The organism is Streptomyces sp. Tue6028 (assembly GCF_002300165.1).
Lineage (GTDB): Bacteria > Actinomycetota > Actinomycetes > Streptomycetales > Streptomycetaceae > Streptomyces > Streptomyces siamensis.
Genome location: NZ_MLCE01000023.1, coordinates 1 through 57,151, shown reverse-complemented (window position 1 = coordinate 57,151; position 57,151 = coordinate 1). Strand labels below are relative to the sequence as shown.

Below are 57,151 nucleotides of genomic sequence, written 5' to 3'. Positions count from 1 at the left end.
GCGGTACGCGACCTGCGGCTTGCCGACGTTGGCCTCGACCTTGAACTCACGGCGCATGCGGTCGACCAGCACCTCGAGGTGCAGCTCGCCCATACCGCCGATGATGGTCTGGCCGGTCTCCTCGTCCGAGTGAACCTGGAAGGAGGGGTCCTCCTCCGCGAGACGCTGGATGGCGACACCCAGCTTCTCCTGGTCACCCTTGGACTTGGGCTCGATGGCGACCTGGATGACCGGCGCCGGGAAGTCCATGGACTCCAGGATCACCGGGCTCTTGTCGTCGGACAGCGTCTCACCGGTGGTGGTCTGCTTCAGGCCCATGACGGCGACGATGTCGCCGGCGCCCACCGACTCGATCTCCTCACGCTTGTTCGCGTGCATGCGGTAGATCTTGCCGATGCGCTCCTTCTTGCCCTTGACGGAGTTCAGCACGGCGGTGCCGGACTCCAGGCGGCCCGAGTAGACCCGGACGAAGGTGAGCTTGCCCAGGTGCGGGTCGCTCATGATCTTGAACGCGAGGGCGGAGAGCGGCTCGTCGTCGGACGGCCTGCGCGTGACGACCAGCTCCGGGTCCTTCACGTCGTGGCCCTCGATGGCCTCGACGTCAAGCGGAGTCGGCAGGTAGCGCACGACCGCGTCGAGCAGGGGCTGAACGCCCTTGTTCTTGAACGCGGTGCCACAGAACACCGGGGTGACCGTGGTGTCGTTGGACTTGCCGGACGCGATGGTGATGCGACGGATCGCGGCGTACAGCTGCTCCTCGGTGGGCTCCTGGCCCTCCAGGAACAGCTCCATGATCTCTTCGTCGTTCTCCGCGACGGCCTCGACCAGCTTGCCGCGCCACTCCTCGGCGGCCTCGGTATGCGTGGCCGGGATGTCGACGACGTCGTACATCTCGCCCTTCGCCGCCTCGGCGGACCACACGAGCGCCTTCATGCGGACCAGGTCCACGACGCCCTTGAAGTCGGCCTCGGCGCCGATCGGAAGCTGCATGACGAGCGGCTGGGCGCCCAGGCGGTCCGAGATCATGTCCACGCAGCGGTGGAACTCGGCGCCGGTACGGTCCAGCTTGTTCACGAAGCAGATACGCGGCACGCCGTAACGGTCGGCCTGACGCCACACCGTCTCGGACTGCGGCTCGACACCGGCGACACCGTCGAACACCGTGACGGCACCGTCGAGGACGCGCAGCGAGCGCTCCACCTCGACCGTGAAGTCGACGTGGCCCGGGGTGTCGATGATGTTGATCGTGTAGTCGTTGTCCTCAAGCGGCCAGTGACAGGTGGTGGCAGCAGAGGTGATCGTGATGCCACGCTCCTGCTCCTGCTCCATCCAGTCCATGGTGGCGGCGCCGTCGTGGACTTCACCGATCTTGTAGCTGACGCCGGTGTAGAAGAGGATCCGCTCGGTGGTGGTCGTCTTGCCCGCGTCGATGTGGGCCATGATCCCGATGTTGCGGACCCTGGCCAGGTCAAGTGAAGTGGTAGCCATAAGGCTTCAGTCTTCTCTCGGTCTCGATGGGGGTAGCGACTACCAGCGGTAGTGCGCGAAGGCCTTGTTGGACTCGGCCATCTTGTGGGTGTCCTCGCGCTTCTTCACAGCGGCACCAAGGCCGTTGGAGGCGTCGAGAAGCTCGTTGAGCAGACGCTCGGTCATGGTCTTCTCGCGACGGGCGCGGGAGTAACCGACGAGCCAGCGCAGCGCGAGCGTGTTGGCGCGACCGGGCTTGACCTCGATCGGAACCTGGTACGTCGCACCACCGACACGGCGGGACTTGACCTCGAGGGTCGGCTTGATGTTCTCCAGCGCGCGCTTCAGCGTGATGATCGGGTCGTTGCCCGTCTTCTCACGCAGACCCTCCATGGCGCCGTAGACGATGCGCTCGGCGGTGGAGCGCTTGCCGTTGAGCAGCACCTTGTTGATGAGGGAGGTCACCAGAGGGGAACCGTAGACCGGGTCGATGATGACCGGGCGCTTCGGGGCGGGGCCCTTACGAGGCATTTCTACTTCTCCTTCTTGGCGCCGTAGCGGCTGCGGGCCTGCTTGCGGTTCTTGACACCCTGGGTGTCGAGCGAACCACGGATGATCTTGTAGCGAACACCCGGCAGGTCCTTCACACGGCCGCCGCGCACGAGCACGATGGAGTGCTCCTGCAGGTTGTGTCCCTCACCCGGAATGTAAGCGGTGACCTCGATCCCGCTGGTCAGACGCACACGCGCGACCTTACGCAGGGCCGAGTTCGGCTTCTTCGGGGTGGTCGTGAACACACGCGTGCAGACGCCACGACGCTGAGGGGAACCCTCGAGTGCGGGCGTCTTGTTCTTCTCGACCTTGTCCTGCCGGCCCTTACGGACCAGCTGCTGGATCGTAGGCACTACTTCTCCGGTTTCTGTGTGCCGAATGGTGAAGCTAACCTGGAACGTCGCCGACCCACGCGGTCGGGTGTGTCGAAACTGCTGACTTCCGCCGTGAGGCGAAAAGGGCGCAGAGTACGGTGGCCGCGCACGGCACCCCTTGCGGTTGAAGGCACGCACGGGGGCCAGGGCACACCCCAGGCACAAGGTCTGAGCGTACCTACCTCATTCGCTGCGGTCAAAACAAATGGAGTCCGGAGGCCCCAGGCTGCGGGCGATGTCAAGCCGCTGTACCCTACGCGATCTTCGAATTGGCGATCGACGCATGTCAGCGCGACCGGTGCGCGGGGTACGGTCAGCCCGGCGGAGGGTCTCCGCGTGCGGGCCCGACAGCGCGCCAACAGACTGAGGGTCATGTCCGCGCCACAGGTGCCTCCGGCCGACCCCGATCCCCCTCCTGCGCGCTCACCCCTCTCGACGTTCGGGGAGAAGGTGGCGTACGTCGCGGCGCCGGGGACGGTCGTCTTCGCCCTGCTCTACTACTTCGGCAGCCTGTACGTCAGGGAGTACTACTCCGCCCTCGGCGTGGTGCCCGAGGATCTCGGGATGTCCGTCCAGAACGTCGTGGCCAGCAGCACGAGCGCGATCTTCTTTCCGCTGTGCGTCCTGCTGGTCGGCGGGCTGATCGTGTTCCTGGCGTTCGGCTGGCTGGGACGGGCGCTGGCCGGGCCGGGGCATGACACTCATCGCCGTACGGCGATCATCCTGCTGCTTGCCGTCGGTGCGGCCATGGTGCTCGTGGGCCTTCCGGCCTTGTTCTCGTACCTGCCGGTCCTTTTCCCGGCGGGCTGGCCGCGTGTCTTCGTGCCGGCCCTGATGGTGGCCGTGGGGTCCACGCTGGCCGTCTGTGCCGTCCATCTGCGGCTTGGCCGGAGCACGGGGGGCACGGTCCGGCCCAGCCCCGCCGACGACCGCGTGTGGCTGGCGGTAGGCGCGCTGCTGATCGGGTTGCTGACGGTGAGCCTCTTCTACGACATGGCGCAGTACGCGGTCGTGGCCGGTCGCAGCGATGCCAGGCTGGACGCGAGAAGGGGGTACAAGGACACCCCGCTCGTGGTGGTCCACTCACGGGTGCGCCTCACCCACTCCGCGAAGGACATCGAGTTCCGCGACCGCGGCAGCGCGAACGGGCCGTACCGGTACGAGTACCGGGGTTTCCGTCTCCTCGCGAAGTCACCGACCCGCTTCTACCTGGTCTCCTACACCTCGCGCTGGAAGGACCGCCGCGTGGTGGTACTGCCCGACGACCACACCGCCTGGCTGGAGATCCGCAGCGCCGAGAAGACCGCCGGCGCTACGTCTGTGGGGCCGGCGTCTCGTCTTCGGCAGGCGTCGGCGGACCGGTGGTGACGGGCTCGTCCGTCGTGGGCTCGTCCGTCGTGGGCTCGTCCGTCGTGGGCTCGTCCGTCGTGGGCTCGTCGGTCGTGGGCTCGTCGGTCGTGGGCTCCGAGGTGGTCGGACCCGTGTCCGAGGTCGGGCCCTCGGTGGCTTCGCCGTGGATGGCGGCCGTGACGGTGGAGCCGTCGGCCAGCGTGAGCGTCAACTCACCGGCGTACGGGCCCGGTTGTGTCGGCGTGTACTGGAAGACCAGTTCGCAGCCCTCCGGCGGAACCTCGCCCAGACACTTCTTGATCATCTCGGCCTCTTCGCCCTCGATCTCGCCCTTGGCGTCCTGCAGGGGCGTGGTGCGCGCCTGCTTCGACGCCTCGAGGTCCACCTCTCCCTGGACCGGCTTGCCCACCTGCGTCGGCGGAAGCTCGATGTCCGACGCGGAGGCCTCCTCGGAGTCACTGCCCAGGAAGATCTCACCGTCCGACTCGCCCTCGCCCGTGGGTGTCTCGCTCTCGTCCGGGGTCTGTGTCACGTCCTCCTCGATCTCACCGGACACGGTGTCCGAGGGCCCGGGAGGCGTCGGCCCTCCCCCACAGGCCTCCGTCGCCGCCAGCGCCGCCAACGTCGCAGCCACGGCCAGGCATCGGGCAATCGCTGACGTCATGGCGTCGGCACCTCCGCGTCCGCTCGGCCAGGTCCGGCACAAGCTCGCACACCGACTGCCGGGTAGACACGGACCGCGGTCGCCGACACGGAGCGATCACTCGAACGACAGACCCGAACAACGCCGAAGGGCGGTCACCCCGCAGGGTGACCGCCCTTCAGTTCAAGCTGCCCGCTTACTGGTTGTACGGACCGTAGTCGTAGTCCTCCAGCGGAACGGCCTGGCCGGAGCCCGTGCCGAACGGCGAGTAGTCGATGTCGTCGTAGCCGACGGCCGAGTACATCGCGGCCTTGGCCTCCTCGGTCGGCTCGACCCGGATGTTGCGGTAGCGGGACAGACCCGTACCGGCCGGGATGAGCTTACCGATGATGACGTTCTCCTTGAGGCCGATGAGGCTGTCGGACTTGGCGTTGATCGCCGCGTCCGTCAGAACTCGGGTCGTCTCCTGGAAGGAGGCGGCCGACAGCCAGGACTCCGTCGCCAGCGAGGCCTTGGTGATGCCCATGAGCTGCGGACGACCCGAAGCCGGGTGACCACCCTCCTGGACCACACGACGGTTCTCGGTCTCGAACTTCGAGCGCTCGACCAGCTCGCCGGGCAGCAGCTCCGCGTCGCCCGACTCGATGATCGTCACACGGCGCAGCATCTGCCGGATGATGATCTCGATGTGCTTGTCGTGGATCGACACACCCTGCGAGTTGTAGACCTTCTGGACCTCGCCGACCAGGTGGACCTGGACGGCACGCTGACCCAGGATGCGCAGCACGTCGTGCGGGTTGGTGGCACCCACGGTGAGCTTCTGGCCCACCTCGACGTGCTCGCCCTCGCTGACCAGGAGTCGGGCACGCTTCGAGATCGGGAACGCCGTCTCGTCGCTGCCGTCGTCCGGGGTGACGACGAGCTTCTTGGTCTTCTCGGTCTCCTCGATCCGCACGCGGCCGGAGGCCTCGGAGATCGGGGCGACACCCTTCGGGGTACGGGCCTCGAAGAGCTCGACGACACGGGGCAGACCCTGAGTGATGTCGTCACCGGCCACACCACCGGTGTGGAAGGTACGCATCGTCAGCTGGGTACCGGGCTCACCGATGGACTGGGCGGCGATGATGCCGACCGCCTCACCGATGTCGACCAGCTTGCCGGTGGCCAGCGAACGGCCGTAGCACATGGCGCAGGTGCCGACGGCGGACTCGCAGGTCAGGACCGAGCGGGTCTTGACCTCCTCGATGCCGTGCTTGACCAGCTCGTCGATGAGGACGTCGCCCAGGTCGGTGTTGGCCGGGGCCAGCACCACGCCGTCGACGACGATGTCCTCGGCCAGCGCACGTGCGTACACGCTGGTCTCGACGTTGTCCGCCTTGCGCAGGACGCCGTCCGCGCCGCGCTCCGCGATGTGCAGCTTGAGGCCACGGTCGGTGCCGCAGTCCTCCTCGCGGATGATGACGTCCTGGGAGACGTCGACCAGACGACGGGTGAGGTAACCCGAGTCGGCGGTACGCAGAGCGGTGTCCGCCAGACCCTTACGGGCACCGTGCGTGGAGATGAAGTACTCCAGCACGGACAGGCCCTCACGGAAGGACGCCTTGATCGGACGCGGGATCGTCTCGTTCTTCGCGTTCGACACCAGACCACGCATACCGGCGATCTGACGCATCTGCATCATGTTTCCTCGGGCACCCGAGTCAACCATCATGAAGATGGGGTTCGTCTTCGGGAAGTTCGCGTTCATCGCCTCGGCAACCTCGTTGGTCGCCTTGGTCCAGATCGCGATGAGCTCCTGCGTGCGCTCGTCCTTGGTGATCAGACCGCGTTCGTACTGCTTCTGGACCTTCTCGTCCTGCGCCTCGTAGCCCTTGACGATCTCCTTCTTCGCCTCGGGAACGACGATGTCGGAGATGGCCACGGTGACGCCGGAGCGGGTCGCCCAGTAGAAGCCCGCCGCCTTCAGGTTGTCGAGCGTCGCCGCCACGATGACCTTGGGGTAGCGCTCGGCGAGGTCGTTGACGATCTCGGAGAGCTGCTTCTTGCCGACCTCGTAGTCGACGAACGGGTAGTCCTCGGGCAGCAGCTCGTTGAAGAGCGCGCGGCCCAGCGTGGTCTTCAGGCGGAAGGTGTCACCCTGCTGCCACTCCGGCTCGCCCTCCTCCTGCGCCGGCGGGGTCCAGCCGCGCGGCGGGATGGTGCCCACCGGGAAGCGGATGTCCACGCGCGACTGCAGCGAGAGCTCGCCGGCGTCGAACGCCATGATCGCCTCGGCCGCGGAGCCGAAGGACCGGTCCTCGCCCTTGACGTTGCGCAGCGCGCCGTCGGTGGTCAGGAAGAACAGACCGAGGACCATGTCCTGGGTCGGCATCGTGACCGGACGGCCGTCGGCCGGCTTGAGGATGTTGTTCGAGGACAGCATCAGGATGCGGGCCTCGGCCTGCGCCTCCGCGGACAGCGGCAGGTGCACGGCCATCTGGTCACCGTCGAAGTCCGCGTTGAACGCGGTGCAGACGAGCGGGTGGATCTGGATGGCCTTGCCCTCGACCAGCTGGGGCTCGAAGGCCTGGATGCCGAGGCGGTGCAGCGTGGGCGCACGGTTCAGCAGAACCGGGTGCTCGGCGATGACCTCTTCGAGGACGTCGTACACGACCGTGCGGCCGCGCTCGACCATCCGCTTGGCGCTCTTGATGTTCTGCGCGTGGTTCAGGTCGACCAGGCGCTTCATCACGAACGGCTTGAAGAGCTCCAGCGCCATGGCCTTCGGCAGACCGCACTGGTGCAGCTTCAGCTGCGGACCGACGACGATCACGGAACGCGCGGAGTAGTCCACACGCTTGCCGAGCAGGTTCTGACGGAATCGACCCTGCTTACCCTTCAGCATGTCGCTGAGGGACTTCAGCGGACGGTTGCCGGGGCCCGTCACCGGGCGACCACGACGGCCGTTGTCGAACAGGGCGTCGACCGCCTCCTGGAGCATGCGCTTCTCGTTGTTCACGATGATCTCGGGCGCGCCGAGGTCGAGAAGCCGCTTCAGGCGGTTGTTGCGGTTGATGACACGGCGGTACAGGTCGTTCAGGTCGGAGGTCGCGAAGCGGCCACCGTCCAGCTGCACCATCGGACGCAGGTCCGGCGGGATGACCGGCACGCAGTCGAGCACCATGCCCTTGGGGCTGTTGCTGGTCTGCAGGAACGCGGAGACGACCTTGAGGCGCTTGAGCGCACGGGTCTTCTTCTGGCCCTTGCCGGTACGGATGATCTCGCGGAGGCGCTCGGCCTCCTCCTCCAGGTCGAAGGACTCCAGGCGCTTCTGCAGCGCCGCGGCACCCATCGAACCGTCGAAGTACGTGCCGAAGCGGTCACGCAGCTCGCGGTAGAGGAGCTCGTCGCCCTCCAGGTCCTGGACCTTGAGGTTCTTGAAGCGGGTCCACACCTCGTCGAGACGGTCGATCTCGCGCTGCGCACGGTCGCGCAGCTGCTTCATCTCGCGCTCGGCACCCTCGCGCACCTTGCGGCGCACGTCGGCCTTGGCACCCTCGGCCTCGAGCTCGGCCAGGTCGGTCTCGAGCTTCTTGGCGCGGGCCTCGAGGTCGGCGTCGCGGCGGTTCTCGATCTGCTGACGCTCGACGGAGACGTGGGCCTCCAGCGAGGGCAGGTCGCGGGTGCGGCGCTCCTCGTCGACGTACGTGATCATGTACGCCGCGAAGTAGATGACCTTCTCCAGGTCCTTCGGGGCGAGGTCGAGCAGGTAGCCGAGGCGCGACGGAACGCCCTTGAAGTACCAGATGTGGGTGACGGGGGCGGCCAGCTCGATGTGGCCCATCCGCTCACGGCGCACCTTGGCGCGCGTGACCTCGACGCCACAGCGCTCACAGATGATGCCCTTGAAGCGGACACGCTTGTACTTGCCGCAGTAGCACTCCCAGTCCCGGGTCGGACCGAAGATCTTCTCGCAGAAGAGTCCGTCCTTTTCGGGCTTGAGGGTGCGGTAGTTGATGGTCTCGGGCTTCTTGACCTCGCCGTGGCTCCACTGACGGATGTCGTCAGCGGTGGCCAGGCCGATCCGGAGCTCGTCGAAGAAGTTGACGTCGAGCACTATGCGTCAATCCCTCTCAGGGTCGTAAGTCTTGGGGTCTGATACGGGGGTCCTGGGGCCGGCCGGGCTCTTGTCGAACCCGGCCGGACTCCCGTCAGACCTCTTCGACGCTGCTCGGCTCGCGCCGGGACAGGTCGATGCCGAGCTCCTCCGCCGCGCGGAAGACGTCCTCGTCGGTGTCACGCATTTCGATGGACATACCGTCGCTGGACAGCACCTCCACGTTCAGGCAGAGAGACTGCATCTCCTTGATGAGCACCTTGAAGGACTCGGGGATGCCGGGCTCGGGGATGTTCTCGCCCTTGACGATGGCCTCGTAGACCTTCACTCGGCCGGTGACGTCGTCGGACTTGATGGTCAGCAGCTCCTGGAGGGCGTACGCGGCGCCGTAAGCCTCAAGCGCCCACACCTCCATCTCACCGAAGCGCTGGCCACCGAACTGGGCCTTACCACCCAGCGGCTGCTGGGTGATCATCGAGTACGGACCGGTCGAACGGGCGTGCAGCTTGTCGTCGACCAGGTGGTGCAGCTTGAGGATGTACATGTACCCGACCGAGATCGGGTCCGGGAACGGCTCGCCGGAGCGGCCGTCGAACAGCCTCGCCTTACCGGTCGGGAGCACCATGCGCTCGCCGTCGCGGTTCGGGATGGTGTGCTGCAGCAGGCCCGCGAGCTCGTCCTCACGCGCACCGTCGAAGACCGGGGTGGCGACGTTGGTGCGCGGGGCGACCTGGTCGGCACCGATGGCCTGCAGGCGCTGCGCCCACTCGTCGGCCAGGCCGGAGACGTCCCAGCCGCGGCTGGCGAGCCAGCCGAGGTGGATCTCCAGGACCTGTCCCGGGTTCATTCGGGACGGCACACCGAGGGGGTTGAGGATGATGTCGACCGGGGTGCCGTCCTCGAGGAACGGCATGTCCTCGATCGGCAGGATCTTGGAGATGACACCCTTGTTGCCGTGACGGCCGGCGAGCTTGTCACCGTCCGTGATCTTGCGCTTCTGCGCCACGTAGACACGAACCAGCTGGTTCACGCCCGGCGGCAGCTCGTCGCCCTCCTCACGGTCGAAGACGCGGACGCCGATGACCTTGCCGGTCTCGCCGTGCGGCACCTTCAGGGAGGTGTCGCGGACCTCGCGGGCCTTCTCACCGAAGATCGCGCGGAGCAGGCGCTCCTCCGGGGTCAGCTCGGTCTCACCCTTGGGGGTCACCTTGCCGACGAGGATGTCGCCGGCGATGACCTCGGCACCGATGCGGATGATGCCGCGCTCGTCGAGGTCGGCGAGGACCTCCTCGGAGACGTTCGGGATGTCCCGGGTGATCTCCTCGGGGCCGAGCTTGGTGTCACGGGCGTCGACCTCGTGCTCCTCGATGTGGATCGAGGAGAGGACGTCGTCCTGCACGAGGCGCTGCGACAGGATGATCGCGTCCTCGTAGTTGTGACCCTCCCACGGCATGAACGCCACGAGCAGGTTCTTGCCGAGCGCCATCTCGCCGTTCTCGGTCGCCGGGCCGTCGGCCAGGACCTGGCCGGCGATGACCCGGGCGCCCTCGTCCACGACAACCTTCTGGTTGACGGAGGTGCCCTGGTTGGAGCGGGAGAACTTCGCGAGGCGGTACGTGGTGTACGTGCCGTCGTCGTTGGCGGTGGTGATGTAGTCCGCGGAGACCTCCTGGACCACACCGTCCTTCTCCGACTTGAGCACGTCGCCGGCGTCGACGGCGCAGCGGTACTCCATGCCGGTGCCGACGAGCGGCGCCTCGGACTTAATCAGCGGCACGGCCTGACGCATCATGTTCGCGCCCATGAGGGCACGGTTGGCGTCGTCGTGCTCGAGGAACGGGATCATGGCGGTCGCGACCGACACCATCTGGCGCGGCGAGACGTCCATGTAGTCGACGTCGTCACCGGGGACGTAGTCGACCTCTCCGCCACGACGGCGGACCAGGACGCGGGACTCCTCGAAGCGGAGCTCGTCCGTCAGCGGCGCGTTGGCCTGCGCGATGACGAAGCGGTCCTCTTCGTCGGCGGTCAGGTAGTCGACCTCGTCGGTGACGACACCCTCGACGACCTTGCGGTACGGCGTCTCGACGAAGCCGAACGCGTTGACGCGGCCGTAGGAGGCGAGCGAGCCGATCAGACCGATGTTCGGGCCTTCGGGCGTCTCGATCGGGCACATGCGGCCGTAGTGCGAGGGGTGCACGTCACGGACCTCGAAGCCGGCCCGCTCACGGGACAGACCACCCGGGCCGAGCGCGGACAGACGACGCTTGTGCGTCAGCCCGGACAGCGGGTTGTTCTGGTCCATGAACTGCGACAGCTGGCTGGTGCCGAAGAACTCCTTGATGGAGGCGACGACCGGCCGGATGTTGATCAGGGTCTGCGGCGTGATCGCCTCGACGTCCTGGGTCGTCATGCGCTCGCGGACGACGCGCTCCATACGAGCCAGACCCGTGCGGACCTGGTTCTGGATGAGCTCGCCGACGTTGCGCAGACGACGGTTGCCGAAGTGGTCGATGTCGTCGGTCTCGACGACGATCGACGTGCCGTTGTCACCGACGGTCTCGGTCTCACCGGCGTGCAGCTTCACCAGGTACTTGATCGTCGAGATGATGTCCTCGACGGTCAGGATGCCGGCGTCGAGCGGGGCGTCGCCGCCCAGCTTCTTGTTGACCTTGTAGCGGCCGACCTTCGCGAGGTCGTAGCGCTTCGGGTTGAAGTAGAGGTTCTCGAGCAGCGTCTGCGCGGCCTCACGCGTGGGGGGCTCGCCCGGACGCAGCTTGCGGTAGATGTCGAGCAGCGCGTCGTCCTGGCCCTGGGTGTGGTCCTTCTCCAGGGTGGCGCGCATGGACTCGTACTCGCCGAACTCCTCGAGGATCTGCTCGGTCGTCCAACCGAGGGCCTTGAGCAGGACGGTCACGGACTGCTTGCGCTTGCGGTCGATGCGCACACCGACCATGTCGCGCTTGTCGATCTCCATCTCCAGCCAGGCGCCCCGGGACGGGATGACCTTGGCCGAGAAGATGTCCTTGTCGGACGTCTTGTCGATGGAGGAGTCGAAGTAGACGCCCGGCGAGCGGACGAGCTGCGACACCACGACACGCTCGGTGCCGTTGATGACGAAGGTGCCCTTGTTGGTCATGAGCGGGAAGTCGCCCATGAAGACCGTCTGGGACTTGATCTCGCCGGTCTCGTTGTTGGTGAACTCGGCGGTGACGAAGAGCGGGGCCGCGTACGTGAAGTCGCGCTCCTTGCACTCGTCGATGGAGTTCTTCGGGGGCTCGAAGCGGTGGTCGCGGAACGTCAGCGACATCGACCCGGAGAAGTCCTCGATCGGGGAGATCTCCTCGAAGATCTCCTCCAGACCGGACTTCGTGGGGACGTCCTGTCCGTTGTCCAGAGCCGCCTCGACACGAGCCTTCCACGCGTCGTTGCCGAGCAGCCAGTCGAAGCTCTCGGTTTGCAACGCAAGAAGGTTCGGAACCTCAAGGGGCTCCTTGATCTTTGCAAAGGAGATGCGCAGCGGGGCGGTGCTGGCGCCGTTGTTCGTATTCGCGGTCGAGGCAGTGCGCGAGGCGGCCAAGAGGGGGTCCTTCCGAGGGCTCGGACTCACTACGCGCGTACCGGTCCCATGCTGGACACAGAGAGAGGCCGTTCCCGAATCAGCCGAACAAGGCCAGGTCAGGGACGATTCAATCGTCGGTGCTCATACACGGGCATGCCCCTGGTGACGGGCAGGAGGCAGCTAACAGGCAGCGCAAAGGGTCAGTGTAGCCACAAGGCCCACTGATGTCCAGTCCCGGTTTTTGAGACCCTCGTTGTTCTCAACACCTGCGGCAAGCCACGCCCTCAATGCACATCGATACTGCCCTCTTCGTCGTCGATCCATGCCTCGGATTCGGATCGTTGTGACGACGCGTCCTGAGAATTGCGCGCTGCGTGCGGTTCGTCAAGGCCCCCCATGCCCCAAGCAAGTGCCGCGATCGTCACGTGCGACACCTCTTGCAACCCGTCTTGCGGCCCGTCACAGGGCGGGCGGAGGCACAACGAAGATCACCATACTCGTCGCCACCGACAGCGCAAGGCAGCCGCCGCGGCGACCCCCTGGAACGCCGAAGAGCGACCACCCAGTTGGGTGATCGCTCTTCAGTGCGTCAGCGTTACAGCGCCGCCGGAACGCCTCGTGGCGCCGCCGGAGAGAGCTGCTTCAGCTCGCGGGTACGGTCCGCGGGGACCGTGAGGTCTTACTTGACCTCGACGGCCGCACCGGCGCCCTTGAGGGCCTCGGCAGCCTTGTCCGCGGCCTCCTTGTTGACCTTCTCCAGGACCGGCTTCGGGGTGCCGTCGACGAGGTCCTTGGCCTCCTTCAGACCCAGGGAGGTCAGCTCGCGCACGACCTTGATGACCTGGATCTTCTTGTCGCCGGCGCCCGTGAGGATGACGTCGAACTCGTCCTTCTCCTCAGCGGCCTCGGCCGGGGCACCGGGGGCGCCCGGGGCGGCAACGGCGACGGCCGCGGCGGCGGTGACGTCGAACTTCTCCTCGAAGGCCTTCACGAACTCGGAGAGCTCGATGAGGGTCATCTCCTCGAACTGAGCGAGCAGGTCTTCCTGGCTGAGCTTCGCCATGATGGGCGATCCTTCCACTAATTCGGCTGGTGCCGGATGTACATGTCGGCGGGCGTACTTTCGGCCCGCTTCGACCGTCGCCTCAGGCGGCGTCGGTCAACGTGCGAGCCGAATTACTCGGCACCGCCCTGCTCGTCCTGCTTGGCACGAAGAGCGTCCACGGTGCGGACGAGCTTCGAGGGAAGCGCCTGGAAGAGCTGCGCAGTCTGCGTCTGCTTGCCCTTGAAGGCACCCGCCAGCTTGGCGAGCAGAACCTCGCGGGACTCGAGGTCCGCAAGCTTCTTGATCTCGTCGGCGGACAGCGCCTTGCCGTCAAGGACACCGCCCTTGATGACGAGGTTCGGGTTGTCCTTGGCGAAGTCACGAAGACCCTTCGCCGACACCACCGGGTCACCGGTGATGAAAGCGACCGCCGTCGGACCGTTGAACAGGTCGTCGAGCGTGGAGATCCCGGCCTCGTTGGCCGCAATCTTGGTCAGCGTGTTCTTCACCACGGCGTACTGGGCGTCGTCACCGAGCGAACGACGCAGCGTCTTGAGCTGCGCCACGGTGAGACCCCGGTACTCGGTCAGCACAGCGGCGTTCGAGCTGCGGAACTGGTCCGCGAGCTCGGCTACCGCGGCAGCCTTGTCGGGCCTTGCCATAGAGCGTGGCCTCCTTCCGGGTGATGAGGACCGCTCGGAAGGGGCTGGGGAAAACGAAACGCCCCGGCGCAGGCGCTCGGGGCGTAGCTCGACCGGTACGTTCACTTGCTGGGCAAGCGGACTCCGGGAGCACATCCACAGTCACCTGCGCGGGTCGTCCGCAGTTCAGCGGATCCTTCGGCCACCACGTCCTCTTACGAGCACACGGCAACGACCAGCGGTCTTTGGCTTCTGGAGAACAGTACGTGAAGGGGGCGCCGCCGAGCAAATCCGTCAAGGGGCGCTCCCCCGGGACCCACGGGCCGGCACTCACCGGCCCCGGAACGGGGCGGGCGGGCCGGGGCCGGGGCCGGGACCCGACGGGTCCGGCCGGCCCGCGGCGGGTCAGCCCTGGGCGCCCTTCAGCATCTCGGCGAGGTCGACGGTGTCACCGGCGGCCGGGGCCTTGATCGACACCGGCTTGTTGAAGTCGAGGAAGGTGATGGTCACGTCGAACGGGCCCTTGTCCGCGTCGGCGCGCGTGCGGAACTGCTTGGTGTGGTCGTCGCCGTCGATCCACATGTCCATCGTGAGCTTGTCGATGCCCAGGTCCTCGTACTGCTTGAGGCTCTTCTCGCGGCGCTCGCGGGTCGACTTCTTCTCGTCCTTGAAGCTCGCGCGCAGGGCGTCGAGGGTGATCGTGCCCTTGTAGTGGGTGGTCTCGACGCCGTCGACCTTCTCGGCGCCGACCTTCTTCACGTCCTTGGAGCCGGACAGGAAGGTGGACTCCTGGGCGGGGTTCTGGTCGGCCTGGTCGGAGAGCTTGCTCGCGTCGAACCCCGGGGAGCCGTCCCCGCGCTCGGCCATCCCGGACATGTCGAACTTCATCCAGTGCTTGCCGTCGAGTTCCTTGGCGGCGTCCTCGCCCCCGCCCAGGTACATGGCCTTGTCGACGATCCGCAGCTCCGTCGTGCCGCCGTCCTGGCCGGACGCCGTGATCTTCATGCTCATGGCCAGCGGCTCCATGTTCATCGCCGCGGTGGCCTTGACCCGGCCCGACTCCGGGACCGTGCCGCTCATCCGGTAGCGCAGCGACGTGATGTCCTCGCTGTTCTTGGCCGCTCTGGCGACGGCCGCGGCGGGTGCCATCTTCGGCTCGTCCTCGGCCTTCGACTTGGAGCAGCCGACAGCGCCGCCGCCGAGGACCAGCGCGGCCAGCGCCGCTCCGGTCGCCCCGCGTCGCACGGTTGCGCGAACAGAAATCCCCATGCTTCCCCCCAGGAAACACTTGAGTGATACACAGACTGGCCGTGAGCGTATCCCAAGGGGTGCGGGTGGTCCTCTTGAATTCCTGTGGGGCGGACGGGGCGGGCGGGAGCCGGCTCGGGCGGGCGCGGGGCAGAGCGAGGCCCCGCGTGCCCGGGGCCGGGCGGGGGTGCGGCGCGCACGCCGCACCCGCCGACGCCGGTTCTCAGGAGCTGGTGCCGCCGGTCGCGCCCTGCTGCTGCATGAGGTCCTTGAAGTCGGCGGTGTCGCCGGCCGGCGGCTCCTCGGCCGAGACCTTCACGCCGTAGTCGCTGTAGTAGGCCGTGGAGGACATGGTGCCGGTGGACAGCTCGCCCTTCTCGACCTTCTTGACCAGCAGGTCGTCGCCGTTGACCCAGATGTCGATCTGCTCCGTGCTGACGCCGGCCTGGGTGAGCTGCTTCTTCAGGTCGGCCAGCTGGCCGGCGCTGAGGCTGGAGTTCTTGGTGGCGAGGTCCGCGACGTCCACGGTGCCGGAGTAGTGCGTGGCCTGCTCGCCGCGCACCGTCTCCTCGCCGACCTTGCGGACGTCGCCGGAGGCCAGCAGGAGCTTCACGGACTGGTTCGGCGTGGTGTTCTGCATCTGGTCCTTCAGATACGCGCCGGAGCCGCCGCCGAGCTTGGCGAGGTCGTCGTACCCGTACCGGATCCAGTGCTTGCCGCCCGCCTGCTGGGCGAACTTGTCGCTCATCCGCGCGTAGTAGGCGTCGGGCAGGTAGCGGGCCTGCATCGACGTGCTGCCCGTCTGACGCATCGTGTCGGCCATGGTGCCGCCGGTGTACGTGATGGTCAGGTTGCCGGTGAGGCCGTCGGCCCAGCCCATGACTCCGTCGGCCTTCATGGACATCAGCGTGCCCATGGTCGTCGTCGACTCGACCTTGGCGGAGTCGGCGGAGTCGGTGGACTTCTCCGCGGAGCGCAGGGCGGCTACGGGACTGACGTGCGTGGTGCCCTTGTGCACCGCCTTGTCGTCCTTGCCGGAGCCCCCCGAGGAGTCCGAGGAATTGCAGGCGGCCACCCCTGTCAGCGCGCTGACCAGCGCGATCGAGAGGGTCACGCGACGCACGGTCGTGCTCTTCATTCGTCCCACCCCTATGCGAAATCTGTGTCCTGCACGCTAGCGCAGCCCACTGACACACGTATCCGGATTCTTCGTCCGCAGACATGGACGGGCCCCGCACCTCGAAAGGTTGCGGGGCCCGTGTCAAGAACGCGTGCGCGACGCGGTCACCGGGGTGAGCTCAGGGCTCAGACGGCGGCCGGGTCCTCCTCGACGAGGAGGTTGCGGGTGCGGTTCGGGTCGACCGGAACGCCGGGGCCGATCGTGGTGCTGATCGCGGCCTTCTTGATGTAGCGACCCTTGGCGGCCGACGGCTTCAGACGAAGGATCTCTTCGAGCGCGGCGCCGTAGTTCTCCACCAGCTTGGTGTCGTCGAAGGACACCTTGCCGATGATGAAGTGCAGGTTCGAGTGCTTGTCGACGCGGAACTCGATCTTGCCACCCTTGATCTCGGTGACAGCCTTCGCGACGTCCGGGGTCACGGTGCCGGTCTTGGGGTTCGGCATGAGACCACGGGGACCGAGGACACGGCCGAGGCGACCGACCTTGCCCATGAGGTCCGGGGTGGCGACGACGGCGTCGAAGTCCAGACGGCCCTTCGCCACCTCGTCGATCAGCTCGTCGGAGCCGACGATGTCGGCGCCCGCGGCAGTCGCGGCCTCGGCACGCTCACCGGTCGCGAAGACCAGGACCCGGGCGGTCTTGCCGGTGCCGTGCGGGAGGTTCACGGTGCCACGGACCATCTGGTCGGCCTTGCGCGGGTCGACACCCAGACGGAAGGCGACCTCGACGGTGCCGTCGAACTTGGTCGTGGAGGTCTCCTTGGCGAGGCGGACGGCCTCGAGCGGGGCGTAGAGCTTGTCCCGGTCGACCTTGGCGTCCGCAGCGCGGAGAGACTTGCTGCGCTTGCTCACTACTGCTCCTGATGTGTTCTGAGGAGTCGTGGTGCGGGCCGAGCAGGCCCTTCCACGGTTGTCCTGAAGGTGGGTGTCAGCCCTCGACCGTGATGCCCATGGAACGGGCGGTGCCGGCGATGATCTTCGCGGCGGCGTCCAGGTCGTTGGCGTTGAGGTCGGGCATCTTGGTGGTGGCGATCTCGCGGACCTGCGCCTCGGTGATCTTGGCGACCTTGGTCTTGTGCGGCTCGCCGGAGCCCTTCTCGACACCCGCGGCCTTGAGGATCATCTTGGCGGCCGGCGGCGTCTTGGTGATGAAGGTGAAGGAACGGTCCTCGTAGACCGTGATCTCCACCGGGATGACCCAACCGCGCTGCGACTCGGTCGCGGCGTTGTAGGCCTTGCAGAACTCCATGATGTTGACGCCGTGCTGACCCAGCGCCGGGCCGACCGGCGGAGCCGGGTTGGCGGCGCCGGCCTGGATCTGGAGCTTGATGAGCCCCGTGACCTTCTTCTTCTTGGGAGGCATGTGCTCTCTCCGGGTCCTAGTGAGAGTTTTCAGCTTCCGTCCGGTTCATCCGGATGGAGGCATACCGCACAACGATAACGGGTATCCTCGCGCGGCCAAAAACCGAGCAGGTCAGACGGTCTCCCGCAAGCGGGAGGTGCCCCCAGTGAGAGCCCGTCTGACCTGTTCGGAAGCAGTGGATCCGAAAGAACGTCAGTTCTTCTGGATCTGGTCGAAGGAGAGCTCGACCGGGGTCTCGCGGCCGAAGATCTCGACGAGGCCCTTGACCTTCTTCGAGTCGGCGTTGATCTCGTTGATGGTCGCCTGCAGCGTGGCGAAGGGGCCGTCGGTGACGGTGACCGAGTCGCCGACCTCGAAGTCCAGCACCTGGACCTCGACCTTGCGCTGCGGGGCGGGCTTGCCCTCGGCCTCGGCGGCCTCGCGGGCCGCCTTCTCCTCGGCCTCGGGTGCGAGCATCTTGACGATCTCGTCCAGGGTCAGCGGGTACGGGTCGTAGGCGTTGCCCACGAAGCCGGTGACGCCGGGAGTGTTGCGGACGACACCCCAGGACTCGTTCGTCAGGTCCATGCGGACCAGGACGTAGCCCGGGAGCTTGTTCTGCTTGATCGTCTTGCGCTCGCCGTTCTTGATCTGCGCGACCTCTTCCTGCGGCACCTCGGCCTGGAAGATGAAGTCCTCGACGTTCAGCGAGACGGCGCGCTGTTCGAGGTTGGTCTTCACGCGGTTCTCGTAACCGGCGTAGGTGTGGATGACGTACCACTCGCCGGGGAGGGTGCGCAGTTCCTCGCGCAGCGCGGTGACGGGGTCGACGGGCTCGGCCTCTTCCTCGGCCTCTTCCTCGTCGAGGGCCTCCTCGGAGACCTCTTCGTCCTCGACGTCCTCACCGGACTCGTCCTCGACGTGGAGGGCGTCCTCTTCGGCGGGCTCGCCGGCTTCGGCGTCGGCAGCGTCGACCTCGTCCGGGTCCTCGGTGTCCGCGCCCTCCACGATGTCGAGCTCGTCCTCGACGGACTCGACCGACTCGGAGGCGTCGTTCAGGTTCGGGTCAGACACGGTGGCTGCTTCTTCCTGGATGCATGGGGGTGGAACACGCGAAAGGGGCGCCGGTGACGGCGCCCTTCGCTCTCGGCTCAGCCGAAGACGTACTTGGCGGCGTGGTTGAGCCCATAGTCAATCACGGTCACCAAGGCGATCATGATGACAACGAAGACAATCACCACTGTGGTGTACGTCGTCAGCTGGTTGCGAGTCGGCCAGACGACCTTGCGGAGCTCCGCGATGATCTGGCGGTAGAAGGTGGCAAGGCGCTTCAGCGGGCCCTGCTTGGCACGCTTACCGCCCTTGCGGGGCTTCTTCTTGGACTCGGGCGCCTCGGCATCAGGCATGTCGATGGAGCCCACGGCGTCCGTCACTCGTCCTCACCTGATTCCGGGTCGTGGCCGTGCCGCGCCCGGTTGAGCCGCACGGCGGTGCATTGCAGTACGTACATGCGCACACATCCTGGCGAAGGAGTGTGTAGCAGGGCCGGAGGGACTTGAACCCCCAACCGCTGGTTTTGGAGACCAGTGCTCTACCAATTGAGCTACGACCCTTTGATTTCCCCCAACGTACCGCATTCGCCCGGGTGCTCGTTGTGCACCGGGTGAGTGCGGCCGGTGAAGGCCAACGAGGTGAGAGTGTACGTGCTCCTGGGCCGGGCGTCGAACAGAAAGTGTCCGCACGGGCCTCCCATGACGAAGATCCACTGGTGAGCCGTCCGGATCCGGACGGATGTTCTGTGGATGTTCAGTCCGTGAAACCCGCGTGCCGGGGGCGTTTCGGGTCTGAAACGATGGGTGCCATGAGCGCTGCAACCCCTCCCACCGAGCGCCGGGTCTCCGCCCGAGTCGGCGCGATCTCCGAGTCCGCCACCCTCGCCGTGGACGCCAAGGCCAAGGCCCTCAAGGCCGCCGGGCGTCCGGTGATCGGCTTCGGCGCCGGTGAGCCCGACTTCCCGACCCCGGGCTACATCGTCGAGGCCGCCATCGAGGCGTGCAAGAACCCGAAGTACCACCGCTACACGCCGGCCGGGGGTCTGCCCGAGCTGAAGTCCGCCATCGCGGCGAAGACCCTGCGCGACTCCGGCTACGAGGTGGAGGCCGCCCAGGTCCTGGTCACCAACGGCGGCAAGCAGGCCATCTACGAGGCCTTCGCCGCGATCCTCGACCCGGGCGACGAGGTCATCGTCCCGGCGCCGTACTGGACGACGTACCCGGAGTCGATCCGTCTCGCCGGCGGTGTGCCGGTGGAGGTCGTCGCCGACGAGACCACCGGCTACCGCGTCTCGGTCGAGCAGCTGGAGGCCGCCCGCACCGAGAACACGAAGGTGCTGCTGTTCGTCTCCCCGTCGAACCCGACCGGTGCGGTCTACACCCGCGAGCAGATCGAGGAGATCGGCCGCTGGGCCGCCGAGAAGGGCCTGTGGGTCCTGACCGACGAGATCTACGAGCACCTGGTCTACGGGGACGCCGAGTTCCACTCGCTGCCGGTGGTCGTGCCCGAGCTGCGCGACAAGTGCATCGTGGTCAACGGCGTCGCCAAGACGTACGCGATGACCGGCTGGCGCGTGGGCTGGGTCATCGGCCCGAAGGACGTCGTCAAGGCCGCGACGAACCTCCAGTCGCACGCCACGTCCAACGTCTCCAACGTGGCGCAGGTCGCCGCGCTCGCCGCCGTCTCGGGCGGCCTGGAGGCCGTCGCCGAGATGCGCGAGGCCTTCGACCGCCGCCGCAAGACCATCGTGCGCATGCTGAACGAGATCGACGGCGTGCTCTGCCCGGAGCCCGAGGGCGCCTTCTACGCGTACCCGTCGGTCAAGGGCCTGCTCGGCAAGGAGATCCGCGGCAAGCGCCCGCAGGACACCGTCGAGCTGGCCGCGCTGATCCTGGAGGAGGCCGAGGTCGCGGTCGTCCCGGGCGAGGCCTTCGGCACGCCGGGCTACCTGCGTCTGTCGTACGCCCTCGGTGACGAGGACCTCGTCGAGGGTGTCTCGCGGATCCAGAAGCTGCTGGCCGAGGCGCGGGACTGACGTTCTCGTACGCCCTCGGGGGCGTCGTTCTCGATGTCGCGCTGCACGCGCGTGTGCGGGCCGTTTCCCTTCGGGGAGGCGGCCCGTCCGCTTGGGGCGCCCCGGCCGGCAGGCCCGGTCGGGTGCCGTCCGGCCGCGGGGAGCCGGCCCGTTCGTCCGTGCGATCAAGGCCACTAAAGAGGAAACAGCTACCGGGAGGGCGGGGAGGTGCGGCAGGATCCTGGGATGGAGCGTGTACGTGATGTCTCTGAGCTGCCGAAAGCCCATCTGCACCTGCACTTCACCGGTTCGATGCGGTCCACCACCCTGCTGGAGCTGGCCGACAAATACGGTGTCCGGCTGCCGGAGGCGCTGACCGACGCGCTGACCAGCGGGGAGCCGCCGAAACTGCGGGCGACCGACGAGCGCGGCTGGTTCCGCTTCCAGCGCCTGTACGACGCGGCCCGCTCGTGTCTGAGGGAGCCCGAGGACATCCAGCGGCTGGTCCGCGAGGCCGCCGAGGAGGATCTGCGGGACGGCTCGGGCTGGCTGGAGATCCAGGTCGACCCGACGTCGTACGCCCCGCGTCTGGGCGGGCTCATCCCGGCGCTGGAGGTGATCCTGGACGCGGTGGACTCGGCGGTGCGGGACACCGGTCTCGGGATGCGCGTCCTGGTGGCCGCGAACCGGATGAAGCACCCGCTGGACGCCCGTACGCTGGCCCGTCTCGCGGTGCGCTACGCGGGCCGGGGCATCGTCGGTTTCGGGCTCTCCAACGACGAACGGCGCGGCATGGCGCGGGACTTCGACCGGGCCTTCGCCATCGCGCGCGACGGCGGGCTGCTGTCCGCCCCGCACGGCGGGGAGCTGACCGGCCCGGCCTCGGTGCGTGACTGCCTGGACGACCTGCACGCCTCCCGGATCGGCCACGGGGTGCGGGCCGCGGAGGACCCGCGGCTGCTGAAGCGCCTCGCGGACCGCCAGGTCACCTGTGAGGTGTGTCCGGCCTCGAACGTCGCCCTGGGCGTCTACGAGAAGCCCGAGGACGTCCCCCTGCGCACTTTGTTCGAGGCGGGCGTCCCGATGGCGCTCGGCGCCGACGATCCGCTGCTCTTCGGTTCCCGCCTGGCCGCCCAGTACGACATCGCCCGCCGCCACCACGCCTTCACGGACGCGGAGCTGGCCGAGCTGGCGCGCCAGTCCATCCGCGGTTCGGCGGCCCCGGAGGACGTACGGGCGAAGCTGCTGGCGGGGGTCGACGACTGGCTGACGTCCTGAGGGGCCGCGCGCCGCTGTCCGGAGCGTGCCGGGCCGCCGCGTCCCGGGCGTGAGGCTGTGCCGCGCCCGCGCCCGCGCCCGCGCGCGCCGGGCGGGCCGGTGCCGGGGTGAGGGTGTCCGGGTCCGCGCGGGTGGCGCCCGGGCTCGCTAGAGGCGTACGCCGACCGTGACGGGCTCGTTGACCAGGGTGATCCCGAAGGCCTCGTGGACGCCGGCGACGACCTCGCGGGCCAGCGCGAGGAGGTCCTCGGTGGTGGCCTCGCCCCGGTTGGTGAGGGCGAGCGTGTGCTTGGTGGAGATCCGCGCGGGCCCGCTGCCGTAGCCCTTGGTGAAGCCGGACTTGTCGATCAGCCAGGCCGCGGAGGTCTTGGTGTTGCCGTCGCCCGCCGGGTACGCGGGCGGTACGGTCCCGGCGCCGAGCCGGTCCTCCACGCGCGCGTGGAACGCGGCGAACTCCTCGTCGCTGAGGATCGGGTTCGTGAAGAACGACCCGGCGGACCAGGTGTCATGGTCCTCGGGGTCCAGGACCATGCCCTTGCCGGAGCGCAGCCCCAGCACCGTCTCGCGGGCGGCCGTCAGCGGCACCCGGTCGCCGGGTTCCACGCCGAGCACGCGGGCCATCTCCGCGTACCTGATCGGAGCCGACAGCCCTTCCGCGTCCTCCAGCCGGAAGCGGACGCGGAGCACGACGTAACGGTCGGGGTCGGCCTTGAAGCGGCTGTGCCGGTACGAGAAGGCGCACTCCGCGTTCGTCAGCGTGACCGTCTCGCGCGCCGTGCGGTCGTAGGCGACCACTTCGGTGATCGTCGACGACACTTCCTGGCCGTACGCGCCCACGTTCTGGATCGGGGTGGCGCCCGCGGAGCCGGGGATGCCGGCGAGGCACTCGATGCCGGCGAGTCCGGCTTCGACGGTGCGGGCGACCACGTCGGTCCACACCTCGCCGGCCGCCAGCTCCAGCCGCGTGCCGTCGAGCGCGAAGCCGGTCGTGGCGATGCGCAGGGCCGTGCCGTCGAAGCCCTTGTCGCCGATGACCAGGTTCGATCCGCCGCCGATGAGCAGCAGCGGCGTACCGGTGTCGTCGGCCTCGCGCACGGCGGCGACGACCTCGGCGTCGGTCGTGGCGGTGATCAGCCGGGTGGCCGGGCCCCCGAGCCGGAAGGTGGTCAGCGGGGCGAGCGGGGCGTCGTGGAGTTCCTGCACGCGCCCAAGACTACGAGAAGGGCCGGGGGCGTCCGGCCACCGGTGGCGGCGGGCACGACGGCATACGCCCTCCGTGGCGGCACGGACACGGCTGTGGCCCCGCCGTCGGGGCGGGGCCACAGCCGTGTCACGTGCGGTCAGTCGAAGCGTCGCAGCACCTGCGCCCAGTCGAGGGGCAGCTCGTCGGCGGATGTCTTCCAGGTGAGGAACTTCGCGTCCTTCATCTGGTGTCGCAGGCCCCCCGCGGCCGGGGCGTGCGGGCCGGAGCGGGCGAACTCCTTGAGGGCGGCGGGCGACTCCCAGGCGGACACGGTCCAGAAGGTGCGCCGCAGGGGCGCCGCCTTCAGCGAGGCGCCGTACGCGCCGGGTGCCTTGCCGACCTGCCGCCACACGCCCGGCGTCCGCGCGAAGAACCGGAGCGCTCCCCACAGGGTGCGGGTCTCGAACCGGGAGGCCATCACGTGCAGCTCGGTGTCCTGCGGCGGCGTGTTCGGCACGGTCCAGGGAAGAGTGGGCATGTCCGGGCTCCTTCCGGGCTTCAGTGGGTGGCGGTCTCGAGGGCGGGGGCCGGCGCGGAGGACGCGACGGGCGTCCGTGCGGCACGGCGTGCGGTCGGGATGACCAGGGCCGCGATGCCCGCCAGGGCGACGACCGAGGAACCGACCACGAGGGCGGGCCGCAGGCCGTCGACGAAGCTCTGCGCGGACTCGTAGCCGCCCTGCGCGGAGAAGATCGAGGACATCACCGCGATGCCGAGCGCGCCGCCCACCTCGCGCAGCGCGTTGTTGGCGCCGGAGGCGATGCCCTGCTCGGTGGCGCTGACGCTGGACATGACCAGGTTGGAGGCGGGCGCGAAGTACAGGGACATCCCGACGCCGCTGATGATCAGCGCGGGCAGCTGGGAGAGGTACGAGGCGTCGGCGGCGATCACGGTGGCGTAGTACGCGAGGCCCGCGGCCTGGAGGAAGAGGCCGGTGGCCACCACCGGGCGCCCGCCGATGCGGTCGGAGAGGTAGCCGGCGATCGGCGCGACGAGCATCGGCATGCCGGTCCAGGGCAGCATCCGCAGTCCCGCCTCGGTCGGCGAGTAGCCCAGGACGCCCTGCATGTACTGGCTGAGCAGGAAGATCGAGCCGAACATCCCGAGGAACATCAGCAGGCTCGCGGCGTTGATCCCGGCGAAGGCGCGGGAGCGGAAGAGCCGCATCGGCAGCATCGGGTTCTTGGCGCGGCTGCCGTGCAGGACGAATCCGGCGAGCAGCGCGGTGCCCGCGAACAGGCCCGTCAGGACGAGCGGGCTGGTCCAGCCGTCGGCGGGTCCGCGGACCAGGCTGTAGACGATCCCGAAGAGGCCGCCGCTGGCGAGCAGGGTGCCGGGGACGTCGAGCCGCGCGCCGGTGCCGTGCGACTCGGAGAGGCGCAGTCGGGCGAGCGGCAGCAGGGCCAGGCCGAGCGGCACGTTCAGCCAGAAGATCCAGTGCCAGGACACGTGTTCGGTGAGGCTGCCGCCGATGAGCGGACCGGAGGCGACCGCGAGTCCGTTGACGGCACCCCAGATCCCGTACGCCATCCCGCGCCTGGCGGGCGGAACCGCCGCGGTCAGCAGGGTCAGGGTCAGCGGCATCATGATCGCCGCACCCACGCCCTGGACCGCCCGGGCGGCGATCAGGGAGTCGATGCCGGGCGCCATGGCCGCGGCGGCGGAGGCGCCGGTGAAGACGCTCAGCCCGACGAGGAAGAGCCGTCGGCGTCCGAAGCGGTCACCGAGCGCCGCGCCGAACATCAGCAGGACGGCGAAGGTGAGCGTGTAGGCGCTCACGGTCCATTCCAGGTCGTCGAGCGCTCCTCCGAGGTCCTTGCGGATCGAGGGCAGGGCGGTGGTGACGACGAGATTGTCGAGGGCCGCCATGAATCCGGCGACGCTGGTGATGACGAGGGCCCAGACCGCTCCCCCGCGACGTGCTGCCGGTTCCGTGTGCCCCGCCGGTGCGGACTGTGCCGTTCCCTGTGACATCGCTCCCCCAGAGCGTGATGACCATCAATGGTTAGTTATTGCTGACTAACTTTCGCGGGCATGGAGAGGGCAGGAATTCCCCCGACTCCGGACCCGCGGTCCCTGCGTCCGTCTCAGGCCTCAGCCCGCGTATCTCAACCCTCAGCCCGTCGAACCCGTCGAACCCGTCGGGCCGGAATGGCCCGTGAGGCCCGCCGGACCCGTCGCGCCTACTTCTCCAGCCGGCCCGTGATCCTCGCCGACGGATAGAGCCCTTCCCACACCCGATGCTCGGGCGGGAAGCCCATGGACACCAGGCAGTTGACGAGCATTCCGTACGCCATGAAGGTCGCGGTCTCGTCCACGTCCGCACCCAGCGGCACGTGGACCACGTCCCAGAGCCGCATCCAGCCGGCCCGCACCGCCTCGCCGAGTTCTCGGTCACCGGCCTCTTCGGCCGCGGCCACGGCGACGTACATCTGCATCTGCATGAGCAGCCGCTCCGGCTGCTCGGCGATGACCTTGACGTACGCGTTCGCCATGGCATGCAGGGCGTCTTCACCCTGCAGCCCCTCGGAGGCCTCCTCGAAGGTGCGCCGAGTGAGCTCCATGCAGTACTCGGCCGCCGCGAGGAAGATCGCCTTCTTGCCCGGGAAGAGGCGGAAGAGGTACGGCTGCGAGACACCGACGCGCTTGGCGATCGCCTCGGTGGATGTGCCGTAGTAGCCGCCGCGGGCGAACTCGCTCATCGCCGCGCGGATGACGCTCTCGCGCCTCTCCTCTGCGCTCATCCTGACCATGCGAGTAAGTTAGTACTCAATCACTAACTACGTCAAGGGGGCCCGGCTCGGAGCCTGCCGACGGAACGCCTTGCCCCCGCAGCGCGTTCGGAACGCCTTGCCCTCGCGGCGCGTTGGGGCCGGTAGGGGTCCTCACGCACGTAAGGGGCGCCCCGCCATGGAGGACGCCCCTTACTTCCGTACTTCCGTACTTCCGTACTTCCGCCGCAAGCTCGCGGCGCTTCCGTCGTGCCTTCACGGCACTTCCGTCGAGCCCTCGCGGCCCGCTCCGGCCTCTCAGGCCAGCCGTACGACCGCTCGTGACATGCCCAGGACCTTCTGGCCCGCGCTCGTCGCGGTGAGGTCGACGCGGACGGTGTTGTCGTCGAGCTTGGCCCCGATCTTGGCGCTGACCTCGATCGTGGCGCCCTTGTCGTCGTTCGGGACGACGACGGGCTTGGTGAAGCGGACGCCGTACTCGACGACCGCGCCCGGGTCGCCGACCCAGTCGGTGACGACGCGGATCGCCTCGGCCATGGTGAACATGCCGTGGGCGATGACGTCGGGGAGACCGACCTCGACCGCGAACTTCTCGTTCCAGTGGATCGGGTTGAAGTCCCCGGAGGCGCCCGCGTACTGGACCAGGGTGGCCCGGGTGACGGGGAAGGTCTGGGCCGGCAGTTCGGTGCCGACCTCGACGTCCGCGTAAGTGATCTTCGCCGTCATGTCAGCCCTCCTCCGCCGCGCGTGCGACCAGCTTGGTGACGGCCGTCACGACGTGCTCGCCCGACTCGTCGTGGACCTCGCCACGGATGTCCAGGATGTCGTTGCCCGCGAGGGACTTGATCGACTCGATCGTCGAGGTGACCGTGAGCCGGTCGCCCGCGCGCACGGGGCGGGTGTAGGCGAACTTCTGGTCGCCGTGCACCACTCGGCTGTAGTCGAGGCCCAGTTGCGGGTCCTGGACGACCTGACCGGCGGCCTTGAACGTGATCGCGAACACGAAGGTCGGCGGGGCGATCACATCGGCGTGCCCGAGCGCCTTGGCGGCCTCCGGATCCGTGTACGCGGGGTTGAGGTCCCCGACGGCCTCCGCGAACTCGCGGATCTTCTCCCGGCCGACCTCGTAGGGGTCGGTGGGCGGGTAGGACCGCCCCACGAAGGACTGGTCGAGCGCCATGGGCTCGGCACCTCCTGGTTGTCTTCGCTGGACTCGGCGTCCCGGCCGGCGGAATGTCGTCCCGTCCGGACCGGAACGGATTGTCTTCCCGCCCTGGCCGGGACGGGTCGTCGCTCCTGTCATAGCCGGGCGGGCTGTCTTCGCTCTATAACGACGCGGCGCCCTGCGGCGACGCGGCACTCGTCCGGACCCGCCGCACCCTGGGGCGCCTCGGGTCCACAACGACGCGAGGCCGCCCCCCGCGAAGGGGACGGCCTCGTGTACGAGCCTGATTTATCGCGTTTCGCGGTGCGCGGTGTGCGCGTTGCAACGCGGGCAGTGCTTCTTCATCTCCAGTCGGTCCGGGTTGTTACGCCGGTTCTTCTTGGTGATGTAGTTCCGCTCCTTGCACTCCACGCAGGCCAGCGTGATCTTCGGGCGGACGTCGGTGGCAGCCACAGGAGTGCTCCTTGACGAACGGATGGGACGATTAACGCATAGAAGAGTAGCCGATCGAAGGACCGACCCCACAATCGGCTACTGTCAGTAGCGGTGACCGGACTTGAACCGGTGACACAGCGATTATGAGCCGCTTGCTCTACCGACTGAGCTACACCGCTGTGATGCGATCGGGCCCCGTCTTGCGACGGGAACCTCTCACACCAGAGCCCCAATACGGAATCGAACCGTAGACCTTCTCCTTACCATGGAGACGCTCTGCCGACTGAGCTATTGGGGCGAGCGATGAAGACATTACACGGTAGGCCGCCGATCGCCCAAATCCGTTTCGCGGCACCCGCCCCGGCCTGTTCCCTTCCGCTTCCGCGGGCTTCCCCACGGGCCCTCCGGAGCCCCTCACGCACCTCTGATCACCAGGGATCGTCCCGGGGCCGCGCGCTCCGGAACCAGCAGGCCACACCGGTACGACTATTGCGCTCCTCCCCGACGTGGGCGGGTTGCCACCCTAGGCTCGACCCACGCTGAGTGATCTTGAGTCCCGCTCCTCGCGGGCGCCCGTCCCGCACCCGAGCACCAGGAGCGCGATGCCCGACAGCCAGCCGCAGCCGCCCCACTCCTCGTCGGGCCAGGCCGACACGGCCACCCTGCTGCTGTGCGGGGCGCGACTCACCGACGGCCGGACCGTGGACGTACGGCTGGGCGGCGGGCGCATCGAGGCGGTCGGCACCGCGGGAAGCCTGGCGACAGGGGTCGCCGGCGGCCTCGCCGCGAAGGTGGACCTCGACGGCTACCTCCTCCTGCCCGCCCCGGCCGAGCCGCACGCCCACGTCGACACCGCGCTGACGGCCGACGGCGAGGGGCCGCTCGCCTACAACTCCCCGGAGGTCCAGCGCCGGGCCACCGAGGCGGCGCTGCTGCAACTCGGGCACGGAGCCACGGCGCTGCGTTCCCACGTGCGCGTCGGCGACGTACAGGGGCTCGACGCGCTGGCGGCGGTGCTCCAGGCCCGGCGGTCGCTGCGCGGGCTCGCCGAGCTGACGGCGGTGGCGATGCCGCGGGTGCTGACCGGGGCCGCCGGAGCGGACGGTCTGGCGATGCTGCGGGACGCCGTGAAGATGGGCGCCACCGTGGTGGGCGGCTGCCCGGACACCGATCCCGATCCGACGGGATACGTGGAGGCGGTCCTGGAAATGGCCGAGGAGCTCGGCTGCCCGGTCGACCTGCACACGGACGGCGCCGACCCGGCCCGGCTCGCCCGGCTCACGGCGATGGCGGGCGGGCTGCGGGCCGGCGTGACGCTCGGCCCGTGCGCCGGTCTCGGACGGCTGCCCGCCGAGGCGGCCTCCCGGGCGGCCGACCAACTCGCCGCGGCAGGGATCACGGTGGTGTGCCTGCCGCAGGGCGGCTGCGGGTCGGTGGACCGCCGAGGGGTCGCGCCGGTACGGATGCTGCGCGCGGCGGGCGTACGCGTGGCGGCGGGCAGCGGTGCCCTGCGCGACCTGTCGAACCCTGTCGGGCGGGGGGACCCGTTGGAGGCCGCGTACCTGCTGGCCTCGCGGTGGGGACTGCGCCCCGAGGAGGCGTACGACGCCGTGGCGGGTGCGGCGCGGGCCGCGCTGGGACTGCCCGAGGTGCGCGTGGAGGCGGGATTTCCGGCCGAGTTGCTCGCGGTACGGGGTGAAGGGCTCGCGGGGGCGCTGTCGTTGGCGTACAGCCGGATCGTGGTGCACCGCGGGCGGGTGGTGGCGCGGACCAGCGCGGTGCGGGAGTACTGCAACTCGGCGACCGTGGCCGGAATGGACCTGCCACGGCAGGGGCGGGCCGAATCGTCGTGAGGCACGCCGGGCCGCGCTCCGTGCGCCGCGCCGGGCCACCGTGCGGTGTGCCTGAGAGCCGCTCCCATAGTGCGGGCCTCGCCTCACAGCCGCCTGTACGGAGCGGGGCTCGCCTCACAGCCGCCTGTACGGAGCGGGGCTCGCCTCGGAGCAGGGCGCGCCTCGTAGCAGCCTTGCCCGGAGCAGGACCCGCCTCAAAGCCGCTCGCACGGGGCAGGACACGCGCCTGGGAGCCGTCCTTGTGGAGCGGGGCATGCCCGGGAGCCGTCCTCGTGGAGCGGGGCATGCCCGGGAGCCCTGCGCCTGGAGCAGGGCGCTCGCTCGGACCCGCGCGCGTGGAGTGTTCTCGTGCTGCCCTCCACGCGCGCGCCGTCGAAGGCCGGGGCCCGCGGCCCCGGCCGCTCCCGGCCCCGGAGCCCGGAACCGCCCCGGGGCGGGAGTCCTGAACCTCTGGAGCTCGTCGCCGCCCTCTAGAGTTCGTCGCCGCCGAACAGCCCGCCGGCGAGCGGGCTGCCGCCGGGAACCTTGTCCACGGGGATCTCCGTGGCCCCCGCCGGCGCGTTGACGTCGCCCGCCTCGGAGAACTTCAGGACCAGCGGCAGCTTCGCGGGCTTCGGGGTGTCGGCGAGGACACCGAGGTCGATCTTGACCTGGGTGAGGTCGCCGTTCTTCAGCGTGAAGTCGACCGCGACCTTCTTGTTCGGGGCGTCCTTGAGCTCCTTGTCCGTGGGCAGTTCCGTACCGGGCGGAAGGTCGCCCTCCAGCGGGCGGAGCTTGTCGAAGACCCCGCGGATCAGCTCACGGAAGTTGGCCTTGGCCACCACGTGTTCGGTGCCGTCGCCGCCGCTCTTGGTGCTGAAGGTGACGTCACGGGCGATGACACCGCGGACGGCCTTGAGGATCTTCCGCTGGGTCTTCGCGTCGACGTCGTCGGCCGACCCCTTCGCGCCGCGCTTGTGCGACTTCTGGGCCTTGGCCAGTTCGCGGGTGTCGACCTTCACCCAGTCGCCCTCGAGGATCTTCTTGAACTCCTTCTCGGAGTCCGGGATCTGGTCGACCGTCGGCATGGGGACACCCATGGCCTTGCCGATGGCCTTCATGTCGGAGCGGTAGTACGTGAAGTCGCCGACGACCCGGTACTCGGCGAGGACGCCGTCGGCCCCCGAGATCTTGAGGCTCGTGCCGATCAGGTCCTTCTCGCCCGAATCCTCCAGCGGCTTACGGGACTTGACGGCGACATCCACACGCAGGCCGCTGACGAACTTCCCGAACTCCGGCGGCATGGCCTCCTCGGCGTCGCCGGACGCGTTCGCCAGCGAGGTGATCGCGTCGGGGGTGGCGTCGAGGTCCAACTGGAAGGCGAGGGACTTCTTTTCGCCGAGCTGGTCGACGGCGTGGTCGACCTTCTGTCCGGCGGTGAGGTTCTTGACCGTGCCGCAGGCGGCCGCGGTGGCGAGGAGGACGGCGGCGCAGCCGGCCGCGGTGACGGTCTTGCGTATGGCGGTGATGATGCTCTCCTCTGTGACGCCGCGCGCGTCCGCACGACGTCCCCTCGAATCCTCGTTCTCAGTGATCACACATGTGACACATGAGCCGCCCACAAGGTTGTGCGGCGAACGCGTCCGTCCGGGCGTACGGTCGGAAACATGCGCATTGTCATCGCTGGAGGTCATGGTCAGATCGCGCTGCGGCTGGAGCGGCTGCTCTCCGCGCGCGGCGACGAGGTCGCGGGTATCATCCGGCGCCCCGAGCAGGGCGACGACCTGCGGGAAGCCGGCGCCGAGCCGGTTCTGTGCGATCTGGAGTCGGCTTCGGTGGAGGAGGTGGCCGCGCACCTGCAGGGCGCCGACGCCGCCGTCTTCGCGGCGGGAGCGGGTCCGGGCAGCGGGGCGGCCCGCAAGGAGACGGTGGACAAGGGGGCCGCGATCCTGTTCGCGGACGCGGCGGAGCGCGCGGGCGTGCGCCGTCATGTGGTCGTGTCGTCGATGGGCGCGGACCCCGCGCACGAGGGGGACGAGGTGTTCGACGCGTATCTGCGCGCCAAGGGCGAGGCCGACGCGTACGTACGCAGTCGTCCGGGCCTGGACTGGACGATCCTGCGCCCCGGGGGCCTGATCGACGACGCCGGCACCGGTCTCGTACGTCTGGAGGCGCACACCGGCCGCGGCATGATCCCGCGCGACGACGTCGCCGCGGTCCTCGCGGAGCTGGTGGACACCTCGGCGACGGCCGGGCTGACCCTGGAACTGATCAGCGGCTCGACGCCGGTCTCGGTGGGGGTCAAGTCGGTGGCGGGGAACTAGACGGCGGCGTATCCGCGTGCTCGTCGGGTGGGCCGCGGATGATCGTCGGGTGGGCCGGGGCTGCTCGTCCGGCTCGGTCCGGGCGTACGTCAGAACAGCGGGAGCTGTCCGGGGAAGTCGGGGACCGTGTACCCGTCCAGTGTCGGCTGGGCCGTGCCCGTCTGTGCCTGCCGGCGTGAGCCGGGGCACGAGACCAGCGCTCCGCTCCCCCGCGGGCCCGGCGGATCGTGCCGCGCGAACCGGCCCGCGACGACGGCGATCTCCCGGCGGCACTCGGGGCAGTTCCTGCGACGCGACGACATGGGTCCAGTCTGCCCCGGCCGGGCGGCACACAGGCACAGCCCTGCCCTCCACGGGGGTACGCAGAACCCCCGCCGGACCGCGTTCTCGCGGTCCGGCGGGGGTTTTCCCGAGCGAAGGGCCGACGGCGTCGGGAGATGGTCCTACCAGGTGACCGGCAGCTCCAGCGGGAAGCGCCGGATCGTCTGCTGGTCCCACCGCACTTCGTCCGGCGGCACCGCGAGCTTCAGCCCGGGGAAGCGCTGCATGAGGCGGCCGACGGCCACTTCGAGCTCCGCCATGGCCAGCGGGACGGCGATGCAGCGGTGACCGCCCCAGCCGAACGTCATGTGCGGACGGTTCGGGCGGTCGACGTCGATGACGTCCGGCTTCGGGTAGCGCTCCGGGTCGCGGTTGGCCGCCAGGTACGAGACGTGGACGAAGTCGCCCGCCCGGATCTGTGCGCCGTCCAGCTCCACGTCCTCCAGAGCCATCCGGGGAATGCCGACGCCCTTGCGGAACGGGATGTAGCGGAGCATCTCGTGCAGGACGTCGGTGAGCGTCTCGGGCCGGCGCCTGATGTGGTCCTCCAGCTCGGGGTGGGTGAGGAGCAGGTAGACGATGTTGCTGATCTCGCAGGTCGCGGTGTCCTGGCCGCTGAGTGCCAGGGTCAGCGCCATGACCGCCAGTTCGTTGTCGTCGAGGTGGTCCTCGCCGTCCCGCGCCTCGGCCATCAGGCTGATGAGGTCGTCGCCGGGTGAATGGCGGCGCTGCTCGACGAGTTCGGCGAAGTAGGCCGTCAGATCAGCCTTGGCCTTCGCGGCCGCGTCCTTGTTGTGCGCGTCGACGACCAGCAGCCGGAGCACGGCCTCCTGCATCCGGGGCCAGTCCGCCCGTTCGACACCGAGGAGGTCGAGGACGGTGTGCTGGGGAAGCGTGGTGGAGAGGTACTTGACCAGGTCCGCCGGCGGGCCCTTCTCCTCCATCTCGTCGAGCAGGAGGTCCGCGAGCCGGACGATCCGGTGCCGCATGCCGTCGACCCGCTGCTGGGTGAAGGCCTGCGACGCCAGCTGGCGTACGCGGCTGCTGTGCGGCGGATCCATCACGTTGATGGACTCGGGCGAGACGATGGGCTCGGCCGTGAGCCGGGGGTAGTCGTGGCCGATGATGGCCGCCCGGCTCAGACGCTGGTCGGTGGTCACGTGCTTGACGGCGTCGAAGCCGGTGACCAGCCAGGCGTCGGCCTCGCCGTAGGGCAGCCGGATGCGGGCCGGGGCGTCACGGTGCATCAGATCCGCGAGCACCGGGTCGAAGTCGAGTGCTTCGCTGAAGTCGAACGGGCAGGTGGGCGTCTCTTTGTCACCGGTCATCAGCCGGCTCCTCCGGGGGGCATAGGTACGACGTTGGTGGCGTCCACTGCGTGACGAAGGCCGGCGGCGAGCTTCACGGCGTCACCGACGGCCCAGAAGTGGACGAAGAACAGGCGTGGTTCGTCGGTCAGGTTGTGGTGGTGGACCTCGACGAGCTCGACGCCGTTGCGCCGCAGGGCGACGAGTGCGGGCTGGACCTCCTCGGCGGTCATCACCAGGTCACCGCTGATCGCCGCCCGTCCGCCGCCCAGTGCCTGGAAGTTGACGGAGGTGGTGGCGCCCAGTCCCGGGGGAAGGATCAGGTGGCCGTCGGCGATGGCCTCGCGGCGGGCGAAGACGCTCTTGTAGATCTCGCCGTCCGCGTAGCCCTTGACTCCCAGCGCGGCGTCGATCGCCGGGGTGTCCAGGTCGATGGGCGGCGAGGTGACGGTGGGTTCGGCGGGCGGGGTGCCGGTGCAGGCGAACGCGGCGCGCAGGCCGCGGGCGACGGCGACCGGATCGTCGCCGTGGGCGTGCAGATGGACCCACCAGACGTCCGGCTCGTGAGCGAGCAGGTGCTTGTGGATGGCGGTCTGCATGATCCCGTGGTCCTGCAGCACGTCGATGAAGTGCTGCAGTTCGCGCTCGGTGACCACGGCGTCGCCCATGAGGAGCGTGCTGTGGTCGGTGTACCGGACGAAGGACACGTGCGTGCCCAAGGCGAGGGTGGGGTTGATCCGGACTCCGCGGGTGAAGACCGTGAGGTCGTTGCGCGGCATGCCCGTGTGATACATGAACCGCTTCATGTCGCCGGGCCGGCCGAGGGCCTTGCCCACGTCCGCCCAGTCGGCCAGTTTTGTCAGTACCGGCTCGGCCATTGCCCGCCCGTTTCGGGTGGAGAGGGCGTGGGCTTCGCTCGGGGCCCCGGTCAGCACGGGTGCGAGGGCCGCCACGGCCAACACACGACGCCGCGACGTGGTGGGCCGGGAGTGGGTGTCCTGCCGTCGATCGTCAGCCATGTCATATGCCTCCTGGCTGTGATGGAAACACGCACGACGGCGCGGATCCGTGATCCGCGCGGCCATGTGCGGCCAGGTGGACCAACGGAGTCTCCTGACGGCGTGGACGGCTCCGCCACCCGCGTCACGACGTCGCGCGGGGCCGCCGCACGGTCGCGGTCGCCGTCGGCGGAGCGGGGCTCCTCACGCCTCCCGGTGACGGAGGCCACGTGGCGTCGAGGGCTCCGGGCGAGCGGTGGCGTGGGCCGGGTATCGCGTCCACGGCGCCCGTCCGCCCGCTCCGGACGGGGCGTTCGAACACGAGGCGGCACAAGATGGAAGCCGGCCGCCCACGCATACGAAGAAACCCCCTCCGAACTGCGGAAACGCAGTTCGGAGGGGGTTTACCTTCATGTGGCGGCGCCAGGATTCGAACCTGGGAAGGCTGAGCCGGCAGATTTACAGTCTGCTCCCTTTGGCCGCTCGGGCACACCGCCGGGTTTGCTGCTGTGAGCTCCGCTTTTCGGCGGTGCTCCCTGGCAACGACGTAAACGATACCTGATGCTCGGGGATGCTTCGCCACCCAATTGATCGACGCTCGGGGGGAGGGGGGTGGCTAGGCTTATGCGGATGCGGCCGGGGACCGACGCCGGGCTCGACGGCCGCCCCTACGCACCCCGATACAAGGAGCCACAGGACATGGCCGACTCCAGTTTCGACATCGTCTCGAAGGTCGAGCGGCAGGAGGTCGACAACGCCCTCAACCAGGCCGCCAAGGAGATCTCGCAGCGCTACGACTTCAAGAACGTCGGCGCCTCCATCTCGTGGTCCGGCGAGAAGATCCTGATGGAGGCGAACTCCGAGGAGCGGGTGAAGGCCATCCTCGATGTGTTCGAGACCAAGCTGATCAAGCGGGGCATCTCGCTGAAGGCGCTGGACGCCGGTGAGCCGCAGCTCTCCGGCAAGGAGTACAAGATCTTCGCCTCGATCGAGGAGGGCATCTCCCAGGAGAACGCCAAGAAGGTGGCGAAGATCATTCGCGACGAGGGCCCCAAGGGCGTGAAGGCCCAGGTCCAGGGCGACGAGCTGCGTGTCAGCTCGAAGAGCCGTGACGACCTGCAGGCCGTTCAGGCCCTCCTCAAGGGCAAGGACTTCGACTTCGCGCTGCAGTTCGTGAACTACCGGTAGCAGTCGCCGGCCGACAGTGGCCGCTTGCGTCAACCGGTCCCATCGGCCGGTCCGTTACGGCTACGGCTACGGCTACAGCTACGGCTACGGCTACGGCTACGGCTACGGCTACGGCTACGGCTACGGCTACGGCTACGGCTACGGCTACGGCTACGGCTACGGCTACGGCTACGGCTACGGCTACGGCTACGGCTACGGCTACGGCTACGGCTACGGCTACGGCTACGGCTACGGCTACGGCTACGGCTACGAGGAAGGGTGGGCACCAGGGGTGCCCACCCTTCTCGCCTGCTGGCCGCGGTCTCGGGACGGGTGCTCAGCGGCGCGCGTCGTCAGCGTCGCGAGTCGCCGAACAGGATGCGGTAGAGGACCAGCAGGACGAGCGAGCCGCCGATCGCCGCCGCCCAGGTGGCTCCGTCGTAGAAGTGCTTGGTTATGGGGTGGTCGAGCCAGCGGGCCGAGATCCAGCCGCCGATGAACGCGCCGGCGATGCCGATGACGGTCGTCCCGACGAAGCCGCCCGGGTCGCGACCCGGCAGCAGGAACTTGGCGATGGCGCCGGCCAGCAGCCCCAGAATGATCCATCCGATGATGCCCATGTCCTGAACCTGCCCTTCCGCGCTGTGTCCACGCTGTCCCGGACCTGTGTTTCCGGTCGGGCCGGGGTGTGCCGTCGCTGTTCGTGTCCGGCGCGGGCTGCGCGTGTGTCGGTGCTGTCGTCCGGCGCCGTTCTTCGATGGCGCCTCGGTGAACAAGACGTCACCGCGGCTCCGGTCGGTTGCGCTGATCAGTAAGGTGCGGCGCATGACTCCGTCCGATACCGAACTTCGGCGCACTCTGGGCGTCGGCGACGCCGTGGTCATCGGGCTGGGCTCCATGGTCGGCGCCGGGATCTTCGCCGCGCTGGGACCCGCGGCGCGTGCGGCCGGGACCGGGCTCCTGCTCGGGCTCGCGGCCGCCGCCGTGGTCGCCTACTGCAACGCGATGTCCTCGGCGCGCCTCGCCGCCCTGTACCCCGCCTCGGGGGGCACGTACGTCTACGGGCGCGAGCGGCTCGGTGCCTTCTGGGGGTATCTGGCGGGCTGGTCGTTCGTCGTCGGCAAGACGGCCTCCTGTGCGGCGATGGCGCTCACCGTGGGTGCGTACGTCTGGCCGGACCAGGCGCACGCGGTGGCGGTCGCGGCCGTGGTGGCGCTGACCGCGGTGAACTACGGCGGCGTACAGAAGTCGGCCTGGCTGACGCGGGTGATCGTGGCGGTGGTGCTGGCGGTCCTCACTTCCGTGGTGGTCGTGTGTCTGGGCTCGGGCGCCTCGGACGCCGGGCGGCTGGACGTCGGTGTCTCGACCGGAGCGGGCGGGGTGCTCCAGGCGGCCGGGCTGCTGTTCTTCGCGTTCGCGGGGTACGCGCGGATCGCGACCCTCGGCGAGGAGGTGCGGGATCCGGCGCGCACCATCCCGCGGGCGATTCCGCTGGCGCTGGGGATCGCGCTGGTGGTGTATGTGATGGTGGCGGTGGCCGTCCTTTCCGTGCTGGGGCCTGCCGGGCTCGGCCGTGCTGCGGCGCCACTCGCCGACGCGGTCCGTGCGGCCGGTGCGCCCGGGTTCGTGCCGGTGGTGCGGGTGGGGGCCGCCGTGGCGGCGCTGGGGTCGCTGCTCGCCCTGATCCTGGGGGTGTCGCGGACGACGCTGGCGATGGCCCGCGACCGTCATCTGCCGGGTGCTCTGGCCGCCGTGCATCCCCGCTTCCAGGTGCCGCACCGGGCGGAACTGGCCGTGGGCGCGGTGGTGGCAGCGCTGGCCGCGACGGTGGACGTGCGGGGCGCGATCGGGTTCTCCTCCTTCGGTGTGCTGGCCTACTACGCGGTGGCCAATGCGTCGGCGTGGACGCTGAGTTCTGCCCCCTTGCAGCGGGTCGTGCCGGTGGTGGGTGTGATCGGGTGTGCGACGCTCGCCTTCGCCCTGCCCGCGGTGTCGGTGGTGGTGGGCGCGGCCGTGGTGGGGGCGGGCGCTGCGGCGTACGGCGTGCGACGGTGGGTGGCGTCGCGGTCGTCGTGACGACGGCATGCGGTCGGATGGCAGCGGGCGGCGTCCCGGTGTCCAGACGGCGACCCGCGATCGGACGGCAGGGGGCAATGTCGCGGTGGTCGTGACGGCGGCCCACGACCGGACGGCAGGGGGTGGCGTCCCGGCGGTCGTGACGGCGACCCGTGATCAGGCCTCGGCGTGGGGGGCTGGTCCGGCGGCTTGGTGCCTCGTCGGCGCGGGCTAGGAGGCCTGGGCCGTCGTGGTGCGTATGCGGAAGTCGGGCCAGAGGGCCAGGTCCGCGCCGTCGTTGGCCTCCTCGTACCAGCCCGTGCCGTCGAGCCAGGTGCGCAGCCAGGTCGTGAGGTCGGGTGCGTCGACGAACCAGGCTTCCTCGGCCGCGTCGCCGTTCGGCTCGAAGAGCAGGACCGGGCCCCTGGGGTCGTGGCAGTCCACGCACGCGTACATGCCGCAGCCCCAGTGGGATATCGGCAGGACGCCCTCCGGCCAGGGCCAGTCAGGGTCCTTGCGGGCGCTCTTGCGGTTGGCGAGGTACTGCGGGACGGCTGCCGGCTCGCCCGACGGCGGACCGTCGAGCAGGGGCAGCAGGCCGTAGGACGGGCCGAATCCGCCGTCTCCTATCCGCAGATAGAGCGCGGCGAGCAGGGGCGGCAGCGGGAAGCCCAGGGTGGCCTCGGCGCGGGCGACCGCGGCCCGGTCCACGGGAGCGGGGAGCGAAGGCCAGCCCCACGGCCGGGTGTTGCGGGCCTCGGAGGAGACCCGTGCCAGCAACTGCTCGATTTCGGTCATGGGTTCATGATGCAGCGCGCCACTGACAATCGGGCAGCCTGTGGAAAACCCTCAGACGGGCCGGACGTCGACGGCTCTTCCGGCGAGGTGGGCGAGGAGTTCCTCGAAGTCCGGCGGGCGTCGGCCGGGGTGCGGGGTGGCGTCCGGGTGGCCGCGGGCGGCGCCGAGACGGGCTCGGGCGACGTCCGCGTCGTGCCAGATCAGCGTGAACGGCCAGGCCGCGCCCCAGCCGCCGTTCAGGCATTCGTCGAGGGTGTCGAGGTCCCGCCCGAAGTAGCCGCCGGGGCCGTTCACGGCTTCGCCGAGCGCGCAGAAGAAGCCGTGCTCGTCGGTGACGTGGCGGCCGTCGAGGTGATGGGTGGTCCCGGCGGGTGTGTCCGGCTGCCCGGCGGCGCGGTTCACCGCGGCGGTGCGAAGCCAGAAGGCGCGGCCCTCGGGCCCGCAGCCGGCCCAGGCGTTGGCTGTCGTCGGGCGGCCCTGCCACCACAGGTCCCAGACCTCGGACGCCGCACTCGGCGGTCGCTCCGACCAGGGGTCGAGCGTGAGGTCCACGAGGCCGGGGCCGTGTGCGGAGGGCATCCATGCGGTGAGTTCGCCCTCGACGGCGGTCTGGACGGCGCGGCCGGTCACGTCGAGGCGCAGCAGCTTCGCGTGGCCTAGGTCTTCCTCGCCCGCGTTCAGAGCCCGTTGGAGGGCTCCGAGAGGAGTGCAGCCGAGCAGCCGCAGAGGCGGCTCCGGCGGTTCTGGCTGCCGCCCGTACAGGGGTTCATCGGGTGACGCGCGGTCGTGCGGTTCTCGCACCTCGTGCGCCGGCGGGGGCGGGGCGTCGAACAGGCCCTCGCAGTCGGCGCACCGGGCCCAGGTCTCCTCCAGCGCGACCGTGCCGCCGAGTTCGCCCGCCGTGTCGTACGACAGCAGCAGGTATCTCGGCGGTCCCTCCCCCGCGCCCATGCGCTAGCGCGACGCGAACGGCTGGTCCGTACGCACGATTTCGCGTCCCAGGGGGAGCAGCGAGACCGGGATGAGCTTGAAGTTGGCGATGCCGAACGGGATGCCGATGATCGTGATGCACAGCAGCACACCCGTGACGATGTGGGCCAGGGCGAGCCACCAGCCCGCCAGGACCAGCCACAGGACGTTGCCGATGCAGGAAGGGGCACCCGCGTCGCGGCGCTCCACCGTCGTATAACCGAACGGCCACAGCGCGTAGATGCCGATACGGAAGGCCGCGATGCCGAACGGGATGCCGATGATGGTGATGCACAGGATCACCCCCGCGGCCAGGTAGCCGAGGAACAGCCAGAAGCCGCTCAGGACGAGCCAAATGACGTTCAGGATTGTCTTCACTGCTGGCGACCTGCCATCTGCTCGAGACGGGCGATGCGCTCCGCCATCGGCGGGTGCGTGGAGAACATCTTCGACATTCCCTGGCCCGGACGGAAGGGGTTGGCGATCATCATGTGGCTGGCGGTCTCGATCCGCGGCTCCGGGGGCAGCGGCAACTGCTTGGTGCCCGCGTCGAGCTTGCGCAGCGCGCTCGCGAGGGCGAGGGGGTCACCGGTGATGTGGGCGCCGGAGGCGTCGGCCTCGTACTCCCTGGAGCGGCTGATGGCGAGCTGGATGAGGGACGCCGCGAGCGGGCCGAGGATCATGATCAGCAGCAGGCCGAGGATGCCCGGGCCGTCGTCGTCGTTGGACCGGCCGATCGGGATGAGCCAGGCGAAGTTGACCAGGAACATGATCACGGACGCGAGGGCGCCGGCGACGGACGAGATCAGGATGTCGCGGTTGTAGACGTGGCTGAGTTCGTGGCCGATGACTCCGCGCAGCTCGCGCTCGTCCAGGATGCGCAGGATGCCTTCGGTGCAGCACACCGCGGCGTTGCGCGGGTTGCGGCCCGTCGCAAAGGCGTTCGGTGCCTCCGTCGGGGAGATGTACAGGCGCGGCATGGGCTGGCGGGCCTGGGTGGAGAGCTCGCGGACGATGCGGTACAGCGCCGGGGCCTCGAATTCGCTGACCGGGCGGGCGCGCATCGCGCGTAGAGCCAGTTTGTCGCTGTTCCAGTACGCGTACGCGTTCGTGCCGATGGCGACGAACAGCGCGACGACGAGACCGGTACGCCCGAAGAAACTGCCGATGACGATGATGAGTGCGGACAGTCCCCCGAGGAGTACGGCGGTCCTGAGCCCGTTGTGCCGGCGGTGCACGGTACGCCCTCCAAGTGGTGCGGCAGGGGAACCCTTTGCTTGCTGATGCTGCTTCCACTCTTCAGTGGACCCTCCCGTACTGGTCAACGCCAGACGGGGAGCACTAGTTCCCTTGTGCGCCCACCGGCGCGCGTGGGCCGTCCGGGTGATGGCGGACGGCGGCCACGCGTGCGCGCGTGCGGTGCGAGGTGCCCGTGCCTGTGGCCGCGTCGGTCAGAAGAGTCCGGTCGCGGAGAACCTCAGGACCAGCTGGGGCGCGCCGGACAGCGCGATGCCGAGTACGGCCGTCAGGGCGAGCGCGGCCGTGAGCGGGGCCGGCACACGGTGCTTGACCGGCTCGCCTTCGGGGGCACGGAAGAGCAGCGTCGTCCACTGGAGGTAGTAGAAGAGCGCGATCACGACGTTGACGGCCATGACCACGGCCAGCCAGCCGAGCCCGGCGTCGACGGCCGCCGAGAACACGGTGACCTTGGCGAAGAGGCCGATGATGCCCGGGGGCAGTCCTGCGAGGCAGAGCAGGAAGAAGCCCAGGAGCAGCGCCGACAGGGGGCTCTGCGCGTACAGGCCCCGGTAGTCGCTGATGCGGTTCAGGCGGCTTCTGCGGCCGACGACGGCGGCCACGGCGAAGGCGCCCAGGTTCACGGCGGCGTACATGAGGGCGTAGGCGACGGTGGAGCCGATGGCCTTCTCGGCGTCCTTGGAGTAGGCGGCGGCCGCGATCGGCACCAGGAGGTAGCCGGCCTGGCCGACCGAGGACCAGGCGAGCAGGCGTACCGCGCTGTACGCGCGCGTGGCCGTCTGCCGCAGGGCTCCGACGTTGCCCACCGTCATGGTGAGGGCGGCGAGTGCGGCCAGGGCCGGGCCCCAGACGTCCGCGTAGGACGGGAAGGCGACGACGGTGACGAGGATCAGCCCGGAGAAGCCGACCGCCTTGCCGACGACCGAGAGGTACGCGGCGATCGGCAGGGGCGCTCCCACGTAGGTGTCGGGCACCCAGAAGTGGAAGGGCACGGCCGCCGTCTTGAAGGCGAAGCCGACGAGGGTGAGGACGACGCCGGTCTGGGCGAGGGTGTCGAACTGTCCGTCGACTTTCTGGATCTTGTCCGCGATCCGGGTGAGGTAGAGGGTGCCGGTCGTCGCGTAGACGAAGCTGATGCCCATCAGGCTCACGGCGGTCGCGGTGACCGAGGACAGGAAGAACTTCAGGGCCGCTTCGGAGGACTTCCTGTCGCCGTACTTGATGCCGACGAGCGCGAAGGCGGGCAGCGAGGCGACCTCCAGGGCGACGATGAGGGTCGCGAGGTCGCGGGAGGCGGGCAGCAGAGCGGCACCGGCGGCCGAGGAGAGCAGCAGGAACCAGTACTCCCCCTCGGGGAGTTCCCGGTCGGCGTCCTTGATGGCCGTGACCGACAGCAGGGCTGCCAGAAGCGCGCCGCCGAGGACGAGGAACTGGATGACGAGGGTGAACCGGTCCGCCGTGTAGCTGCAGACATTGGCGTCGCCGGTCAGGCAGAAGGTGGCGCGGTCGCCGTCCAGGAGGGGCAGCAGCATCAGCGCGGACGCGGCGAGGCCCGCCACCGACACCCAGCCGAGGACGGCTTTCCTGGCGTCGCCGATGAACAGGTCGGCGACGAGCACGACGAGTCCGACGACCGCGGCGAGGGTGGGCGGCGCGATGGCGAGCCAGTCGACGGACTGGACCAAGGAGCTCATCGGGTGCCTCCTGCGAGGAGCTGCTGGACGGCCGGGTCGGTGAGGCCGAGGAGGGCCCTGGGCCACAGGCCGGCGACGACGGTGAGGGCGACGAGCGGCGTCCAGGCGGCGAACTCGTAGCTCTGGACGTCGGCGAGCTTCGGGCTGCCCGGCTGCGGGGTGGCGCCCATGCAGACGCGGCGCACGACGACCAGCATGTACGCGGCGGTGAGCAGGGTGCCGAACGCGGCGATCGCCATGAAGGTCAGATACGCGGGGCGGCTGAGGTCGTCGGCGGGATCGAACGCGCCGAACAGCGCCAGCATCTCCCCCCAGAACCCGGCGAGGCCCGGCAGTCCGAGCGAGGCGACGGCGGCGAAGGCGAGGAGTCCGCCGAGGCGGGGCGCCTTGCCGTAGAGCGCGGCGCCGGTCTCCTCGGCGAGGGCGTCGAGGTCGGTGGTGCCCGTGCGGTCCTTCAGCGCCCCGACGAGGAAGAAGAGGAGGCCGGTGATGAGGCCGTGCGCGATGTTGGCGAACAGCGCGCCGTTCACCCCGGTCGGGGTCATGGTCGCGATGCCGAGCAGGACGAAGCCCATGTGGCCGACGGACGAGTAGGCGATGAGCCGCTTGAGGTCGCCCTTCGCGCCCTGTTTGGCCAGGGCCAGACAGGCCAGCGATCCGTAGATGATCCCGACCACGGCGAAGGCCGCGAGGTACGGCGCGAAGGTGTGCATGCCGTCCGGCGCGATCGGCAGCAGGATCCGGACGAATCCGTACGTACCCATCTTGAGCAGGACGCCGGCCAGCAGGACCGAACCGACGGTCGGCGCGGCGGTGTGCGCGTCCGGCAGCCAGCTGTGCAGCGGCCACATCGGCGTCTTGACCGCGAGCCCGATCCCGATCGCCAGAACGGCGACGACCTGCACGGATGTGGTCAGCGACCGGCCGTTGTCAGTGGCGAGTGCCACCATGTCGAATGTGCCCGCCTTGATCCCGATCAGGAGCAGGCCCAGCAGCATGACGACCGAACCGAGCAGCGTGTAGAGGATGAACTTCCAGGCCGCGGCCTGGCGCTCCGCACCGCCCCACCGGGCGATGAGGAAGTACATCGGGATGAGCACCGTCTCGAAGGCGAGGAAGAACAGCAGCAGGTCGAGGACGGCGAAGGTCGCGAGGGTGCCGGACTCGAGGACGAGCAGCAACGCGACGAAGGCCTTCGGGGTCGGGCCCGCGGGCATCTTGAAGTAGCTGTACAGCGCGCACAGGAAGGTCAGCAGCGCGGTCAGGACCAGAAGGGGGAGGGAAATGCCGTCGACACCGAGGTGGATGCGCACGTCGAGTGCGGGGATCCAGCTGATGTCCGTCGTGGCTTGCATCTTCGACGGCTGGTCGTGGTCGAAGCCGAGCGCGAGGACGATCGCCGCGATGAGCACGACGCCGGTGACGGTCACCCCGTGCCGCAGTACGGCCTGGTCGGGCGACTTCCCCTTCAGCCCGGGCGGGGCGGGCAGAAGAGCCGCCGCGGCCCCGATGAGCGGGCCGACCACGATGAACGCGAGAAGGATCTGCATCACGGATTCACTGATATCGATCACGCCTGCTCACGCTCCCGTGGCGACGAGGAGGGCGGCGACCACCAGGACGACGGTGCCGGCGAGCAGCGCGCTCACATAGGTCTGCACATTGCCGGTCTGGGCGCGGCGTACGGCCGCACCGAGCCAGCGGGGTAGGGCCGCCGCACCGCGTACGTAGGTGTCGACGACCTCGCGGTCGAGGAACCGTACGAGTGAGGCCCCGGCCTGGACCGGCCGGACGAAGAGCGCCGAGTACACGGCGTCGAGGTGGAAGCCGACGGCCGCGTGGCGGTGCAGCGGGCCGAGCAGCAGCCGGCCCGGGTCCGCCGGGTCGGGCGCGTAGGCCACGTCACCGAACGCGGACGCGTGCAGAGCGATGGCCTCGGCCTCGACCGTCCCCGCGTCGGCGTCCGGGTGGGCCACGACGGCACCGAGGGGCACGCGCGCCGCCATCGCGGTGGTGTGCCGCCAGGCGCCGTAGGTGACCAGTCCGCCGACGAGGGCGAGTCCTGTTCCGAGGACGGAGGTGGTGAGGACCGGTGTCAGATCGCGGCCGTCGAACCAGTCGGGCAGCGTGCCGTACGCCAGACCGAAGACGAGCGACGGGACGGCGAGCACCCACAGCACGACGGTCATGCTGAGCGGCTGCCTGCCGTGGTCGGGGGCCTCGGCGCCCTGGCCGCGGAAGGCCAGCAGCCACAGTCGGGTGGCGTACGCGGCGGTGAGCACGGCGGTGATCAGCCCGGAGACGAGGACGATCCAGCCCGCGGCACCGGGGGCGTGTTCGGTGTGACCGGTGGCGACGTGCTCGGCGGCGCCGAGGACGGCCTCCTTGGAGAAGAAGCCGCTGAACGGCGGGATCGCGGCGAGCGCGAGCAGCGCCACGGTCATCGTCCAGTAGGCGTCCGGCACGCGGTGTCGCAGGTCCTTCATGCGGGACATGACGGCCAGCGAGTTGGTGCCGGAGGCGTGGATGATCACGCCGGCGGCGAGGAACAGCAGGGCCTTGAAGGCGCCGTGGGCCATGAGGTGGAAGACGGCGGCGTCGCGGTCGCCGACGGCGAGGGCGCCGGTCATGTAGCCGAGCTGGCCGATCGTCGAGTAGGCGAGGACGCGCTTGATGTCGTCCTGGGCGAGCGCGGCGAGCGCCGAACCGGCCATCGTGACGGCGGCCATGACGGCGAGGACGACCATCGCGGCCGAGGAGGCCTGGAAGACGGGAAGGAGCCGGGCGATGAAGTAGACACCGGCGGCGACCATCGTCGCGGCGTGGATGAGCGCGGAGACGGGCGTGGGGCCCGCCATCGCGTCGGGGAGCCAGGTGTGCAGCGGGAACTGCGCCGACTTGCCTGCCACGCCGGCGAGGAGCAGCAGGGCGACCAGCGTCGGATGGTGCAGTCCGCCGCTCGCGACGGTGCCGAGGACCGTGGTGATGCGGAAGGACCCGGCGTCGGTGGCGAGGGCGAACAGGCCGATGAGGAAGGGGACGTCGCCGAGCTTGGTGACCAGGAAGGCCTTGATGGAGGCGGCTCGGGCCTCGGGGGTCTCCCAGTAGTGGCCGACCAGGAAGTAGGAGCAGATGCCCATGATCTCCCAGCCGACCAGCAGCACCATCAGGTCGCCGGAGTAGACGACGAGCAGCATCGCGGAGGTGAACAGGGAGACGAGAGCGGCGTACGAGGGGTAGCGCGGGTCGTCGCGCAGGTAGCCCGTCGAGTAGATCTGCACGCAGGACGCGACGACGCCGACGAGTACGGCGACGAGGGCGGCGAAGCCGTCGATGTGCAGGGCGAGTTCGATGGGGACGGAGCCGGTCGGGGTGAGCTCGGTGTGCGAGTCGACGGCCGGGCCGCCGCCTTGGCGGACGGCGACGAGGACGGCGAGGACGAGCGAGGTGAGGGTCGGCAGGACCGCGAGGGGACGCACGAAGCCGGGGGCCGTGCGGCCGAGGAGCAGTCCGGCCGCGGCGCCCAGGAACGGAAGGAGGGGGACGAGGACGGCGAGGGTGGTCGTGGTCACGCGGTGGCCTCAGCCTTCTCGTCTGCCGTGACGGTGGCCTCGTCGGGGCCGTGCGGCTCGGCGCTGTCGCGGAGCTTGTCGATGTCCGAGGTGCCGCGGCCGCGGTACACGGCGAGGACGATCGCCAGACCGATGCCGATCTCGGCGGCCGCGATGGCGATGGTGAACAGGGTCAGGGCCTGGCCGGAGTGCAGGGTGTCCCGCGCGGCCCTGGAGAGCCAGACGTCGAAGGCGACGAGGTTCAGGTTGACGGCGTTGAGCATCAGCTCGACGGACATCAGGACCAGGATCGCGTTGCGGCGCGCGAGGACTCCGTACAGACCCGTGCAGAACAGGAGGGCGGAGAGCACGGCGGGATAGGCGAGGTGCATCAGCGGGTCCCTTCCTTGTCGCTCCGGCCGTTCGGGACGTTCCGCGCGCCGGGGACGGTGCGGGCGCTCGGGGTGGGCGCCGCGTCCGCCTTCGCCTTGCGGGACAGGACGATCGCGCCGACCAGGGCGGCGAGCAGGAGCACGGAGAGCGCTTCGAAGGGAAGGACCCAGCTCTGGAAGAGGCTCGCGCCGGTCACCTCGGTGGATCCGGCGGGGGCGCCGCCCAGGTCGACCCAGGTCGTGCGGAACGCGTCGACGACGACCCAGACCAGGGCTGCCGCCGCGGCGACGGCGACCACCAGGGCGGCCCAGCGGTTGCCGGAGTCGGCGTCCGGGGAGCGGCCGATGGGCGCCTTGGTGAGCATCAGTCCGAACAGGAGGAGGACGACGACGGAACCGACGTAGATGAGGACCTGCACCCAGGCGATGAACTCGGCGGTGAGCAGGAGGTACTCGACGGCGAGACCGCCGAGCGTCACCACGAGCCACAGCGCGGCGTGCACCAGCTGCTTGGTGGTGACGGTGACGAGCGCGGCGCCGAAGGTGACCAGGCCGACGAGGAGGAAGGCGATCTCGACGCCGGTCGGGGAGAGGAAGCCGTGGCTCTGGGCGGCTGCGGTGGTGGCCCGCGCCGTCGCGGCCGTGGCTGCTGCGAGGCTCACGACTCACCGTCCTGCTGCGCGGGGCGTTCGGGGGTGTCCGCGGCCGGCGGCTCGGCCGGGGCCGGGGCCGCCGTCTCGGCCTGCGCGGCGGCCTCCTCGGCGGCGAGCTTGTCGGCGGCCTTGCGGGCGGCGGCGATCTCCTTCGGCTCCTCCGCGCTCGGATCGAGGGCGGGCGGGGCCGGGACGGTCCACATCCACTCGCGGAGCTTGTCGCGCTCGTGGGTCAGTTCGTGGATGTCGGTCTCCGCGTACTCGAACTCCGGGGACCAGAAGAGCGCGTCGAAAGGACAGACCTCGATGCAGATACCGCAGTACATGCACAGGGAGAAGTCGATGGCGAAGCGGTCGAGGACGTTGCGGCTGCGCTCGCGGCCGCCGGGAGCCGCGGGCGGGACCGTCTCCTTGTGGGAGTCGATGTAGATGCACCAGTCGGGGCACTCGCGGGCGCACAGCATGCAGACCGTGCAGTTCTCCTCGAAGAGGCCGATGACGCCGCGGGTGCGGGGCGGGAGTTCGGGCTGGGTGTCCGGGTACTGCGCGGTGACGGTCTTCTTCGTCATCGTGCGGAGGGTGACGGCCAGGCCCTTGGCGAGTCCGGAGCCGGGGATCGACAGGCGGGACATGGTTAGGAGATCACCACCTTGACGATGCCGGTGAGGGCGATCTGGGCGAGGGAGAGGGGCACGAGGAGGGTCCAGGAGAATTTCTGCAGCTGGTCCTCGCGCATACGGGGGTAGGTGACGCGCAGCCAGATCACGACGAAGGCGAGCAGCGCGGTCTTCAGCAGGGTCCAGACCCAGCCGAGACCGTCCGCGCCCCAGGGGCCGTGCCAGCCGCCCAGGAACAGGACGGTGGTCAGCCCGCACAGGACGATGATCCCGGCGTACTCGGCGAGGAGGAAGAGAGCGAAACGCAGACCCGTGTACTCGGTGTACGCGCCGAAGATGATCTCGGAGTCGGCGACGGGCATGTCGAAGGGCGGGCGCTGGAGTTCGGCGAGGCCGGCCACGAAGAACACGATCGCGCCGACGATCTGCCAGGGCAGCCACCACCACTCGAAGGCGCCGACGATGCCCGGCAGGGAGACGGTGCCGGCCGCCATCGCGACGGAGGCGGCGGTCAGCAGCATCGGCAGTTCGTAGGCGAGGAGCTGCGCGGCGGTGCGGAGGCCGCCGAGGAGGGAGAACTTGTTGGCCGAGGCCCAGCCCGCCATGAGCGAACCGAGGACACCGACGCCCATCACAGCGAGCACGAAGAAGATGCCCGCGTCGACGGCCTCGCCGACCGCGCCCTCGCCCGGACCGATGGGGATGGCGAGCAGGACGAGAAGGTACGGGAGGAGGGCGACGGCGGGAGCGAGTTGGAAGATACGCCGGTCCGCTCCCGTCGGGACGACGTCCTCCTTCTGCGCGAACTTCACGCCGTCCGCGACCAGCTGGGCCCAGCCGTGGAAGCCGCCCGCGTACATCGGGCCGAGGCGGCCCTGCATGTGGGCCATCACCTTGTGCTCGGTCTGACCGACGATCAGGGGGAAGGTCAGGAACACGACGAAGACGACGAGGAGTCGCAGGGCGACGTCGAGAGCGTCGTTCACTGCATGCCTCCGGAAGAGTCGTCGGGGTCGGGGGCTGTGCCGGTACCGGTGCCGGTACCGGTGTCAGTGCCGGGACCGGGTGCCGCGGCGGGTGCCGTGTCCGGTGCGGTCCGGGGTTTTGGGGCCGCGTCGGGCTCGGGGGTCGTGTCGGGTTCCGGCGCCGTGTCCGGCTCAGGTGCCGTGTCAGGCGCCGCGTCCGGCTCGGGGGCGGCCTCGGGCGCCGGTTTCGCCTCGGGCTCGGGTGTTGCCTCAGGCTCGGGTGTCGGTGTGGGCCGGGGCGCCGCGTCGGGCTCGGTGGCGTCGGCAGGGGCTGTCGTCGGTTCCGGCTCGGGGGCGTTCGCGGGGCCCGGGGTCGGCTCCGGCTTCGGCTCGGGCTCCGGCTTCGGCTCCTCGTCGAAGGCGGGGCGGGCGTGGTGCCAAGGTGCGTCCGAGCTGCGCGACGCGGTGGGCCTCGCCGCTGACGCGGGAGTCGCGGGTGACGCGGGCGGCGTCGCCGCCTCGGAGGCGGCCGGTTCGGAGGCCGGCGCTTCGGGGGTGGGCGGGGCGGCCGGAGCCGCCGCCTCGGCGGAGGGCGCCGGCTCGGTGGCGTCCAGGGTTCCGGCGTCCGGGGTTCCGGCGGTGTCCGGGGTTCCGGCGGCGCGCTGCGAGGCGGAGCCCTGGCTCGCGCTGCGGGCCCGACGCGGCCCGGCAGGTGCGCTGGGCCGCTCAGAGGCACCCGGCTGCTCCGGACCCGACGGCCGATCCGGCGCGGACGCCTGGTTCGAGGCGGACGCCTGGTTCGAGGCGGACGCCTGGTCCGAGGCGGGCGCAGGGGCTTCGGCGCGCTGTGAGGCGGAGCCCTGGCTCGCGCTGCGGGCGCGCCGGGGTGCAGCCGGCGTCTCCGCGCCGGCCGCGGCGGCACCGCCGGCAGCAGCCGCACCGGTTCCCGCGGCGGTCTGGCTCGCCGAGCCCTCCCCCGCGGTGCGGGCCCTGCGTACGGGTCGGTCGCCGGCGGCGCGGGCGGCACCCCGGGCCGGGCGGGCCGGGGCCGGCGGGAGCTGGCCCTTGAGCGGGCCCCACTCGTTGGGGTCGGGGACGCCGGGCGGAAGCATCTGGCGGCGCTTCGGACCGCCGTGTTCCGATTCGCCGGGCTCCTTCGCGCCGGGCCAGGCCTTGGCGACGCGAGCGGCCAGGACGAAGTCCTTGCGCAGGGGGTGGCCCTCGAAGCCCTCGGGCAGGAGGAGCGGGTCGAGGCCGGGGTGGCCCTCGAAGGTCACGCCGAACATCTCGTGGGTCTCGCGCTCGTGCCAGGCGGCGCCCGCGTACACGGAGACGGCGGAGGGGAGGGTGGCGGCGGCGTGCGGCACGGTCGTACGGACCAGCAGGCGGCGCACCGGGGACAGCGCCACGACGTGCGCCGAGACGCGGAAGCCGGTGCCGGGTTCGTCGACGGCGCTCAGCCAGTCGAAGAAGGTGCAGCCCAGCGTGGTCCGGGCGGTCTCGAGGGCGGCGAGCCATGCGGTGGGAGGCACGTCGACCGTCAGGACGTCGTACGACTCGTCGGCCGTGGCCTCCGGGCCGAAGAGGTCCTCGACGGGGGCGGTGAGCCAGCCGGTCACTTGTCGCCCTCCCCCGGGTTCGTGGCGGGCGGCTTCACCAGGCCGCTCTGGAGCGCGGCGGCGGACGGACGGTCCGCCGCGGAGCCGTAGCGCTCGCCGAGCGATTCGCGGGCGATCTTCTCCTGGAGCTTGAGGATGCCCTGGAGGAGCGCCTCGGGACGCGGCGGGCAGCCGGGGACGTAGACGTCCACCGGGATGATCTGGTCGACGCCCTTGGTGACGGAGTACGAGTCCCAGTAGGGGCCGCCGCAGTTGGAACAGGCGCCGAAGGAGATGACGTACTTGGGCTCGGGCATCTGCTCGTACAGGCGCTTCACGGCCGGGGCCATCTTGTCCGTGACCGTGCCGGACACGACCATCAGGTCGGCCTGGCGCGGACCCGGCGCGAAGGGGATCACGCCGAGGCGGATGAAGTCGTGGCGGGCCATGGACGCGGCGATGAACTCGATCGCGCAGCAGGCGAGGCCGAAGTTGAAGACCCACAGCGAGTAGCGGCGGCCCCAGTTCAGGACGACCTTCATCGGCTCGGGCGCCAGGCGGGCGAGCGCGCCGAGCCGCTTGGGCTCGGGAAGCAGCACGGGCTCGGGGGTCGAGGGGGTCACGTCCATGTCAGGACGCCCTTCTTGTATGCGTACAGCAGGCCGACGGCGAGGAAGCCGAGGAAGATGAACATCTCGACGAGCGTCGCGGCGCCGTAGCCGGGCGCGGCGAAGACCGTCGCCCAGGGGAAGAGGAAGATCGAGTCGACGGCGAAGATGACGTAGAGGAAGGCGTAGACGTAGTAGCGGACCTGGGTGTGCGCCCAGCCCTCGCCGACGGGGTCGACACCGCACTCGTAGGTCAGGAGTTTCTCCGGGGTGGGGACCACGGGCCGCAGCAGGCGACCCGCCCCGAAGGCGACGGCGACGAAGAGCACGCCCACGACGGCGAGCAGTCCGACCACCGAGTAGGACTGGAAGTAGTCCGCCGCGACGACGGCCCCGGTCGCCGTGACTACGGTCGGTTCCGGCACGTCAGCCCCTCGCTCCCTGACCTTGTTGCGCCCCGTCGTGTGCCCGTCGCGCACTCCGTGATGCGCCTTGTTCGACGATCTGTACGGACGGGAGTCTAGGGCCTGCTAAAGAGACCGTAAGCAGCCCGTCACGCCCGGACCACCGCGGACGGGCAGGACCGGGCCAGGAGACGGTCCAGTCCGGACCGGGGGCGGGGCCGGGGTCCGGGTCCGGGAAACAGAGAGCAGGACGTGAGGAGACAGGGAGTACATCCCGGTGCGTACTCGGAGCTCGCGGGCCCATGCATGACAGGGGTGGGGTTTTCCCCCGTGCATCGGGGCGGCCCACCTCATGGCGCCGCGGCTCGCCGCCGGGCACGCTTGCGGATATGACCGAACGCATCACGCTCACCGGCCCGCCGGGAAGAACCTCCGGCGCTGTGCCGGGCGGCCCGCCGGGCACAGCGGACGACGGCCCGTCCGGCGGACGTCCCGACGGCGACGGGCTGCCTCCCGCACGCCTAGCCTACGACCCGCAGACATGGCGGGAGATCGCGTATCTCCTGGTCAACCTGCCGGTCGCGCTCGTCGGTTTCGTCTACGTCGTGACGCTGATGTTCACGGGTGCGGGGCTCGCCGTGACGGTCATCGGGCTGCCGCTGCTCGCGGTCGGGCTGCGGGGTGCTCGTCAGCTGGGCAAGGCGGAGCGAGCGCGGGCCCGGGCACTGCTCGGGCTGCGGATCGACGAGCCCAGCCCGCTGCCGGTGCGCCGGACCGGCTTCTTCGGCTGGCTGTGGTCGAGCCTGAAGGACCCGGTGGGCTGGCGGACGGTGCTGTACGACTTCATCCGGCTGCCGTGGGGCATCGTCACCTTCACGGTGACTATCACGGGGCTGTTCGTGCTGTGGCCGGTGCTGCCGTTCGTCGCGCGGGCGCTGACGAACGTGGACCGGGCCCTGGTGCGCGGGCTGCTGTCGCCGTCCGACGAGCTGGAGCGGCGGATCGCCGAACTGGAGTCCGACCGGGGGGTCGTCGTCGACACCGCGGCGGCGGACCTGCGCCGCATCGAGCGCGATCTGCACGACGGGGCACAGGCCCGGCTGGTCAACCTGGCGATGGGGCTGGGCCTGGCCAAGGAGAAGCTGCTGGAGGACCCCGACGCGGCGGCGGCCATGGTCGACGAGGCGCACGGCGAGGTGAAGCTCGCGCTGCAGGAACTGCGCGATTTGGCCCGCGGTATCCATCCCGCGGTCCTCACCGACCGCGGCCTGGACGCGGCGCTGTCCGCGGTCGCCTCCCGCTGCACGGTGCCGGTGAAGGTGACGGCCGAGCTGGAGATGCGGCCGGCGGCGGCGATCGAGGGCATCGCCTACTTCACGGTCTCCGAGCTGCTGCAGAACGTGAGCAAGCACAGCGGCGCGCGGTCCGCGTCCGTCGACGTGTGGCGGACGGACGATCGGCTGCTCATACAGGTGTGGGACGACGGCCGCGGCGGGGCCAGTCTCGACGGCGGTACGGGGATGGCGGGCCTCGCCGACCGGCTCGGCGCGGTCGACGGGCTGTTCGTCATCGAGTCGCCGGTCGGCGGCCCGACCGTCGTCACGGCGGAACTGCCGTGGCGGGACCGGCGCGACGACGCCGTCCGCTGAGCCACCGCGCACCGCCGTCGAGCCCCTCACGTGCCCGGCCATGCCACCTGCCCCGAGGCGATCCGCGCCCCGGGGCGTCGCGCACCCCGAGGCCCTGTCCGCCCTGACGTGCCGGCTTCGGCGAGGCCGGGGTGGCGGCCCCGCGCGCAGGTGGCGGCGGTCCCGTGCGCGCCGGCGTCACGGGGAACGCGTACGGCACGCCCCGCACCCAATGCGGGGCGCCGTACTGGGCGAGGTAGGGAAAACCCCCGCCCCGAGACGCCGACGCGCTCCATGGTCCGGGGAGGCCGTGAGCAGCAGAGTTGAGACACCAGCCGACGAGCGGGTCGAGACGAGCAGAACGGACGGGGCGATGGCCACGGAGTCCACGGAGTACGGACAGGGATACGGGTACCGCGGCGGGCCCGGTTCCCGGGGGACGGATGCCGGTGAGCGACGGCGTCGGCTCCCGACCGCGCTGCGGGCGCCGGTCGAGGCCCGCAGCTGGCGGGAGCTCGGCTACGTGATGCTGAGCCTGCCGCTCGGGATCATCATGTTCACGTTCGCCGTCACGATGGTCTCGCTCGGTGCCGGCCTGCTGGTCACCTTCCTGGGGATCCCGGTGCTCGCCGCCGGTCTCGCCGGCTGCCGCGGCTTCGGCGCGCTGGAGCGGGCGCGGGCACGCGGGCTGCTCGGCGCCGAGGTGGCCGAGCCGGAGCCGCTGCGCATGAAGAAGCGGGGAGCGGGCGCGTGGATGGGCGCCATGCTCAAGAGCGGCACGTCGTGGCGGCACCTGCTGTACACGGTGATCCAGTTCCCGTGGTCGGTGTTCTCCTTCGTGGTGGCGTTCGCCTTCTGGTCGTACGGCTGGCTGATGCTGACCTATCCGCTGTGGTTCTGGCTCTTCCCGATGTACGGGGGACAGGGCGGGCTCCAGCTGTACGGCGACGGGACGCACTCGGTCTACCTCGACAACCCGTTCGAGATCGCGGTGACCGCGGTGGTGGGGCTGCTCTTCACGATGGCCACGCCGTGGATCGTGCGGGCGCTGACGACGGTGGACCGGCTGATGGTGCACGGGCTGCTCGGTCCGTCACGGCTGGCGACGCGCGTGGTGGAGCTGGAGTCGGACCGCGGGGTGGTCGTGGACACGGCGGCGGCGGACCTGCGCCGCATCGAGCGCGATCTGCACGACGGGGCGCAGGCCCGGCTGGTCGCTCTGGCGATGGACCTGGGGCTGGCCAAGGAGAAGCTGACGGAGGACCCGCAGGCCGCGGCGCGGATGGTGGACGAGGCGCACGGCGAGGTGAAGACCGCGCTGCAGGAACTGCGCGACCTGGCCCGCGGCATCCACCCCGCGGTCCTCACCGACCGCGGCCTGGACGCGGCGCTGTCCGCCGTCGCCTCCCGCTGCACCGTTCCGGTGCAGGTCGAGGTCGATCTGCCGGCGCGGCCCGCCCCCGCGATCGAGGGGATCGCCTACTTCACCGTCTCCGAGCTGCTGCAGAACATCAGCAAGCACTCCCGGGCCACGCGCGCCACGGTGGACGTGTGGCGGGTGGAGAACCGGCTGATGCTCCAGGTCACCGACAACGGCATGGGCGGGGCCGACGTCTCCGCCGGGTCGGGGCTCGCGGGGCTCGCGGAGCGGCTCGACGCCGTGGACGGGATCCTGGTGGTGGACTCCCCCGTGGCCGGGCCGACCCGGGTCACGGCGGAGCTGCCCTGGCGCGGCTGACCGGCCGTTTCTCTCCTGGTCCGTGCCGCCCGTCCGGTGGGTGGGTCGGGTCCGTGCCGGTGATCCGCCCGTTGCAGCCCTTGTGCGGGGCGGTGCCGGTAGGACCTCGGTGGGTGCGTGGCGCCGTCCGCAACGGGCATTTGATTCACCGGCACGGCCCCTTCCGTGAGATGTCGGGTGCGGGCGGTAGTGGGTTGCGGCGGCGGGCGAGGGGCGCGCCGCTGTGCGCGGGCCCAGCGACACAGCCCATCCGTAAGACGCCGGGTGCGGGCGGTAGTGGGTTGCGGCGGCAGGTAAGCCGGCGGGCCCAGCGGCGCGGCCCCTTCCATTGGGGGCCGGGTGCGGGCGGCAAGCGAGGGGCGGGCCGGGTGCGCGGGGCCCGCTGGCGCGGCCCCTTCCGTGCGTGGGTGGGGTCCTTGGGGTGGCGGATGCCCTCAGGCTTCGCCTCTGGCCCGGGACGGGCCGAAAACCGGCGCTCCACCGGGGCGCCCAGTGATCGTTGTCGGTCGTATGGCGGCCGGAACCCGAAGTCATGCCTCCCTAATCCCGTTGCCCGGGCGCAGGCCGGTCCGAATGCTGGAATGCTGGGGTCTGTCGTACGAGCGGGGACGAACCCGGCACGGGCCGGGAGCGGACCTCGGACGGGCCGGGACACCCTCGGTCCGGTCCGGGGGACGGGCTCTGGGGGGCCGAGAATCGTGGAGGACAGAGTGCGGGTGGTCATCGCCGAGGATTCAGTGCTGCTCAGGGAGGGCCTGACCCGGTTGTTGACGGACCGCGGGCATGACGTCGTGGCCGGGGTCGGCGACGGTGAGGCGCTGATCAAGACCATCACCGAGTTCGCGGCGCAGGACGCGCTGCCGGACGTCGTCGTGGCCGATGTGCGGATGCCGCCCACGCACACCGACGAGGGGGTCAGGGCCGCGGTGCAGCTGCGCAAGGCGCATCCCGGCCTAGGTGTGCTCGTGCTGTCGCAGTACGTGGAGGAGCAGTACGCCACCGAACTGCTGGCCGGTTCCAGCCGCGGGGTCGGTTATCTGCTCAAGGACCGCGTGGCCGAGGTGCGGGAGTTCGTGGACGCGGTGGTGCGGGTGGCCCAGGGAGGCACCGCGCTCGATCCGGAGGTCGTGGCGCAGCTGCTCGGGCGCAGCCGCAAGCAGGACGTGCTGGCCGGGCTCACGCCCCGGGAGCGGGAGGTCCTGGGCCTGATGGCCGAGGGGCGGACGAACTCGGCGATCGCACGGCAGCTGGTGGTCAGCGACGGAGCCGTCGAGAAGCACGTCAGCAACATCTTCCTGAAGCTGGGACTGTCGCCGAGTGACGGGGATCACCGGCGTGTTCTCGCGGTGCTCACCTACCTGAACTCATGACGGGCTGACACTGTGTCAGTTATGGAGCGGGGCTCGGCGCAGCACGGGCCCCGCCGCACGGAAAGCCCACAACAAGCCCAGAACCGAAGGACGAGCCGGGAGCGTCATCCAGGAAAGAACCCGGGGGGCGGGTAAATCATGACAAGTCAGGGTGCCGGGCCGTCTCAGATTGATGTCCATCATGTGAATGGCCACGGGAAGGCGACCCTTACCGACGTAGGGTTGAAAAGGGGAAGGTCTGTGGGAAGGCCGCTCCCCGACAGCCGCCTCGAAGGAGGTCCAGTTCAGTGACGAGCCAGGTCAGTAGCCCAGCGGAGCATGCCGATGGAGCCGTCGTAGGGGAACAGCGCAAACCGGCCGGGACGAAGGACGTCCGCCGGCTGGACCGGGTGATCATCCGGTTCGCGGGGGACTCCGGTGACGGTATGCAGCTCACCGGCGACCGCTTCACCTCCGAGACCGCTTCCTTCGGCAACGACCTCTCGACCCTGCCGAACTTCCCCGCCGAGATCCGCGCGCCCGCAGGCACCCTGCCGGGCGTTTCGTCGTTCCAGCTGCATTTCGCGGACCACGACATCCTCACGCCCGGTGACGCGCCGAACGTGCTGGTCGCGATGAACCCGGCCGCCCTGAAGGCGAACATCGGCGACGTGCCGCGCGGCGCGGAGATCATCGTCAACACGGACGAGTTCACCAAGCGGGCGATGACGAAGGTCGGCTACGCGAACAGCCCGCTGGAGGACGGCTCCCTGGACGGCTTCAACGTCCACCCGGTGCCGCTGACCACGCTCACGGTCGAGGCGCTCAGGGAGTTCGAGCTCTCGCGCAAGGAGGCCGAGCGCTCGAAGAACATGTTCGCGCTGGGTCTGCTGTCGTGGATGTACCACCGGCCGACCGAGGGGACCGAGAAGTTCCTGCGGAGCAAGTTCGCGAAGAAGCCGGACATCGCCGCCGCGAACATCGCCGCCTTCCGCGCGGGCTGGAACTTCGGCGAGACCACCGAGGACTTCGCCGTCTCCTACGAGGTGGCGCCGGCCGCGAAGACGTTCCCGACCGGCACCTACCGGAACATCTCCGGGAACCTGGCGCTGTCGTACGGTCTCGTCGCCGCCTCGCAGCAGGCCGACCTGCCGCTGTACCTCGGCTCGTACCCGATCACGCCGGCCTCGGACATCCTGCACGAGCTGAGCAAGCACAAGAACTTCGGCGTCCGCACCTTCCAGGCCGAGGACGAGATCGCGGGCATCGGTGCGGCCCTGGGCGCCGCGTTCGGCGGTTCGCTCGCCGTCACCACGACCTCGGGGCCGGGTGTGGCGCTGAAGTCGGAGACGATCGGTCTGGCGGTGTCGCTCGAACTGCCGCTGCTGGTCGTCGACATCCAGCGCGGCGGCCCTTCCACGGGCCTGCCGACCAAGACCGAGCAGGCCGACCTGCTCCAGGCGATGTTCGGCCGCAACGGCGAGGCACCCGTCCCGGTCGTCGCTCC

At 69.9% G+C, this 57,151-nt stretch carries 51 protein-coding genes and 4 tRNA genes (1 of these 55 cut by a window edge); 11 read left to right on the top strand and 44 right to left on the bottom strand.

The window, feature by feature from the left end; all coding sequences use genetic code 11:
• The 3 genes in view from fusA to rpsL are tightly spaced (at most 39 nt apart) and all read right to left on the bottom strand, a layout consistent with a single transcriptional unit that may run on beyond the window.
• Positions 1-1,488: the 5' portion of an elongation factor G gene (gene fusA / locus BKI49_RS22185; RefSeq protein WP_095936036.1), read on the bottom strand. The gene continues 639 nt to the left of window position 1, outside the view; only the first 1,488 of its 2,127 coding nucleotides appear in the window; the start codon lies at positions 1,486-1,488; its stop codon lies off the left edge, out of view.
• A 39-nt stretch (positions 1,489-1,527) separates the two neighbouring features.
• On the bottom strand, positions 1,528-1,998 hold the full coding sequence (rpsG, locus tag BKI49_RS22180; protein ID WP_003992340.1) for a 30S ribosomal protein S7: 471 nt from the start codon (positions 1,996-1,998) through the stop codon (positions 1,528-1,530).
• Between the two features lie 2 nt (positions 1,999-2,000).
• Positions 2,001-2,372 (bottom strand): 30S ribosomal protein S12, encoded by a 372-nt coding sequence (gene rpsL / locus BKI49_RS22175; protein WP_003948652.1) that lies wholly within the window; start codon positions 2,370-2,372, stop codon positions 2,001-2,003.
• A 393-nt stretch (positions 2,373-2,765) separates the two neighbouring features.
• On the opposite strand from rpsL, the gene BKI49_RS22170 reads away from it, so the two are divergent.
• Complete coding sequence (locus tag BKI49_RS22170) at positions 2,766-3,761, top strand: hypothetical protein (protein ID WP_179332534.1); 996 nt, start codon at positions 2,766-2,768, stop codon at positions 3,759-3,761.
• Here BKI49_RS22170 and BKI49_RS22165 read toward each other — a convergent pair.
• The 12 genes from BKI49_RS22165 to BKI49_RS22105 all read right to left on the bottom strand — a co-directional run bounded on the left by BKI49_RS22165 (position 3,706) and on the right by BKI49_RS22105 (position 19,112).
• A complete protein-coding gene (locus BKI49_RS22165) occupies positions 3,706-4,275 on the bottom strand; it encodes a hypothetical protein (protein ID WP_143658492.1) in 570 nt (189 codons plus the stop codon). The two genes, BKI49_RS22170 and BKI49_RS22165, sit on opposite strands and share 56 nt — an antisense overlap.
• Positions 4,276-4,582: 307 nt before the next feature.
• Entirely contained in the window at positions 4,583-8,482 is a 3,900-nt protein-coding gene (locus BKI49_RS22160) for a DNA-directed RNA polymerase subunit beta' (RefSeq protein ID WP_028805109.1), read from the bottom strand.
• A 94-nt stretch (positions 8,483-8,576) separates the two neighbouring features.
• Positions 8,577-12,062, bottom strand: a complete 3,486-nt coding sequence (gene rpoB, locus BKI49_RS22155) for a DNA-directed RNA polymerase subunit beta (RefSeq protein ID WP_095936034.1) — start codon at positions 12,060-12,062, stop codon at positions 8,577-8,579.
• Between the two features lie 661 nt (positions 12,063-12,723).
• Positions 12,724-13,107, bottom strand: coding sequence for a 50S ribosomal protein L7/L12 (rplL, locus tag BKI49_RS22145; protein ID WP_095936033.1), 384 nt, complete (start codon positions 13,105-13,107; stop codon positions 12,724-12,726).
• A gap of 113 nt (positions 13,108-13,220) precedes the next feature.
• Positions 13,221-13,751, bottom strand: coding sequence for a 50S ribosomal protein L10 (gene rplJ, locus BKI49_RS22140; RefSeq protein ID WP_028805112.1), 531 nt, complete (start codon positions 13,749-13,751; stop codon positions 13,221-13,223).
• Positions 13,752-14,135: 384 nt separating this feature from the next.
• Positions 14,136-14,999: an SCO4651 family lipoprotein gene (locus BKI49_RS22135; protein WP_143658490.1), complete on the bottom strand. Its 864-nt coding sequence runs from the start codon at positions 14,997-14,999 to the stop codon at positions 14,136-14,138.
• A gap of 202 nt (positions 15,000-15,201) precedes the next feature.
• Positions 15,202-16,116, bottom strand: a complete 915-nt coding sequence (locus tag BKI49_RS22130) for an SCO4651 family lipoprotein (protein WP_095936031.1) — start codon at positions 16,114-16,116, stop codon at positions 15,202-15,204.
• Between the two features lie 167 nt (positions 16,117-16,283).
• Complete coding sequence (rplA, locus tag BKI49_RS22125) at positions 16,284-17,009, bottom strand: 50S ribosomal protein L1 (RefSeq protein ID WP_028805115.1); 726 nt, start codon at positions 17,007-17,009, stop codon at positions 16,284-16,286.
• A gap of 76 nt (positions 17,010-17,085) precedes the next feature.
• Positions 17,086-17,520, bottom strand: coding sequence for a 50S ribosomal protein L11 (gene rplK, locus BKI49_RS22120; protein ID WP_028805116.1), 435 nt, complete (start codon positions 17,518-17,520; stop codon positions 17,086-17,088).
• Between the two features lie 192 nt (positions 17,521-17,712).
• Positions 17,713-18,573 (bottom strand): transcription termination/antitermination protein NusG, encoded by an 861-nt coding sequence (nusG, locus tag BKI49_RS22115; protein WP_095936030.1) that lies wholly within the window; start codon positions 18,571-18,573, stop codon positions 17,713-17,715.
• Positions 18,574-18,650: 77 nt separating this feature from the next.
• The gene (gene secE, locus BKI49_RS22110) at positions 18,651-18,932 is read right to left on the bottom strand and encodes a preprotein translocase subunit SecE (protein WP_028805118.1); all 282 of its coding nucleotides are present in this window, start codon (positions 18,930-18,932) and stop codon (positions 18,651-18,653) included.
• Positions 18,933-19,039: 107 nt separating this feature from the next.
• Positions 19,040-19,112 (bottom strand) — tRNA-Trp (locus tag BKI49_RS22105).
• Positions 19,113-19,360: 248 nt separating this feature from the next.
• On the opposite strand from BKI49_RS22105, the gene BKI49_RS22100 reads away from it, so the two are divergent.
• A complete protein-coding gene (locus tag BKI49_RS22100; RefSeq protein ID WP_179332533.1) occupies positions 19,361-20,587 on the top strand; it encodes a pyridoxal phosphate-dependent aminotransferase in 1,227 nt (408 codons plus the stop codon).
• A gap of 225 nt (positions 20,588-20,812) precedes the next feature.
• Positions 20,813-21,844: an adenosine deaminase gene (locus BKI49_RS22095; RefSeq protein ID WP_095936028.1), complete on the top strand. Its 1,032-nt coding sequence runs from the start codon at positions 20,813-20,815 to the stop codon at positions 21,842-21,844.
• A gap of 147 nt (positions 21,845-21,991) precedes the next feature.
• On the opposite strand, the gene BKI49_RS22090 is transcribed toward BKI49_RS22095, so the two are convergent.
• The 9 genes from BKI49_RS22090 to BKI49_RS22050 all read right to left on the bottom strand — a co-directional run bounded on the left by BKI49_RS22090 (position 21,992) and on the right by BKI49_RS22050 (position 27,717).
• On the bottom strand, positions 21,992-23,047 hold the full coding sequence (locus BKI49_RS22090) for a UDP-N-acetylmuramate dehydrogenase (RefSeq protein WP_095936027.1): 1,056 nt from the start codon (positions 23,045-23,047) through the stop codon (positions 21,992-21,994).
• Positions 23,048-23,184: 137 nt separating this feature from the next.
• Positions 23,185-23,565: a DUF3291 domain-containing protein gene (locus BKI49_RS22085; protein ID WP_095936026.1), complete on the bottom strand. Its 381-nt coding sequence runs from the start codon at positions 23,563-23,565 to the stop codon at positions 23,185-23,187.
• 20 nt (positions 23,566-23,585) lie between these two features.
• The gene (locus BKI49_RS22080; protein WP_095936025.1) at positions 23,586-25,061 is read right to left on the bottom strand and encodes a DHA2 family efflux MFS transporter permease subunit; all 1,476 of its coding nucleotides are present in this window, start codon (positions 25,059-25,061) and stop codon (positions 23,586-23,588) included.
• Positions 25,062-25,270: 209 nt separating this feature from the next.
• Positions 25,271-25,840 (bottom strand): TetR/AcrR family transcriptional regulator, encoded by a 570-nt coding sequence (locus BKI49_RS22075; protein ID WP_179332532.1) that lies wholly within the window; start codon positions 25,838-25,840, stop codon positions 25,271-25,273.
• A 276-nt stretch (positions 25,841-26,116) separates the two neighbouring features.
• Positions 26,117-26,545, bottom strand: a complete 429-nt coding sequence (locus BKI49_RS22070) for a MaoC family dehydratase (RefSeq protein ID WP_095936024.1) — start codon at positions 26,543-26,545, stop codon at positions 26,117-26,119.
• 1 nt (position 26,546) lies between these two features.
• Positions 26,547-26,999, bottom strand: a complete 453-nt coding sequence (locus BKI49_RS22065) for a MaoC family dehydratase N-terminal domain-containing protein (protein ID WP_095936023.1) — start codon at positions 26,997-26,999, stop codon at positions 26,547-26,549.
• Between the two features lie 273 nt (positions 27,000-27,272).
• Positions 27,273-27,437: a 50S ribosomal protein L33 gene (rpmG, locus tag BKI49_RS22060; RefSeq protein ID WP_003948671.1), complete on the bottom strand. Its 165-nt coding sequence runs from the start codon at positions 27,435-27,437 to the stop codon at positions 27,273-27,275.
• Between the two features lie 88 nt (positions 27,438-27,525).
• Positions 27,526-27,598, bottom strand: a tRNA-Met gene (locus BKI49_RS22055).
• A gap of 46 nt (positions 27,599-27,644) precedes the next feature.
• Positions 27,645-27,717, bottom strand: a tRNA-Thr gene (locus BKI49_RS22050).
• Between the two features lie 304 nt (positions 27,718-28,021).
• Between BKI49_RS22050 and BKI49_RS22045 the strand changes: the two genes are divergently transcribed.
• Positions 28,022-29,272 carry an amidohydrolase family protein gene (locus BKI49_RS22045; protein WP_095936022.1) on the top strand — a complete coding sequence of 417 codons (1,251 nt, stop codon included), beginning with the start codon at positions 28,022-28,024 and terminating at the stop codon, positions 29,270-29,272.
• Positions 29,273-29,742: 470 nt separating this feature from the next.
• Here BKI49_RS22045 and BKI49_RS22040 read toward each other — a convergent pair whose 3' ends face one another.
• The gene (locus BKI49_RS22040; protein ID WP_257004909.1) at positions 29,743-30,849 is read right to left on the bottom strand and encodes a hypothetical protein; all 1,107 of its coding nucleotides are present in this window, start codon (positions 30,847-30,849) and stop codon (positions 29,743-29,745) included.
• 69 nt (positions 30,850-30,918) lie between these two features.
• On the opposite strand from BKI49_RS22040, the gene BKI49_RS22035 reads away from it, so the two are divergent.
• Complete coding sequence (locus BKI49_RS22035; protein WP_095936021.1) at positions 30,919-31,575, top strand: SDR family oxidoreductase; 657 nt, start codon at positions 30,919-30,921, stop codon at positions 31,573-31,575.
• An 89-nt stretch (positions 31,576-31,664) separates the two neighbouring features.
• On the opposite strand, the gene BKI49_RS22030 is transcribed toward BKI49_RS22035, so the two are convergent.
• From BKI49_RS22030 to BKI49_RS22015, 4 genes are all read right to left on the bottom strand, one after another.
• Complete coding sequence (locus tag BKI49_RS22030; RefSeq protein ID WP_095936020.1) at positions 31,665-31,877, bottom strand: hypothetical protein; 213 nt, start codon at positions 31,875-31,877, stop codon at positions 31,665-31,667.
• 141 nt (positions 31,878-32,018) lie between these two features.
• Positions 32,019-33,224, bottom strand: a complete 1,206-nt coding sequence (locus tag BKI49_RS22025) for a cytochrome P450 (protein ID WP_095936019.1) — start codon at positions 33,222-33,224, stop codon at positions 32,019-32,021.
• Complete coding sequence (locus BKI49_RS22020) at positions 33,224-34,222, bottom strand: DUF1259 domain-containing protein (protein ID WP_095936018.1); 999 nt, start codon at positions 34,220-34,222, stop codon at positions 33,224-33,226. The genes BKI49_RS22025 and BKI49_RS22020 overlap by 1 nt, the downstream gene beginning before the upstream one ends.
• Before the next feature lie 394 nt (positions 34,223-34,616).
• Positions 34,617-34,698, bottom strand: a tRNA-Tyr gene (locus BKI49_RS22015).
• Between the two features lie 202 nt (positions 34,699-34,900).
• On the opposite strand from BKI49_RS22015, the gene BKI49_RS22010 reads away from it, so the two are divergent.
• Entirely contained in the window at positions 34,901-35,389 is a 489-nt protein-coding gene (locus tag BKI49_RS22010; RefSeq protein WP_028805132.1) for a YajQ family cyclic di-GMP-binding protein, read from the top strand.
• A 332-nt stretch (positions 35,390-35,721) separates the two neighbouring features.
• Here the strand turns inward: BKI49_RS22010 and BKI49_RS22000 are convergent, their stop codons facing one another.
• Positions 35,722-35,988: a GlsB/YeaQ/YmgE family stress response membrane protein gene (locus tag BKI49_RS22000; protein WP_028805133.1), complete on the bottom strand. Its 267-nt coding sequence runs from the start codon at positions 35,986-35,988 to the stop codon at positions 35,722-35,724.
• Between the two features lie 205 nt (positions 35,989-36,193).
• Here BKI49_RS22000 and BKI49_RS21995 point away from each other — a divergent pair, with 205 nt between their 5' ends.
• A complete protein-coding gene (locus tag BKI49_RS21995; RefSeq protein ID WP_095936017.1) occupies positions 36,194-37,444 on the top strand; it encodes an APC family permease in 1,251 nt (416 codons plus the stop codon).
• 210 nt (positions 37,445-37,654) lie between these two features.
• Here BKI49_RS21995 and BKI49_RS21990 read toward each other — a convergent pair whose 3' ends face one another.
• The 14 genes from BKI49_RS21990 to BKI49_RS21925 all read right to left on the bottom strand — a co-directional run bounded on the left by BKI49_RS21990 (position 37,655) and on the right by BKI49_RS21925 (position 50,950).
• Positions 37,655-38,221 carry an SMI1/KNR4 family protein gene (locus tag BKI49_RS21990; RefSeq protein ID WP_095936016.1) on the bottom strand — a complete coding sequence of 189 codons (567 nt, stop codon included), beginning with the start codon at positions 38,219-38,221 and terminating at the stop codon, positions 37,655-37,657.
• Between the two features lie 51 nt (positions 38,222-38,272).
• Positions 38,273-39,172, bottom strand: coding sequence for a barstar family protein (locus tag BKI49_RS21985; RefSeq protein ID WP_095936015.1), 900 nt, complete (start codon positions 39,170-39,172; stop codon positions 38,273-38,275).
• Positions 39,173-39,175: 3 nt separating this feature from the next.
• Complete coding sequence (locus BKI49_RS21980) at positions 39,176-39,568, bottom strand: YccF domain-containing protein (RefSeq protein ID WP_028805136.1); 393 nt, start codon at positions 39,566-39,568, stop codon at positions 39,176-39,178.
• Positions 39,565-40,428, bottom strand: coding sequence for a zinc metalloprotease HtpX (gene htpX, locus BKI49_RS21975; RefSeq protein ID WP_028805137.1), 864 nt, complete (start codon positions 40,426-40,428; stop codon positions 39,565-39,567). Before htpX ends, BKI49_RS21980 begins: the two co-directional genes overlap by 4 nt.
• A 213-nt stretch (positions 40,429-40,641) precedes the next feature.
• Positions 40,642-42,141 (bottom strand): NADH-quinone oxidoreductase subunit N, encoded by a 1,500-nt coding sequence (locus BKI49_RS21970; RefSeq protein ID WP_095936014.1) that lies wholly within the window; start codon positions 42,139-42,141, stop codon positions 40,642-40,644.
• Positions 42,138-43,715, bottom strand: coding sequence for an NADH-quinone oxidoreductase subunit M (locus BKI49_RS21965; protein ID WP_095936013.1), 1,578 nt, complete (start codon positions 43,713-43,715; stop codon positions 42,138-42,140). The genes BKI49_RS21970 and BKI49_RS21965 overlap by 4 nt, the downstream gene beginning before the upstream one ends.
• 6 nt (positions 43,716-43,721) lie before the next feature.
• Entirely contained in the window at positions 43,722-45,713 is a 1,992-nt protein-coding gene (locus tag BKI49_RS21960) for an NADH-quinone oxidoreductase subunit 5 family protein (RefSeq protein ID WP_095936012.1), read from the bottom strand.
• Positions 45,710-46,084, bottom strand: a complete 375-nt coding sequence (gene nuoK, locus BKI49_RS21955; protein ID WP_095936011.1) for an NADH-quinone oxidoreductase subunit NuoK — start codon at positions 46,082-46,084, stop codon at positions 45,710-45,712. The genes BKI49_RS21960 and nuoK overlap by 4 nt, the downstream gene beginning before the upstream one ends.
• Entirely contained in the window at positions 46,084-46,746 is a 663-nt protein-coding gene (locus tag BKI49_RS21950) for an NADH-quinone oxidoreductase subunit J family protein (protein ID WP_095936010.1), read from the bottom strand. The genes nuoK and BKI49_RS21950 overlap by 1 nt, the downstream gene beginning before the upstream one ends.
• Positions 46,743-47,369 (bottom strand): NuoI/complex I 23 kDa subunit family protein, encoded by a 627-nt coding sequence (locus BKI49_RS21945; RefSeq protein ID WP_095936009.1) that lies wholly within the window; start codon positions 47,367-47,369, stop codon positions 46,743-46,745. The genes BKI49_RS21950 and BKI49_RS21945 overlap by 4 nt, the downstream gene beginning before the upstream one ends.
• A 2-nt stretch (positions 47,370-47,371) precedes the next feature.
• Entirely contained in the window at positions 47,372-48,340 is a 969-nt protein-coding gene (locus BKI49_RS21940; protein WP_095936008.1) for a complex I subunit 1/NuoH family protein, read from the bottom strand.
• On the bottom strand, positions 48,337-49,938 hold the full coding sequence (locus tag BKI49_RS21935) for an NADH-quinone oxidoreductase subunit C (protein ID WP_095936007.1): 1,602 nt from the start codon (positions 49,936-49,938) through the stop codon (positions 48,337-48,339). Before BKI49_RS21935 ends, BKI49_RS21940 begins: the two co-directional genes overlap by 4 nt.
• Positions 49,935-50,546, bottom strand: a complete 612-nt coding sequence (locus BKI49_RS21930; protein WP_095936006.1) for an NADH-quinone oxidoreductase subunit B — start codon at positions 50,544-50,546, stop codon at positions 49,935-49,937. The genes BKI49_RS21935 and BKI49_RS21930 overlap by 4 nt, the downstream gene beginning before the upstream one ends.
• Positions 50,537-50,950 carry an NADH-quinone oxidoreductase subunit A gene (locus BKI49_RS21925; protein WP_095936005.1) on the bottom strand — a complete coding sequence of 138 codons (414 nt, stop codon included), beginning with the start codon at positions 50,948-50,950 and terminating at the stop codon, positions 50,537-50,539. Before BKI49_RS21925 ends, BKI49_RS21930 begins: the two co-directional genes overlap by 10 nt.
• Before the next feature lie 368 nt (positions 50,951-51,318).
• Here BKI49_RS21925 and BKI49_RS21920 point away from each other — a divergent pair, with 368 nt between their 5' ends.
• From BKI49_RS21920 to BKI49_RS21905, 4 genes are all read left to right on the top strand, one after another.
• The gene (locus tag BKI49_RS21920) at positions 51,319-52,578 is read left to right on the top strand and encodes a sensor histidine kinase (RefSeq protein WP_095936004.1); all 1,260 of its coding nucleotides are present in this window, start codon (positions 51,319-51,321) and stop codon (positions 52,576-52,578) included.
• 352 nt (positions 52,579-52,930) lie between these two features.
• Complete coding sequence (locus tag BKI49_RS21915; protein ID WP_095936003.1) at positions 52,931-54,295, top strand: sensor histidine kinase; 1,365 nt, start codon at positions 52,931-52,933, stop codon at positions 54,293-54,295.
• A gap of 710 nt (positions 54,296-55,005) precedes the next feature.
• Positions 55,006-55,665 carry a response regulator transcription factor gene (locus BKI49_RS21910; protein ID WP_306453571.1) on the top strand — a complete coding sequence of 220 codons (660 nt, stop codon included), beginning with the start codon at positions 55,006-55,008 and terminating at the stop codon, positions 55,663-55,665.
• Between the two features lie 287 nt (positions 55,666-55,952).
• The coding region (locus BKI49_RS21905) for a 2-oxoacid:acceptor oxidoreductase family protein (RefSeq protein ID WP_179332531.1) at positions 55,953-57,151 on the top strand (1,199 nt) is incomplete at its 3' end.

Excerpts from the sequence above, each read along its gene's own strand:
- rpsG (WP_003992340.1), bottom strand. The coding sequence starts at position 1,998 with ATGCCTCGTAAGGGCCCCGCCCCGAAGCGCCCGGTCATCATCGACCCG.
- BKI49_RS22170 (WP_179332534.1), top strand. The coding sequence starts at position 2,766 with ATGTCCGCGCCACAGGTGCCTCCGGCCGACCCCGATCCCCCTCCTGCG.
- rplL (WP_095936033.1), bottom strand. The coding sequence starts at position 13,107 with ATGGCGAAGCTCAGCCAGGAAGACCTGCTCGCTCAGTTCGAGGAGATG.
- rplJ (WP_028805112.1), bottom strand. The coding sequence starts at position 13,751 with ATGGCAAGGCCCGACAAGGCTGCCGCGGTAGCCGAGCTCGCGGACCAG.
- BKI49_RS22135 (WP_143658490.1), bottom strand. The coding sequence starts at position 14,999 with ATGGGGATTTCTGTTCGCGCAACCGTGCGACGCGGGGCGACCGGAGCG.
- BKI49_RS22130 (WP_095936031.1), bottom strand. The coding sequence starts at position 16,116 with ATGAAGAGCACGACCGTGCGTCGCGTGACCCTCTCGATCGCGCTGGTC.
- rplK (WP_028805116.1), bottom strand. The coding sequence starts at position 17,520 with ATGCCTCCCAAGAAGAAGAAGGTCACGGGGCTCATCAAGCTCCAGATC.
- BKI49_RS22100 (WP_179332533.1), top strand. The coding sequence starts at position 19,361 with ATGAGCGCTGCAACCCCTCCCACCGAGCGCCGGGTCTCCGCCCGAGTC.
- BKI49_RS22095 (WP_095936028.1), top strand. The coding sequence starts at position 20,813 with ATGGAGCGTGTACGTGATGTCTCTGAGCTGCCGAAAGCCCATCTGCAC.
- BKI49_RS22085 (WP_095936026.1), bottom strand. The coding sequence starts at position 23,565 with ATGCCCACTCTTCCCTGGACCGTGCCGAACACGCCGCCGCAGGACACC.
- BKI49_RS22080 (WP_095936025.1), bottom strand. The coding sequence starts at position 25,061 with ATGTCACAGGGAACGGCACAGTCCGCACCGGCGGGGCACACGGAACCG.
- BKI49_RS22075 (WP_179332532.1), bottom strand. The coding sequence starts at position 25,840 with ATGGTCAGGATGAGCGCAGAGGAGAGGCGCGAGAGCGTCATCCGCGCG.
- BKI49_RS22070 (WP_095936024.1), bottom strand. The coding sequence starts at position 26,545 with ATGACGGCGAAGATCACTTACGCGGACGTCGAGGTCGGCACCGAACTG.
- BKI49_RS22065 (WP_095936023.1), bottom strand. The coding sequence starts at position 26,999 with ATGGCGCTCGACCAGTCCTTCGTGGGGCGGTCCTACCCGCCCACCGAC.
- BKI49_RS22045 (WP_095936022.1), top strand. The coding sequence starts at position 28,022 with ATGCCCGACAGCCAGCCGCAGCCGCCCCACTCCTCGTCGGGCCAGGCC.
- BKI49_RS22035 (WP_095936021.1), top strand. The coding sequence starts at position 30,919 with ATGCGCATTGTCATCGCTGGAGGTCATGGTCAGATCGCGCTGCGGCTG.
- BKI49_RS22030 (WP_095936020.1), bottom strand. The coding sequence starts at position 31,877 with ATGTCGTCGCGTCGCAGGAACTGCCCCGAGTGCCGCCGGGAGATCGCC.
- BKI49_RS22025 (WP_095936019.1), bottom strand. The coding sequence starts at position 33,224 with ATGACCGGTGACAAAGAGACGCCCACCTGCCCGTTCGACTTCAGCGAA.
- BKI49_RS22020 (WP_095936018.1), bottom strand. The coding sequence starts at position 34,222 with ATGGCTGACGATCGACGGCAGGACACCCACTCCCGGCCCACCACGTCG.
- BKI49_RS22010 (WP_028805132.1), top strand. The coding sequence starts at position 34,901 with ATGGCCGACTCCAGTTTCGACATCGTCTCGAAGGTCGAGCGGCAGGAG.
- BKI49_RS22000 (WP_028805133.1), bottom strand. The coding sequence starts at position 35,988 with ATGGGCATCATCGGATGGATCATTCTGGGGCTGCTGGCCGGCGCCATC.
- BKI49_RS21995 (WP_095936017.1), top strand. The coding sequence starts at position 36,194 with ATGACTCCGTCCGATACCGAACTTCGGCGCACTCTGGGCGTCGGCGAC.
- BKI49_RS21990 (WP_095936016.1), bottom strand. The coding sequence starts at position 38,221 with ATGACCGAAATCGAGCAGTTGCTGGCACGGGTCTCCTCCGAGGCCCGC.
- BKI49_RS21985 (WP_095936015.1), bottom strand. The coding sequence starts at position 39,172 with ATGGGCGCGGGGGAGGGACCGCCGAGATACCTGCTGCTGTCGTACGAC.
- BKI49_RS21970 (WP_095936014.1), bottom strand. The coding sequence starts at position 42,141 with ATGAGCTCCTTGGTCCAGTCCGTCGACTGGCTCGCCATCGCGCCGCCC.
- nuoK (WP_095936011.1), bottom strand. The coding sequence starts at position 46,084 with ATGCACCTCGCCTATCCCGCCGTGCTCTCCGCCCTCCTGTTCTGCACG.
- BKI49_RS21945 (WP_095936009.1), bottom strand. The coding sequence starts at position 47,369 with ATGTCCCGCCTGTCGATCCCCGGCTCCGGACTCGCCAAGGGCCTGGCC.
- BKI49_RS21930 (WP_095936006.1), bottom strand. The coding sequence starts at position 50,546 with ATGGACGTGACCCCCTCGACCCCCGAGCCCGTGCTGCTTCCCGAGCCC.
- BKI49_RS21920 (WP_095936004.1), top strand. The coding sequence starts at position 51,319 with ATGACCGAACGCATCACGCTCACCGGCCCGCCGGGAAGAACCTCCGGC.
- BKI49_RS21915 (WP_095936003.1), top strand. The coding sequence starts at position 52,931 with ATGGCCACGGAGTCCACGGAGTACGGACAGGGATACGGGTACCGCGGC.